The sequence below is a fragment of the Paraliobacillus quinghaiensis genome, assembly GCF_003426025.1.
Classification (GTDB): Bacteria; Bacillota; Bacilli; order Bacillales; family Amphibacillaceae; genus Paraliobacillus_A; species Paraliobacillus_A quinghaiensis.
This window is the reverse complement of the sequence record NZ_QJSH01000022.1, coordinates 1-44,435: the sequence shown is the minus strand read 5'-3', so window position 1 is coordinate 44,435 and position 44,435 is coordinate 1. Positions and strand designations below refer to the sequence as shown.

Here is a 44,435-nt window from a genome sequence, read left to right as displayed (position 1 = left end):
CCGAAGGGGTCATCTTGCTTCCCGCGCTCGACTTGCATGTATTAGGCACGCCGCCAGCGTTCGTCCTGAGCCAAGATCAAACTCTCCATAAAATGCGAGCTTGGTTGCTCATTTAAAATACTAGCTTGTTTCTTACTTAACATACTGGTTGTTTCGTTCAGTTTTCAAAGATCAATTTTTGTTACCGCTCGTTTGCGACAACTTTTATATCATACCATCTATCAAACTATCATGTCAACACTTTTTTTTACTTTTTAGTTTCGTAATGAAATGATGACTTGAATGTGGCTACTATCTCATAACTGAACAAAATTCAATTTGTAAATCAAATATTTTTCAGTATTATTTCGACAGCTAAACAATCATATCATGTTTCACTAAAAAGTCAACAAATAAATCGACATTTTTCGCAAGTTCTTGCGAGTAAGGAGATCATTTGATTACCTTGTTTGATGTGATTACTATTCATTATAACAATTCCTTCATTATATATACAAATTTCCAAAAGGGCATTATTAATTTTCCATTCAAAAAGGAAGACTATGCGAAATAGAGATTGTAGCACAACAATATGTCAACTTCATTTGTGTTTATTAGACATGTATAAGAAAAGCACTAAATTTTGAAATTAAGTGAAATGTTCTATTCATTATCCCCAGATCAAATCATTCTTAAAGAGGGAAATACTTTTCAAGTTTGTCAACAACCCATGACTGAAGTCACGGGCTTGTAAGGTCTTACGACCTTTAGAAATTTACAGCGGACAACAAGACCAGCGTCTAGTCCTTTAAACCACGCTAGAGGTACTGTTTAGGCTCCAAGCAACCCGTTTTTTATCATTTAAGCCACAACTATTTGTGGTAGAATTTCATCTTTCGTATAGTGTTCTCCATATTGTTTAAGGTTGAACGCAGCGTTAATATCTCGATCAAGATGTGCGCCACAAGAAGGGCAATCCCATTCACGAACAGCTACATTGCCTTTTAGTGCCGTATTCTTATGACTGCAAGTGGAACATAATTGTGTAGACGCAAAGTTTTTCGGGACTTTGACGTAGTATTTTCCTTGGTGTTCTAGTTTGTACTTTATATACAAGCGGAAGTTACCAAACCCATTATCTTGCTGATTTTTGGCATAATGCTTGTTTTGTCCAATTGCACGAAGGTTTATGTTTTCTACTACAATCATGTCATAGCGATTCGAAAGAGCATAGGCTTTCTTGTGAAGCCGCCAATCTTTTCGTTGGTTTGCAACTTTGTTCTGTAGTCTTGAAACAATTAATCGCTGTTTTTCCCAACGATTAGAGCCCTTCACTCTTCGTGACAATATGCGTTGTTCTTTGACTAGACGTGCTTTCATTTTTCGATAATAGTGCGGATAATTGGCTTTCTTACCCTCGCTATCTACGAAAAAATGAGATTGCGAATAATCTAGTCCCAAAATGCGATTTGGTATACCAATGCTTGTAATTTGCTTTGGAAATGCAACACAAATAGACACGTCAAATTGTCCTTTCGTGTTCATCGTAACCGTTACATTTTTAATTTTACTACCTTGTGGCAATGGTCTATGTGTATATAGCTTCAACCCAACGACTTTCACAGAAGACTTTTGCGCTGATGGAAGATATAATATGTCATCTTCGATGTAGATATTTCCGTTTTGGTTAAATGTCGTGTAGCTAGCTTTGCTCCCTTTACGAGAATGGAACTTGGGCATTCCTTTTAAATCACGAAATGTCGGTTCTATCCCTAGTGTCTTCTGACGTTTCAAGGCAGCTTTCTTGTATTGTTTTTTAGAGGCAATTTTATTAAAGGCTGTCATTGCTTTGTTGAAGTGTTGTTTTGCTTCGTTAGAAGCAAAGGCATCTACAAGATACAAGTAGGCTATATGATCGTCACTTACGGATTGTTTTTTAAATGCAGAAACAGTCGGCATACCCATCTGCTTTAAAGAAGGTAATTTGTCACCAATTTGATACGGCTTCTTTTCCAAGTAGTCATATAGATAGGCGACGTGAAGGTTATACATCTTTCTATCTGCACCAAAACACTGGCGCAAATACGTTTCTACTTCATCAGAAATAGGGATAGCACGATATACATAGCCGCGGTTTACTAATTCAAGCATGGCTTTCACCTACAATCATTTTTCTTTTTGGTTTTGGATATATCCGCGAACCTGTTCTTCGGTATTTTCGCTAACTGTTGCGATAAAATAGCTAGGATTCCACAAATGACCTCCCCAAAGAAGTTTCTTTATTTCAGAATGGCGTTTAAATAATCGCCTAGCTGAATGTCCCTTTAAGGTTTTCACAACAGTCGGGATATAATGCTGGGGCTTTAGGGAAATCAACAGATGAATATGGTCTTTATCCGTTTCCATTTCTTCAATCGTTATTTCATGGTCTTTGCAAAGTTCACTAAGAATGTCTTTCAACGATTGTTCAATCTCATCGACAAGGACCGTTCTTCTGTACTTTACACACCACACGAGATGGTATTGAAGCGAATAGACATATCCTCTACCGTAAATAACTTTTGACACCGCCATCACCTCATGTTCATTATATCACATGTATATAGAAAAGCGTCGATTTATGAATGGTTATTATTCCTTTTTAAATATCATATGCGCTTTAGCTCCGAAAAAAATGTCGGACAATTGAGTTAGCAGAAGCTAACCCTTGTCCGAAGTCGATTCATCTCATGACTGAAGTCACGAGGGTTCTCGACTATTTTCTAAAACGGATTTGTCGCCCACTGTAATGACTGTTTAATAAATATACGTGGATGAAGCTTAAGCTGTGCTAACATATACTCTGCTATATCCTCTGGTTGCATGAATTTATTCTTATCTTGTTCATCAAGTTTATCTTCAAACGCCAGTTCAGTTGCCACTAAACTAGGATTCAATGTAAAGACACGTATATTATTTCCCCGTACCTCTTGCATAAGAGCTTCTGTCATACCTTGAATAGCAAATTTCGATCCACTATACGCAGTTGATCCAGCAGTACCTTTCAAACCATTACTAGATGAAATATTAATAATATCACCTTGATTCTTTTCAAGCATTTGCGGCAAAACAGCTTTAGTGACATGGTATGTGCCAAATACATTAACTTCAAAGGTGTGTTTCCATTCTTCTGGATCAATTTCTAAAAATGAACCATATATTCCTACACCAGCATTATTAATAAGTATATCTGCTGTTCCTAAATCCCGTTTCAAACTAGCTATTGCTTGTTCAACTTCATCCATGTTTGCAATATCTGCAGTAGCAAATACCGCCTTTACCCCAAACGTTTTTGCTTCCTCTGCTACTTCTAGTAGTTTAGTTTCTGTTCGAGCGATCAGACCAACATGAATTCCTTCTTTGGCAAACATAAGTGCAGTAGCCCTACCAATACCACTACTTGCTCCAGTAATATAAGCTATCTTACCTTTTATTTCTTGTCCCATTTAGTTCACCCTTTCAGAACATACAATACATAAGTTTATGTTACTAGTATATCAACTGAGTTATTTTAATGAAAACAAAAAGAATGGATAACAAATAAGAATCAATTTGCTATCCATTACATTTTTTAATAATCTTTAAATATTTTCAGCGTATCGTTCATCAGGTATTTTATTTAACATTACATATAAACTTACATTCTCTGTTCCACAATTCGAAAAAGCAAGCTCCTCATCACCAGTAACAAATAGTGTGTCATTTTGTTTAATCAAAACTTCTTCTCCATCGATCGCGAACTTACCTTCACCTTCCAAGACTATTAATTGTACGTTTGATCCAGGATGCTTGTGCGCTGGTAGTGATTGTCCAGGTTTAAAATTCAAAATGAACACCGTTGTTTTGTCCTCTTTAAAAATCACACGTTTAGTAAATCTTTCTGAATTAAATTCTATAAAATCAGTTATATTATGTTTTATCATTATTGTATCCCCTTCAAATTATATTCTTAAAGCATCCTTATTGTATATGATAATTATTATCAATGGTGTGATTTAGAACACTTTCTATATTTTTTTAGAGAATTAAAAGCATTTATTAACTAATATTTAATTACTCAAATCATACTAATCTTACAATTTGGATGCGTATGCATTCAGTTGTTTACTCACTTCCTCAATTCCATCAATAAAAAGTAGTCGTGTTTTGTATTAAATTCTAAACTTTCGTATGATAAAATAGAGCCCATGGGAATAACAACAAGGAGGTACTTATGATTCAGATAATCGGCACCACCGAGGTTTATTTCAACAGCGAATATACAATGCTAGAAGACATTAAATATCACTTAATACGTACATTAGAAAACTATGAGATCATTAATCATGACACTACTGCCCAAAAAAATAAAATAAAAATCAAGTTTACATTAAACATGGAAGAAAGATATGAATGCAAATCACTTCTTGATTATAACAGTTATGCTTTAAAAGAATTTAAAAAAAGGCTTCCTTCTACTGTTGATACTTCATATATTCAAACAATAGACATTAGAACTGCACCCGGTAAAGTAAAAAATAGGTTTAGTTGAATTTAAATTTAGAATAGTCTTTTAAAACCACATTAAAAATATATAGGAGCAGAAAATTAAATTCTCTGCTCCTGCCCTATCATTTTTTCATTCACTTATTTACTTATTTCTACAACATTAAATTCCTTTAACATATTGTAGAACCTTGCTCCATGACCTTCTTCAGCCTCAAGGAAATATTTTTCACTAATAACAAAGCTACCTTTCTTTTGATTTGAAATGATATACGTTTTATTAACCGGACTATCCCAGTCATCTCCATCAAGAGCAGAAACGACAATTGCTTCGAAAGGTTGATCCACTGTGGTAACGGACTGTACATTTTCATAAGAATCATTTAATTGTTTGTGAATCTCTTTTGCTAACTGTTCTGGCTCTATATCTTCAACTTGTGAAATTGTCATTGAAACTTCAGGGTATTGATCCCCTAATGGTTCTTTAGGAACAATTTTATCCACACCATTTTCTTCAATGAGAATATACCTTTCTTCATCAATATAAATGTTATATCCAGCTTTACTTTCTTGTAGTGTTACTTCCTTCTCTTCAGATATTCCTTCTACCTCATCTATAACTTTTTTCTCAGGCGCAAAATATTCGGTAATGTTAGTTACAACAGCCTGACCTGTGTCAGTGTTTATTAAAAACACCCCAAAGAGTATGGTTGCTGCAAGAATCCCCATTACCCACTGTTTTGATTTCCCAGTATTCTTTTGTCTACGTCTGCGTGACACATCTTTCTTACCCGGTTTTTCCCCCACCTCATTACGCGCTTTTTCCGTGATATTCATTCTTGCCTCAATATTGTTCCAAATTTGTTCCTTTTTATTAGATACCTTATTTGTATTGGCTATTAAACTTTTTCTAATATCTTTTTCTATTTTTTTATCGTCCATTTAATTTACCTCCTTTTCAGCTTCTAAATACTTTCTTAATTTTTGCCTTCCTTTATACAATCTGGATTTTATTGTATTTACGTTTTCATCTAAAATTTCTGCTATTTCTTGTTCTTTAAACCCATTCAAATATTTCAGCACAATTGGAATTTGATTGTGCAGTTCAAGTTTTTGAATAGCAAGATATAACACTTCATACTCAAGAAGATGATGAAGGTATGTTTCTTCTGTTTGATCGTGTTCATGTCTTACCTCTTCCACACTAACCACCTTTGAGTTCCTTTTTAAAATTCTGTTACATTCATTTAACAAAATCTTATAAAACCAAGGCTTAAAAGGTCTATCCGAATGATAAAGGTGAATATTTTGATATACTTTAATAAAAGTTTCTTGAACAGCATCTTCTGCATAAGAGTTATTATGGTTCATAACAATCGTTGCCGTTCGGATCGCATAATCAAAATATACATCATACAGATCTCGAAGAGCTTGTTGGTCACGGCTTTTTAAACGTTCAATGATTTCAGATTCTAACAAGTGTTTCACTCCCTTTATGAATCTTTTTTGTTCTTTCACTTTATATACCTCACTAAAGCAAAAAAAGTTTTCACATTCATAATTTATGTACATTTAATTAATGAATTGTTGATATGAAAAAGAGTATCCCTAAAAATTATGCTTTTGGGATACTCCTGATTCTTTCGTTGTTTTTTATTGTGTGAATTGTCGAATCAAGCCATTTAGTTCTTCTACTAATTTTGAAACGAATTTGACATTTGTTCAACTCCCGCGACACACTCTTCAGCAACAGTTGCAATTCCTTGTACCGAGGCATTCATTTTTGATTAATTAGGAACATAATCGATATTCCTTCAGTTATTGTGTTGATGTTTAAAAAAGCACACGCTGCTAATGCAGTTTCGTGTGCTTTTAAAACCTTAGTATGCTCTTATGCTTCTTCTTCAAAAAATTCCTGATACAATGATCTTACCGCTCGTTCTACTCCTTCTTCTTTTATACCAAACATTAGTGATACTTCAGAAGAACCTTGGTTAATCATCTCTAGATTAACATTAGCACGCGAAAAAGCTTCTGTTGCTTTTGCAGCTATTCCGACTGTACTATTCATATCTTCCCCAACAATCATAATTAAGGCCAAATCCCTTTCTGTATAAACAGTGTCTGGATCTAACTCTTCTTTAATACGTTTAATAACTTTTTCTTCCTTCTCTAGTGATAACTCGCTTCCTCGAATAATAACTGACATATCATCAATTCCAGAAGGTGTGTGTTCAAATGAAATACATTCATCTTCTAGAATATTTAATAAACGACGACCAAAACCTAACTCTCTATTCATCAAGTATTTGCTTACATACAAACTAAGGAAACCTGTGTCACTTGCAATTCCCACAACTGGATTACCATTTGGTTCTTTTTTAGAAACAATGATTGTACCTAATCCATCTGGGTTATCAGTATTTTTTATGCAAACCGGAATACTAGCTTTAAAAGCTGGAATAAGTGCTTCATCATGAAATACTGAAAAACCTGCATAGGATAGTTCTCGCATTTCTTTGTAAGTTAATGATGTAATTTCTTTAGGATTATCAACGATTGTAGGATTTACACAATAAACAGAGTCAACATCAGTGAAGTTTTCATACAGATCCGCTTTTACACCAGCTGCTACGATTGAGCCTGTAATATCAGATCCTCCCCGAGAAAATGTAACTAATTTACCTTCTTTCGTGTATCCAAAGAAACCAGGAATAACAACAATTTCTTTTCGTTCATGCAATTTATATAACAACTCAAAACTTTCATCAAGAATCTGTGCACTTCCTGGCTCATCACTTAAAATGATGCCCGCATCTTTTGGATTCAAATAAATTGCATCTAGACCAAGAGATTGCAGATATGCACTAAGTATTTTAGCTAAAGAATCTTCTCCTATAGATTTAATAGCTTCTAATTTCAATTCCTGTTGATAATCACTGGCAAAAACTGTTGCCACGTCATCTTTTATTTCTTCTAAAATACGTTCTGATAATTCTAATTCATCTATGATTGCTCCAAACCTTTCAAGAACTTTTTCTTGTTCACTTTGATAAGGTTTATCAGCTAAGTAGGCCTCACCAAGTTTAATTAGAAGATCTGTTACTTTTTCATCTTGAGAAAATCTTTTGCCTGGTGCAGATACTACTATAGCTTTTCTGTTTTGATCTGCTTGTATAATTTGTGCAACTTTTTTTAATTGCTCCGCACTAGCAACTGAACTTCCTCCAAATTTTGCTACCTTCATTGTTAAAACCTCTCCATTTGTATTTTTATATACCATTAAAAATATTATCATACTTTTAAATAAATTGTTATAATAAAATTCAGATTATTCACTACTATTTACGAGTAAACAGCCTTAGAACCCATTAGCATGTTCTATATGGATTAATTTCTCGTTTAATTCCATCAAATAAGGATAAAATCAATTTTTTTATTAAAAAGAGCCTTGATATGTAATCAAGGCTCTTTTGCATTTACTTTGTTATAAATAACTGAGTCCAATATTTACCATTTTCAACATAACCTACACCTATATGTGTGTAATTCCCAAGAATATTTTTTCGGTGTCCAGAACTATTCATCCACGCTGTTACCACTTCTTGTGGGGTCCGTTGCCCTTTTGCAATATTTTCAGCTGCACTTCGGTATGAAATACCAAAATTTTTCATCATAGTAAATGGAGACCCATAAGTCGGACTTGTATGTGAGAAGTAGTTTTTATTGAGCATATCAGCTGATTTATATCTAGCTACACGAGATAGTTCCCAGTCTGGTCTTAATGCAGGCAAACCATGTTTCGCTCTCTCCTGATTGGTCAGCTGAATAACCAGGTGTTCTGTATGTTTTATTGAATCTATTGTTGGTATAGTAAGTTTCTGTCTTGGGTAAATAAGATCGGGATTATCTATTTGTGGATTTGCTTCAATTATTTCTGTTACACCTATTTGGTATTTTACTGCAATTCTCCACATTGAATCACCTGGTTGTACGATGTAAGTATCATCTGCCGATACAGAAACGGGTACCAAAAAACACAGAATAAATAATGTAAATATAATTTTTTTCAAAGAAAAACCTCCTTTTTGTAATAAGATGCTACAAAAAAGAGGTTTTATACATGATTTCAGATAAATTATGATGCCCGATGTTCAATCCGTAATCGGTCAGCTACCATAGCAATAAATTCAGAATTTGTTGGCTTTGCTTTTGAGACATTTACAGTATAGCCAAATAAGTTCGAAATAGAATCAATATTACCTCTGCTCCAAGCGACTTCTATCGCATGTCTTATCGCTCTTTCCACACGTGAGGCTGTTGTATTATATTTTTTTGCAATGTCTGGGTATAAAACTTTGGTAATTGAACCTAATAATTCAATATCTTTATAAACCATTGTTATCGCTTCTCTTAAGTACATATAACCTTTAATATGAGCAGGAACTCCTATTTCATGAATAATATGCGTAATATTTGCTTCTAAATCAATTTTACGATTCTCTTTTGGTGCTTTTTGTTTAACTGCTCTATTTTCAGATATTGGTGCTCCTTTAACCATCCTTATTTGTTCAGCTAAGCTATCTAGATCAAATGGTTTCAACATAAAGTATGAAGCGCCTAAATCTACAGCTTTTTTAGTTACTTCCTCCTGACCAAACGCTGTTAACATAATAACATTTGGCCGATTTTCCATATTCATTTCTCTCATTTTTGCTAGCACTGCCAATCCATCCATGTGTGGCATAATAATATCAAGAACAACAACATCAGGTTCAACCTCACCTAAAAGCGTTATACATTCTTTACCATTAGCAGCTGTACCAACTACTTCCATATCAGATTGACCTTCAAAGTACTCTTCCATGAGTACGATTAATTCCCGGTTATCATCCACTAAAAACACTTTAATTTTTTCCAACTTTTGTTCCTCCTTCAGAATATCCTGTCACTATCACATAATCAATTTCGACACAAGTATTGAAAATCCTTTTTTTAATGTAAAAAACTTTGTATTTTTTTGATTTACTTTAAAATACTCTATCAATCGCACGTTTTCGATATATTTTGACACGGTTTTGTCGAATAATCTTTATTTAAAGTGTAGCATAAATATCGATTAAATCCATAGGTAAAAAGAAAAAACAGGGAGAACTTAACTCGCCTGTTTTTCTTCTTTTTCCTCATATATATCAATACCCGCTTCATTTAACATCCATTCAATATGAATCCCATACCCTGAGGTTGGATCGTTAACAAAAACATGTGTAACAGCACCGATTAATTTTCCTTCTTGGATTATCGGGCTACCACTCATCCCCTGCACAATACCACCAGTTTTATCAAGTAGTTTATCGTCAATGATTTTTACAATCATCCCTTTTGTTGCTGGGTTTTTCTGTACAACACTGTTAACAATTTCTACATCAAAAGCTTCCACTTTTTGATCTTCCACAACGGTTAAAATTTGAGCCGGTCCTTCTTTTACTTGGCTAGATAAAGCAATAGGCATTGGTTCGTTCCATTTAGTGGACTCCAAATCTTTATCAAGCGACCCAAACACACCGAATGGACTATTTTTGGTTATTGTTCCTAGTGGCACATCATCATTTTCTAATGTTGCCTGTTTTTCACCTGGTGTCCCATTATTTCCTTTTTGTATTGATGTGATATTTGATTTGACAATTGTTCCATCATGAATCTGAATTGGTTTTCTTGTATCCATATCAGAAATAACATGTCCTAGCGCTCCATATTTCTTTGTCTTGGGATCATAAAAAGTCATCGTTCCTATCCCAGCTGCTGAGTCCCGAATATATAAGCCAATTTGATACTTATCCTCTTTTTCATCATGTGTTGGTATTAATTCCTTCTTCAAAGTCTTCTCACCACGTTTTATCGTTACATCTAGAGGCTTATCATTTCTTCCAGCTTCGTTCACTAATTTTGTTATTTGTTCCATTTTTTCTATTTCTTTATTGTTCACGCGCAGGATTATGTCACCTACCTGTATGTCCGCTTCCTCACCTGGTGATTTTTGTCCATCATCAACATTAACTTTATGATGTCCAACCACCAATACGCCTAAAGTTTGTAAATTCACACCGATTGATTGACCTCCTGGAACTACTTTATATTCACTTAAAACATCTACATTTACTTTTTTTATTGGTAATCCTGCTAATTCATACACAATGGAACTTTCCCCACTACTAACTGTTTTAAATTGAGAAAAATTCATTGCTTCTAACACATTATTTTGCTGTGCTAAAGCTGTATCAACATTGTTACCTAATGCAGGAACACTTAATGCTTCGTTTGTATCTTGAAAAAGTGTGATTTGATTTGGTATAGAAAGGTATTGGTGTATTGGTTTGATAAACGGCATGCTCAGGAAAGTAACAAGGAGAAGCATTCCTATTGCTGCACGAATATTATTTATTTTCATCTTTCACGCTCCTCGTTCCTAACCCATTTTATTTTTTTCTGTATTTCTAATGTGACCTTCATTCGACTTTTTTAAACCCTGTAAAGACCAGAAATAGCGGGGATGTTTTCCTATTTTGTATAGTATTATTATTTTTTTGTATACTAAAAAAACCATGTCTCAATAACATGGTTTTTATTCTTTAAATTTATTAGCTAATTCAATTAATTCTCTAGCATGTTCTTTTGATGTTTCTGTAAGTTCTGTACCTGTAATCATTCTGCCGATTTCTGTAACTCTTTCTTCAATTGAAAGTTCTTCTACTGTAGTACTTGTTCGTTCTTCAGAGGTATTTTTTTCAATTAACAAATGGGTATCAGCCATTGAAGCTACTTGTGGTAAATGGGTAATACAAAGCACTTGGGATCCAACTGAAATGCCATAAATCTTCTCAGCAATCGCCTGAGCTACTCTCCCGCTTACTCCAGTGTCTACTTCATCAAAAATAACACTTGTTACACCTTGATGCTTAGCAAAAATCCTCTTTAATGCAAGCATAATACGTGACAATTCTCCACCTGAAGCTATCTTATTTATTTCTTTAAGTGGTTCACCTGGATTTGTTGAGATTAAAAATCGCACTTGATCAAAACCATTTTGTGTTAAGTGAACAGGTACTCCATTTAATTCAAAGTCATTTGGGTTTCCTTTTTTAGTCTCTATCGCTACATCAAATGTAGCCTTTTCTAGATACAAATCCTGTAACTCTCTATGAATTGCTTCTTTTAATTGCTTGGAAGCTTCGATACGAAGATCATGTAAGTGTCTTGCTTCAATTAGTGCGTCCTGTCCAATATCATGTAATTCTTGCTCTATTTTTTTTAATGATGTGTCACGGTCTTGAATTTCATCTATTTCATCTTCGATTTTTGCACTATATTCCAATATTTCATCTACAGATGTACCATATTTCTTCTGTAGTTTGTTAATTTCATGCAAACGACTTTCCAGATAATTAAGACGGTCTGGATCATAAGCTAAAGTATCTAAATAATTGCGTAACTCATAGGATAATTCTTCTATTAAGTAAAAATGATTCGAGAAACTTTCTTTTTTTCCCTCTAAATCCTTCTCAAATTCACCTGCAGTCTCTAAACCAGTAAGTGCTAGTCCTAGCCAGTCTAATCCTCTCTTTTCTCCGCTAAGTGCTTCGTATGCATCACGGATTCCACTGTATATTTTTTCATAGTTCATCAGCTTTTCACGTTCTTCACGCAACGCCTCATCTTCACCAGGACTTAAATCTGCTTGTTGCAATTCATTTAATTGGAATTTTAATAAATCTAAGCGTTGCGCCATTTCTTGTTCGTTATTATTTAACTGTTGGAAGCGCTTTTTAACTGTATGTAACTTATTGTAAAGGCGTTTATAGTCATGTTTAGCATCATTAATTCGTTCTTTTTCATACAAATCTAATAACTCAATATGACGTTCCACATCCATAAGTGACTTTGTTTCATGTTGTGTGTGAATATCAATTAATGTACTGCCAAATTCCCTTAAAATCGCTAACGTAACTAAATTACCATTCACTCTACAAATGCTTTTACCATTTGCACTAATTGTACGATTAAGAACAATCATGCCGTCATCGTCAATTTCAATACCATAGGATTTCCCTACTTTATATATTGGATGTGCAGGGTCACTAATTATAAACAAACCTTCTAAGTTTGCTTTTTTGGCGCCATAGCGAACGAATTCGACAGACCCTCTTCCACCGGATAATAATTCAACTGCATCAATTATAATTGATTTACCAGCACCAGTTTCACCTGTTAGCACAGTTAGACCTTCTTTAAATGTGATCGAAATTTCATCAATAATTGCAAAATCTTTAATGGAAAGTTCGGTTAACATATATAATTCCACCTCACTTTTTTGGTAAAAAAATTATAACATTTCTAGAAAACGTTCTTGTATATCTTTAGTTTGATCTTCTGTTTTACATATAACTAAAATGGTATCATCACCACAAATTGTACCTAATATTTCTGTCCAGTCTAAATTATCAATTAGTGCTCCCAATGCATTTGCATTTCCAGGTAATGTTTTTAAAACTAAGAAATAACCAGCTTGATCAATCCTTATAAACGCATCTTGCATTAAACGTCTAAGCTTTTCTAAAGGATTAAATCTTTGATCAGCCGGTAAGCTATATTTATATCTTCCATCTACCATAGGAACTTTTACTAAATGTAGTTCTTTGATATCTCGCGAAACGGTCGCCTGCGTAACGTTATAACCTAACTCACGTAATGTATCTACTAAATCATCTTGTGTTTCGACATCATTTTCAGTTATTATTTCTCGAATTTTAATATGACGTTGACCTTTAGTCATTTAGGTTCCTCCTTTCTGAAAAAACTCTGAAAAGGACTGAGAATATTCTTAAAAATCATATTTATGATTGTTGAGTAAGTCCTTCATGTGCATCTTTTATAATGTCTGTTACTAACGATTGTATATCGGTATCTGTTTTCAATCCACTATCTTGACTAGGTTTCCATGTCAAATGGGCAAGAAATTCAATGTTACCATCTCCACCAGTGATCGGAGAAAAGGTTAGATTTTTCAACCTATACCCTTCATTTAAAGCAAAATACAAAATGTCTTCTACTACTTGTTGATGTATCCGCTTGTCCCGGACAATCCCCTTTTTACCCACTTGTTCTTTTCCTGCCTCAAATTGTGGCTTGATCAAAGCTACAACTTCCCCACCTGTTTCAAGTATGGTTGCTAAAGTAGGTAAAATCAATTTTAATGAAATAAAGGAAACATCAATTGTGGCAACATGAGGGCTTCCTTTATCAAACATATCAATTGTGGCGTAGCGGAAGTTAGTTCGTTCCATCACAATAACACGCGGATCATTGCGCAGCTTCCAATCTAATTGATTATAACCCACATCAACAGCATAACAAAGACTTGCACCATTTTGTAAAGCGCAATCAGTAAAACCACCTGTTGAAGAACCAATATCTAACATAATTTTATCTTTAACTGAAAAATCAAATGTTTTTAAGGCTTTTTCTAATTTCAAGCCTCCTCTACCAACGTAAGGAAATAACTTGCCTTTTACTGATAAAGGGATGTCACCGTTGACCTTGACTCCAGGTTTATCCATTCTTTGCTGTTCAGAGAAGACTATTCCAGCCATGATAGCCCGCTTTGCCTTTTCTCTTGTCTCCACTAAACCGCGTTCCACTAGTAGTATATCTAATCTTGTTTTTTTACTTGTCATTATTTTTTAGACCCTTTATTGTTTTTTAGTTGGCAATAACTTTTTAATTTCTTTTATTACCGCTTTTTTCGTTAAACCAATTTGTTCTAGCAAAAGTTCTACCTTACCGTGTTCAATAAATACATCAGGGATACCCATTCTTGTCACACTTTTAGTAGAATAGTTATGAATTTCAGCAAATTCTAAAATAGAACTGCCAAATCCACCATTTAAAACAGATTCTTCAACTGTCACTATTGGTAATTTCGCTTTAAATATATTATGAAGCATTTCTTCATCTACTGGTTTAATAAAACGAGCATTTATGACTCGAATTGAAAGTCCTTCTTGTCTCAACACATCACTTGCTTCAAGTGCCATTCCAATTGTTGTTCCAAAAGTTAGGATAACGCCATCCGTACCATCTTTTAATACCTCCCATGTTCCAATTTCAATCTGATGTAAATCATCATCCATTGAAATTCCAAGCACATTTCCTCTTGGATAACGAATCGCTATTGGTCCGTTGTCATATTTAATTGCTGTATACACTAAATGCTGACACTCGTTCTCATCCCTTGGCATCATTATAACGATATTTGGTAACGAACGTAAGAAATTTATATCAAATACACCATGATGTGTATCTCCATCCGCACCAACTAACCCAGAACGATCAATTCCAAATGCTACATTTAGGTTTTGTCGACAAACATCGTGTAGAATCTGATCGTACGCCCTTTGTAAAAATGTTGAATAAATTGTGAGGAAAGGCTTCATACCTTGGGATGCCATTCCAGCTGCTAAAGTAGTAGCATGCTGTTCAGCAATACCAACATCAAATAAACGATCCGGAAACTTTTCTTTAAAATTTTCTAATTTTGAGCCAATTATCATTGCTGGGGTAATTACAGCTAATTTTTTATTTTCTTGGGCAATATATTCTAGCGTTCCACTTACAACAGAACTCCATTCAGGAGGTGTATTTGTAGGTGAGATCTTTTTACCAGATTCAATTTTATATGGACCAACTCCATGCCATTTATCTTTATTATCCGATTCTGCTGGATAATAACCTTTTCCTTTTTTAGTAATTACATGAACAATAACCGGTCCTTCTGTTTTTTTTGCATACTGGATATTCTTCTGTAATGCAGTAAAATCATGACCATCCACTGGACCATAATAGGTGAAGCCGAACTCTTCAAATAACATACCAGGTATCATAGAATATTTCATACTATCTTTAATACGCTCTAGTGCATCAGCTAGTTTTCCACCAACTTTAGGAATTTTTTTTACGATCCATTCTAAATCATCTTTTACTTTATTATATTTACCTGTACTTCGCATTCTTCCTAAAGCATTGTGCAGCGCCCCAACATTATTTGCTATAGACATTTCATTATCATTTAAGATAACAATCATATTTTTTTGTTCATGTCCAATATTGTTTAGTGCTTCAAGAGCCATTCCTCCAGTTAAAGCACCATCTCCTATGAGCGGAACAATATAATTAGCTTCTTTCTTCAAGTCACGTGCTATCGCCATCCCCATTGCAGCTGATAGCGATGTTGAACTATGGCCAGCTTCCCATACATCATGCTTACTTTCATACATTTTTAGGAAACCAGACAATCCTTTATATTGCCTGAGCGTATCAAATTGACCAGCTCTGCCTGTTAAGATTTTATGAATATATGACTGGTGTCCAACATCAAAAATCAACTTATCTTCCGGGCTATTAAAATTTTTGTGCAGAGCTAATGTTAACTCTACAACTCCTAAGTTCGCACCTAGGTGTCCGCCATTAACTGATAATTTTTCAATTAAAAACTCTCGTATTGAATATGCCAGAACTTCCAATTCTTCGTTGTTGAGCTTCTTTAAAAAAGAAGGATCTTTTATTGTTGTAAGATCCATGTTCCGAAGCCTCCCCGTAAAATGATTTTCTGCTTGGTTAATTTTTTGTTAATATTTTTATATTGAATTTATTTTGTATAAAAGCAATCACTTTACCTACAAAAAAAATAATTTTTGTTGAGGAGTGGATTCCATAAAATTTACCTAAGGCTTTCCCGCCAACTGTTAAAGCAGCTACTAAACTTGTCATAACAACAGAAACTGCTATTTGCACAGTAGACCCTTCGCCATGACCAAACCCATTTGCCAATTGCAAAACAACAATCGCAGAAGCAGTTCCACTAATAACCCCAGAAATATCACCAATCACATCATTACAAAAGCTTGCAAAGCGGTCTGCATTTCGAACAATCAATATCGCCTCTTTGGAACCGCTTACCCTTTCTGCTGCCATTGCATGAAAAGGAACTTCATCTGCAGCGGTTGCTGCTACCCCTAACATATCAAAAATAACACCCATTAACACAATAATAAACACAATAAATAAACCAATAACCCACATTACACCACTTAAGATGGAGGAAGAAATAACTGAAAAAATAGCCGCTAACACAAATGTGATAACGGCAATACTTATACTAAATTTTATCGATTTTTTAATTTGTAATTTCGTCATCTATGTATACCTCATTTTTTTGTTAAAACTATGTAAAGGAATGGTCGTTTAAAAGGTAAAAACTACGGCTTAGGTCCAGTAGGTTTTCCCAGATGTGTACCGAATGTTGCCATCCTGGCGGTTCCCCTTTAAACACATCTTAGCGTTGTTTCCAACAGCTAGACTGGATTACCACTTAGTCCGCACTATAATCCCTTTTAAACGTCTTTTGGAACAGTCTAGGAGATTTCCTCAACAGCTCTTAACCGTTTCCTAGCCTCTTTTGCAGTGCTGATTTCATACCGATAAAAATACGCACGTTAGTGGCCATCCAACGATGTATCTACAACAGTAATCCCCTCAGACACCACTCAAGGCAGGCTACGCTACGAACAAAATACCCTTTATCTTATTACGTAGGTTCATACCCCAGTCCATGGTAATGCTTTGGCTAAAGAGTTACCACAGAGATGGGCCTCCGCGGAAGCAGGGTCATCGCCCACATGCCTTTGTGGATCGCCCTGCAACCTTAACTCCCAGCACCGACCCAAGGCTGGGCGCCTCAAGCCGGCACAAGGAACTTCATCGATGTGCCCTTTGGCAGATTTTTAGGCCTGCCTTCAGAAACGGAGAACCGACTAGAATACTGCACCATTCCCAATATACTGTAATAATAACATAATTGTATCGAACACTCAATAATTAATATTTCTTATGCATCACGTAAACTTAAATACTGAACAAAATCTTTTAGAATATTGGTTTTAACATCCGCCTTGATTAAAGCGGCTTCTGCTAAGTCTACATATTCTTCTTTTTTCTTAATTGCACCATCTAGGCCAAGTAGTTTTGGATAAGTACTTTTCATATTAGACTCATCACTACCTATCGGCTTTCCTATTTTTTCAGGGTCACCTGATACATCCAATATATCATCTTGAACTTGAAAGATAAGACCAACATAATAAGCATATTTACGAATCTCAGCAATTTGTTTGATCGAAGCACCACCTATATAAGCCCCAATTTCTAAAGCAAATGTCAGTAATTCCCCTGTCTTTAGATCGTGAATTTCTTCTAATTCAGTTAAAGTAATTTCTCTATTTTCAGCCGCCATATCAAGTGATTGACCTGCAACCATTCCTTTAGGACCACTTGCTTTGGCTAGTCGCTTTATAATATAAACCTTTTGTTCATTTGTTAATTGCGGATCATCAGTAATAGCTTCAAAACTATATGTTAATAATGCATCACCAGCTAAGATAGCAGTAGCTTCATCAAATACACGATGATTTGTTGGTTGTCCACGGCGATAATGATCATCATCCATTGCAGGAAGGTCATCATGAATTAATGAATATGTATGAACCATCTCTAAAGCGAGTGATACTGATAAGACTTGTTGATATGTACCATGAAACGATTCACAACTTGCGATCATTAATAAAGGTCTTAGCCTTTTCCCCCCAGCTTTAATCGAATAAAGCATAGAGTCTTTTAATCGGCTGGGAATAGATAGGCTTTTTACTTTTTGGACTAATTCATCCGAGATAATTTTTTCTTTTTCTGTTAAAAACGCCGAAAGATTCTCCTCCATGCTATTCTTCCTCCTGAACTGAGAACTGCTTATATTCTCCTTGCTCGTTAATGATTTGTGTCATTTGCTTTTCTACATTCGATAATTTATCACTGCAAACTTTAGATAATTGCATACCATCCTGGTAATATTTTATCGCTTTCTCAAGAGGTACTTCACCCTCTTCTAATTTTTCAACGATTGCTTCTAAATTCTCCATTGCTTCTTCAAATGATAATTCCTCAGTTTTCATTTTCAGAATCCTCCTTTATTCCTGTAACCTTACAGTCTAACACACCATCACTCAACTTTACGGAGATCGCGTTATCAACTTGCACTTCATTTGTTGACTGAACTAAAGTACCATCACTACTATAAGCAATTGAATAACCACGTCTCATCGTATGTAACGGACTTAATAATTCCAGCTTTTCTAATTGATTTGTAAATTGGCGCTTTTTCAAAGTCATAATATATTCAACAGCACGGGCTTGCCGCTCCTCTAATTGCTCTAATTGTTTGTTCAAATGTTTTGCCTGTTTAGAAGGATGCTGCTGATTTAGCCGCTTAACTAGTTGATCAAGTTGATTTTCTTTGTTTGCTTTTATTTGGATGGCTTTTTTTGTTAATTGATCAATGATTTTATCTAATTCTTGTTCTTTTTGGGTAATTAACTGTGCTGGATAACGAAATGCATAACTTTTGTTTAAACGTTCTAATTGACTAGAAGACTGGCTAATATAGTGTTGCATTAATTGGGTTAATGCCTGTTTTTTTGCCTGGATACTATTTTTTAACTCATGAACTGATGGAACTGCTAATTCAGCTGCTCCAGTTGGGGTAGCAGCTCGTAAGTCTGCCACAAAATCTGCTATTGTTGTATCTGTTTCATGTCCAACTGCTGATATAACTGGTAATGAAGACAAGGAAATAGCACGTGCGACAATCTCTTCGTTAAAAGCCCATAACTCTTCTATTGAACCGCCGCCACGACCTACAATTAGCAAATCAAGAGTAGGTATATTATTTGCTTGATTGATTGCATTTGCGATAGATGTGGGCGCTTGATCACCTTGAACAAGCACAGGGAAGACGGTTATGTCAGCAATTGGATACCTCCTCTTTAAGGTAATTAAAATATCACGAATTGCTGCACCTGTTGGCGACGTAATAATACCAATATGTTTTGGATAGGAAGGAAGTTTCTGTTTTCGCTCAAAAGAAAAAAGGCCTTCTTTGGTTAATTTGTCCTTTAATTGTTCAAATGCAACAAATAACGCGCCTAATCCATCTGGTTCCATTTGATGAATATATAATTGATACTGCCCTTGTGGTTCGTAGACATTAATCTCGCCTTTAATTAGGACATTCATTCCGTTTTCTGGTTCAAATTTAAGTGAGCGATTATATCCAGCAAACATCACAGCTTGTATTCTTGAATTGTCATCTTTAATTGTTAAATACATGTGTCCACGACTATGATGTTTGTAGTTTGATATTTCACCCTTGAGCCAAACAGTATTTAAGTGCTTGTCCAATTCAAATTTCCGTTTAATATAACGTGTTAAAGCCGTAACCGTTAAATAATTTTCATTCACTTTATAACACCTTCAATTTTTATACTTGATGGAATCTTTTTGCTGATTTTATTGTATTATGTAGTAACATTGTAATTGTCATTGGACCAACACCTTTAGGGACTGGTGTTATATAAGAAGCTGTTTCCTTTGCTGATTCGAAATCAACATCACCAGTCAAGGAACCGTCTTCTATTCTATTGATCCCAACATCAATTACCACTGCACCTGGCTTAATGTCTTCGCCTTTTAGAAAATGAGCTTTTCCGATAGCAACAATTAAAATATCCGCTGCCTTAATATGCTCTTCCATGTTTTTCGTTTTTGAGTGACAATAGGTTACTGTTGCATTTTCATTAAGTAATAACTGACCAACTGGCTTACCAACAATATTACTTCTACCTATTACAACAGCATTTTTCCCTGCGATTTCTATATTTTTTGATTTAAGCATTGTAATAATACCAAAAGGTGTGCAAGGTAAAAAGGTATCTTTACCTGTTAGCATCCTTCCGATATTAACTGGGTGAAAACCATCAACATCTTTATCAGGATGGATTGCTTCGATAATTACTTGTTCTTGTATTTGGGCAGGTAAGGGCAATTGTACTAATATCCCATGAACTTGACTGTCCTTGTTTAAAGTGTCAATTAATTCTAATAAATATTTCTCTGTTGCATCAGAAGGTAGTTCAATCAGATTTGACTCAACTCCAACGAATGAAGACGCTTTTTGTTTTCCTCTTACATAAGATTTAGAAGCTGGATTATCACCAATTAAGATAACTGTTAATTTAGGAATAATACCTTGTTCTTTTAATGCATCAACTTCTTCTCTCATTTCTAACCGCAGGTTCTCTGCTAAGACATTCCCATAAATTACTTCTGCAGTCATCTCTATACCTCCTAATGAGTCATTTTAGATAATACACCATTTATAAACTTGCCTGACTTATCATCACCATATAAATGTGCTAATTCAACCGCTTCGTTTATTGCTACACCTATAGGAGTATCTACTTCATAAAACATTTCATATGTTGCAATTCGTAATAAAGTTTTTTCAACTGTTGGAAGGCGTTCAATCGACCATTTCTCTAGATTCTCTGTAATCTTTTGATCAATTTCCTTGTGATTATCATATACTCCTTGAACAAGTACAGATAAAAAAGGTGAAGCTTCTTCATCTTCCAATACCTGAGTTAGTGCATCTTGGGGATTAAAACCTTGACTATCAATTGAAAAAAGGGTTTGGAATGCCTTTTCTCTAGCATCTCTTCGCTTCATTTTCATTCTCCTTGTATATACCTAATGACTAAAGCCCATTAAGCTTTCTATCCTATCTTTTCATAACCATCATATCGAATACTGCATTAAAAAGCTATGCTCCAGTAAATGATTTTACAATAATCGAAAAGACCCTACAAGAGACCAAGATCTCTTAGGGTCTTTTCAACTCTTACTCTTGTACTTCCTCTGTTTCTTCTGCCGCCTCCATTTGAACGCCAACTACATGTACATTTATCTCATCAATTTCTAATGCCGTCATGTTTATTAATGCTTGCCTTATGTTTTCCTGAATCTTTTGAGCAACTACTGGAATCGTCACCCCATAATCTAACACAACAAAAACATCAATCATAACACCAGATTCTGTTAATTCAACTTTAATTCCTTTGCCATGAGCTTTCTTTCCAAATCGTTCAACGACTCCACTTGCAAAATTGCCACGTGTAGAAGAGACACCACCAACTTCAGTGGTCGCAATTCCAGCAATGACTTCGATCACTACAGGAGCTACTTCCACCTTTCCAAGACTTGAATCTTCACTTACATTTAACATTGTGTTCTCACTCATTAAGATCCACTCCTTTTAGAGTTAATCAAACTTCGAAAAGAAAAATTAAAATCATTTATTTCTTTTCTTCATTTTCTATTATAGTATATTTCTCAAGAAATTTCGTGTTGAAATCTCCTTCAATAAATACGGGGTGTTCCATCATTTTATAATGAAACGGTATAGTAGTTGAAATACCTTCAATAATAAATTCACTTAATGCACGTTTCATACGGTCAATAGCCTCTTGCCTGGTTGCACCATATGTAATTAATTTAGCAATCATTGAATCATAATATGGAGAAATTGTGTAGCCAGGATAAGCTGCTGAATCTACACGGACCCCTAATCCACCTGGAGGTAAATAATTCTCTATTTTTCCTGGGGATGGCATGAATTTTTTCCATGGATCCTCAGCATTAATTCGACACTCCATTGCCCATCCATGAAAAGTTACATCTTCCTGTTTCAAGCTTAGGATCTCATTATTTGCTACCTTTATTTGTTCTTTAATTAAATCAACACCAGTAACCATTTCAGTAACAGGATGTTCTACTTGAATCCGCGTATTCATTTCCATGAAATAAAACGCCTGTGCTTTTTTATCAAAAATAAATTCAACTGTTCCAGCACCTGAATAATCAACAGCACGAGCAGCTTTGACTGAAGCTTCACCCATTTGTTGACGTATGTCCTCTGTAATGGCAGGTGAAGGAGTCTCCTCAATTAATTTTTGCAAGCGACGTTGAACAGAACAATCTCTCTCCCCTAAGTGTATCACATTTCCAAAGTTATCTGCTAAAATTTGAATCTCGACATGAGAAAAATCTTCGATAAATTTCTCTAAATACACTCCAGGGTTCCCGAAAGCTTTCTCCGCCTCTTGCTGTGTCATCTGAATACCATTTACCAATTCATTTTCATTATAAGCAACCCGTATTCCTTTACCGCCTCCACCAGCAGTAGCTTTAATAATAACAGGATAGCCGATTTCATTTGCTAATTCAATCGCCTGTTCTTCACTTTCAATGATACCCTTAGAACCTGGAACAATTGGCACTCCTGCTTGTTCCATTGTATCTCTTGCTACATCTTTTGTTCCCATTTTTTGTATTGCGTAAACACTTGGTCCTACAAATGTTATATTACACTTCTCACATATCTCTGCAAAATCAGCATTTTCTGATAAGAAGCCATAACCAGGGTGAATTGCATCAACCTCAGTTAACGTAGCAACACTCATAATATTAGTGAAATTTAGATAACTATCTTTGCTCAAAAACGGTCCAATACAGTATGCCTCATCTGCAAATTGCACATGCAAAGCATCTCGATCAGCTTCAGAATAAACCGCAACTGTTTCAATACCAAGTTCTTTACAAGCCCGAATAATTCGAACAGCAATCTCACCACGATTAGCAATCAAAAGTTTTTTTATCATGCCTACACCTCCTTACTTCGTCTTAACTCGGAATAAAGGCTGCCCATATTCAACCAACTCACCATTATTAACAAGAATTTCCACAATCTCACCTTCTGCGTCAGCCTCAATTTCATTGAATAATTTCATTGCCTCTACAATACATACTACAGTATCAGCATTAACCTTATCTCCTACCGAAACATAGGCATCCTTATCTGGGGATGAGGAATTATAAAAAGTACCTACCATTGGAGATTTGATTTCGTAATCACCTATAACTTTTGTATCAACAGCAGTTGGTTGCGCTACATCCTCAACCAAAGTCTCTGCTTTTTTTGTAGCAACAGTAGGTTCTGGTTGTTTCACTGAAGTCACTTCTTCACTGATTACATTCTTGTTCATTTGTTTCTTTAATTTAAGTTTTGAACCATCTGTTTCATAAGTGAATTCATCAATAGACGAGTTGTCAATTTCTTTTATTAACGTTTGGATATCTTCTATTTTTAACATTCCATACACCTCTTTTTATAAGTATAATTCACATTTCTTACTTAGAATTATTAACAGGTACTAATAACTCCTCTTAACATTTTACGAAAAGACCGACAAAACTGCAACTATTCATTTTAAATAAAGCCGTTTTCTAAAAAAGAATTATTGTTTATGACTAATTTTAAATAGAATCCGTCATAAGTAAAATCTGTATTTCCTAATCTCGTTCCGGTAGAACACTGCGCTTTCAGCAGGCTCGGCCGAAGCTAACTTGGTAAAGAAGAACACTTTACCAAGTGGATCTTCGGACACGTGGGATTGCGATTACTCGCCCATCGAAAAGCTTTGCTGTTACCACATTATTTTCCATCTATCTCCATATCTGGTGTAGTGGATTATTATTAAACTTTATTAAATCATACAAACACAAGTAATTTTCAGATATTGATTGGAGCGTAGGTTCAGTCGACTCCAGCGGGAAAAGTAACATCTGAAGATCCACTCGGAAGTGTTCTTTACTTCCGAGTTAGCTGAAGAGTTACCCGCGGAAAGCGACTGACCCTACGCGTAAATCAAAGTTAATGTTACGACGGAGTTTATATCAAGTCCGAAAATATGTACATCCTTCCTTTTATTACTATAACATATCTAAATAAGCTGACCTAAAATAGGTCAGCTTATTCTGTGATATACCTTAATATTTTCTAATTATTTGGTTGAAATTTCACTTCGACTTCTTTTGTACCAAATTCATCATATACCATTTGCATAATTTCGTTAGCTTCAGTCTTTGATAACTCGTCAGCTTTTACTGTAACAATTATGTTATCATCTTTTGTTCTTACAAGTACATCTGTATACTCATTTTCTGACTTTAATGTTTCTTCTACAATTAACTCTTTTGATGAAATGTTATCAATTTGTTGCATTTCATCATAAGCCTGATACTTTTCATCAGTAGATGCTTCACTTGATGCAAAAATATCTTCTAACTGTTCTCTTCTAAGGCTTCTTGTTTCTTCTAACTGCATTCTAATCATTGTGAACAAATCATCTTCAGTTGAAGAATATTCACCTACATCATCGGACGGGTTATCTACCTCGTCCACATCCCCACTTGTTTCATCTGGTATACTTCCAGTCGTTTCCTCATTTTGATTATTTTCACCTAGAAATGCTAATTCACCATCTGATGGCGAATTCATATAATACACACTTAACACAATCATCAAACTTAACATTGTCAATAACCATACCGTTTGTTTTTTTAACATTATTTATTCCTCCCCATTATTCCTTGGCATAATTGATATTCGATGAGCCGGTACATCTAGCACACGTGAGACAGCTTCTGACACCCATTGTTTCAACTCCATATGCTCTACACCTTTTGCAACAACTAGTACACCCCTTACCTCTGGTTTTTTTGTTTGAATTAGTAAAGGCACTTCTTTCTCGCCTTGCCTAACAATAACTACTTGTTGTTCTTCCGTTGCATCCTCAATATTTCGTTCTCCACCATTTTGGTCTATCTCTTCTGTTGTCTGATGACCAACAATCAAGTTCTTTTCGTAAATCTTTTTATTTGTTGCATCTAAGTTAACCATCACTTCGACCGCAGATACCCCAGATATTTCCTCTAATAACAGCTCTAAATCTTCCTCGTACTGTGTTTCGATTTCTTCTAGATCTGAACTTTTACTATCTTTTTGTAAAAATGTTTCTTCTTCTGTTTCAACTGATTCTTCTTTATCAGGTAACGTACTAGGTGGTTCCATGTAACTTGTCTCCTCTTGAAACAGCGTACTAATTAATAATAAGAGCAATCCTAGTAACCCAAGGATAAGCACATAACCAATTTTTGTTGGCTTTTTCCCATCAGCTGTTTTAAGGTTGAAACGTGAAAATAAGTTGTTGAAAGGATTTTTCACTACGTCACTCCCTCCCAAACTACAGATAATAGATCTTCTTCCAGTTCCCACATTTGATTCAAATAGGTGGTAACCCGTTTTAGTTCAGCATTAGAAAATTCACTTGACTCTTCTACTTTTTGTTTCGTTCCAATCACAACATCTTTGATTTCCCCTTGACGATAATCAGACGATTTTGATAAATAGACATTTACTTTAAGCAAGTTTTCCATATTAGGGTTACGATCTTCTTTAAATTTAAATTTTATGTCTGTTATCTCTACACCATATCTTTGATTCAGCTCCTCTTTCACTTGATTTTTCATTTGGACAACTAACTCTTCTACAACATATGCATCTTGTGAGGCTTGTATTTCTTTTTTCTTTAATTCAATTTGATTTTCTAATTGGTTTCCATTTTCTACGGCATCAAATTGTGCAAATGCTTCTTGAATCTCTTTTTCTATATCTAATTGAAAAAGTTGAAATAAAGGCTGTAAAAACAACAGTAGAAATAGCATAGATAATACAACATGAACATATTTCTTCATTGTGGTTTGTGGAAGAAGCATTTCAACAATCATGATAATTAACAAAAAAATTATGATTTGCGTAATCCAATTAATTAGAATAGACACACACAAACACACCCTTTCTGTTAACGAAGCATCAGTGTAATATTGCTAGCTACTACTAGCAAAACAATGGTTAAAAAGAACATCAGAGATACACTCAAGAGTGCAGCAAATAAGTATAAAATATGTTTACTCATAATATCCAAGCATTTTAAGATCGGCCCATCTCCAAGTGGTTGTAAGACAGCTGAAGTAACTTTATAAATTAATGAAATAACCATTATTTTAATAGCTGGAAATAAAACGATTGCTAATAGAATGATAACTCCTACAATACCTACAGCATTTCTCAATAATAAAGATGCACTCAAAATAGTATCAGCAGCATCAGTAAAAAGCTTTCCAACAACAGGAATAAAATTACCAGTAACAAATTTTGTTGTCTTCATAGCAACACCGTCTTGTATAGCCGAAGTTGCGCCTTGAACAGAGATAACACTTAAAAACACTGTAAGACTAATACCTAATAAGGCAAGTCCAGTATTCTTCATTAATTCTGCTAATTTTGTTACTTGAAAAGATTCATTTAAAGTACTAACCATTTGTAGTAAGGCAGATAAAAAAAACAATGGTATTATAATTTTAGAAATAAGTAAGACGCTTAGATGCATACAAGTTACGATAATTGGATGAAATATTGTAATAGCAGTAATACTACCAAACGAGGCCATCAAACCTAGCATTAATGGTAGAATTGCCAGCATGAAATCACGCATCTGTAGTATTGTCTCATTAACATAAGTAGCAGCTAGTTGAAAGCTGTGTAATGCTAACATTAACAAAACTAGCATTATAACAATATCTGCAACTTTACTAATTGTTTTGGATTCAAACGCTGTCTGTATCCCCTGCAAAATAGTTGAGCATAGCGTTAGTATGATCAAAGTACCTAGTAGTTTTCCGTTTAATATAACCTCATATCCAAAATAGGTAATAACTGCACGGATCCAATCTTTTACAGACAATGCATCTTGATTTTTAATAAATTCTCTAAATGATACATTTTTAATATCTGGTAAATAGCCACCATAGTTACTTCCAAGTTGATCCCAAAATTCACTTGTTTCTTTCATTGATACGTTATCTAACAAAGATAAATTTTCTTGATTTGTAGTTGAGGAATTCATAGATGCATTAACATTCTCAGGCAGTTGAATTGTTATAAATAAAAATATCATGAGTACAACGATTATTTTTGTAGACAGCTTCATGAACTTACCCCATTTTAATTAACATTATTGCGGAAGAAAGTTTAGGATTGTTTCAACAACAGCAGTTAAGATTGGAACAGCAAGAACTATTATAAATATTTTACCTGCTAGTTCGATCTTCGCAGCAACAGAAGCTAGTCCAGCATCCTTTGTCAGTTGTGAACCAAACTCAGCGATATAAGATATTCCAATAATTTGCAAAATTGTCTCAAGATACATTTCATTAATATTTGCCTTTTTACTTAAAGATCGAATTAAATCAATTACTTCAGTAACAGATTCAATAATGAAAAAAAATAGGATGACTCCCGTCAATATAGTAATGACAAACGCAAAAATTGGTTGTTGTTCTTTTACTAATAACACCAATAGACTTGCTACAATAGCAATTGTGACAATTTGAATAATAACCATCTAAGTTACCCCTGGAATAAGAAGACGGACTTAATTTGTTGAAAAAAATCTGAGATACTATTCACTACGAAAATAAGTACAATAATAAAGCCAATAAGACTTGCAAATTGTGCGTATTCTTCTTTCCCCATTTGTTTTAAGATAGTATGTATCATTGCAACAATTATCCCTATCCCGGCAATTTGAAATAAAACAGCAGCCTCTTGATACATATATTATTACTCCTTTCTAAAGCAAGAGTAAGACAATAAATAAGCCAGTTAAAAACCCTAAACTTTTTACCATTCTTCCGTAACGTTGCTGGTTGTCTTGCGCCTCTTCTAAAGCACGATCTAAATGTGTAAATGCAAGTTGAATATGTTTTTTTTGTTGTGTGATATCATGTTGACCTAAAGTTCGACCAAATTGTTGCATGAGCTCTTTTTCATCGTTTCCTAAGGCAAGATTCGGAAAGAAACGAGCAATTTCTTCTTCCCAAATTGTTGGTAAATCAGCTGTTTGTTGCAATAGTTCTTGACTTATCGCTTGAAAAAATGAAGCAATTGGATTCGGAATTTGTTTTGCAACTATTCGGAATGCTTCTTCTAAAGGAGCTTGGCTATACACTATTTCAGCTTCTACTATTTGCAAGGCATTCTTTAATTGTCTAATTTGCTTTGGTCGATTGTTTAATTGATTTGCTAATTCAAATCCGACCCAAGTGGTGGCGATCAAAAGCAGAAGCGCTCCAATCCATTTCATCACTTACACCCCTCGGTTTCCTTACAAGATTTCTACCTTCTGCACTTAGAATATGTTTTACTACCCCTGGTTTGTTCGTTCTTTCTAACGAAATAAAACGTTCAAATACTCGCTCCTGCCATAAAGGTTTAAACGATGAGCGTTTTTGGATGTCTTCCAAAGAATCACCATGTATTGTACAAATTACGCGGACACCTGCATGCATTGCATCTTGCAGAGCTTCAACATCTTGTTTACTTCCTATCTCATCAACAATTAGTACATCAGGAGACATGGAACGGATTAACATCATCATTCCCTCTGCCTTCGGACAAGCATCTAATACATCTGTCCGTTTACCAATATCATGTTGTGGGACCCCTTCTAAACAACCCGCAATCTCAGAGCGCTCATCTACAACCCCTACTTTCATTGAACCTACTCGTCCCCAACCAGAAGAGATTAACCTTGTAATATCGCGTAACAATGTAGTCTTTCCTGTTTGTGGTGGCCCAATTATTAAAGTGTTAAGATATTTTCTTTGAAATAAATAGCCCATATAAGGGTTTGCAATGCCATGTTTTGCTTTAGCAATTCGAATATTGAAGGAAGTTATATCTTTAATTGCTTTTACTGAACCATTGATTGTATTTACCTTACCAGCCAAGCCAACACGATGCCCCCCTTGGATGGTAATGTAGCCTTGCTTTAATTCATCTTCCATTCGATATAAAGAAAACTGACTTAATTGATTTAATAGGCTAAGACTATCACTTTTAGTAGGAATTAAATTATTCAACCATTCTGTGTTTTGATCGAAGACAAGCTCTATTGGACGACCTACCCTCACCCTAATTTCTTGTAAAGACCCCCATCTAACTCCTACTTTATCAAGTATGATTCCCTTGAAATGACCTGGAAATAGTCTAATAATTTCATCTAGCATACACTCACTTCTTTCTCTTTAGCACATTTATCTTTATAGTAAGTCTATGCTTGTCTTTACCTGTTATGACTTTAAGTTGCCGAATTTAAATTAAGAATAAAAAAAGCCTGGCACGCAAATTTGCATACCAGGCTTGCTATTACTATTTTATTCTTTTTATGCACGAGAAACGTATTTACCGTCACTTGTATTAATAACTAACACATCACCTTGATTAATGAAAAATGGTACTTGTACTGTTAAACCTGTTTCTAATGTAGCTGGTTTTGTTCCACCGCTAGCCGTATCACCTTTTATACCGGGCTCTGTTTCTGTTACTTCAAGCTCCACATTGTTTGGCAATTCTACTCCTATTGTTTCGCTTTGGTAAGTCATAATATGAACTTCCATATTTTCCTTTAAAAATTTCAACTGATATTCGATTTGATTTGCAGGTAATTCTGTTTGCTCATAATTATTTGTATCCATGAACGTATGGATATCACCAGAAGCATACAAATACTGCATTTTACGATTCTCAATATGAGCTGGAGCTACTTTTTCACCAGCACGAAATGTTTTTTCTTGAATATTCCCATTACGAAGATTACGTAGTTTAGAACGAACAAAAGCCGCTCCCTTACCTGGCTTTACATGTTGAAAATCTACTACTTGCCAAATACTATTGTCTACTTCAATCGTAAGACCTGTTTTAAAATCATTAACTGAAATCATTACTATATTCCTCCCTAGAATATTACTCTATCTTTTTTAACAAAAATATGAACTGTTATACTAAATATACAACGTCTATAATATAATAAGTTCTTTTGGTGAATGATTCAACCTTTCATTACCATCTTTTGTGATAATGGTATCATCTTCAATCCTACACCCTCCAACATTTGGCACATAAATCCCTGGTTCCACAGTGACTACCATTCCTGGTTCTAACACTTTATCTGATCTAAATGATAACCCTGGTTCCTCATGAACTTCTAATCCTAAACCATGACCAGTAGAATGTCCAAAGTACTCACCATAACCTTTTTCTTTAATATAATCTCTAGTTAAAGCATCTGCTTCTTTTGCTGTTATACCTGCTTTAATTCCTTCCATTCCTTTTAACTGTGCTTGCAGAACGGTATCGTAAATATTTTGTAACTCGTCCGATATTTCACCAACTGCTACTGTTCGAGTAATATCTGAACAATACCCATTATATAACGCACCAAAATCTAAAGTAACAAGCTCACCTTTTTCAATTTTCTTCTCTGATGCTACACCATGTGGCAGTGCAGAACGGTATCCGGATGCAACAATTATATCAAAGCTAGATGATGTTGCTCCTTGTTTACGCATGAAAAATTCTAACTCATTAGAAACTTCGATTTCTGTTATACCTGGTTTGATTACAGTGAGAATATGTTCAAAAGCTGCATCTGCAATTCTTGCTGCTTCTTTCATAACACTTAATTCCTCATCTGTTTTGATTATACGAAGTTTTTCTACCAAACCCTCTGTTGGAATCAACTTTGTTTTAACGGTTTGTTCATATTGTTCATAAATTGCATATGTAAGATCGTTTTTTTCAAAGCCCAAACGCTTGATAGACAAATGCTCTACTTGATTGGCAATCTCTTTTATAGCACCTTCTTTATGTTCGATAATTTCAAACGAAGGTGCCTGATCTTCTGCTTGTTGTGTATAACGAAAATCCGTAATAAATAATGCCTTTGAATTTGTTACAAGTACAACACCTGCAGTGCCAGTAAAACCTGTCATATACCTTCTATTGTATGGACTTGTAATTACTAATCCATCTAGATTATCCTCCAACATTACTTTTCGGAGTTTTTCTATTTTCCCCATTTTATCCTTCCCTTCCGTTAATTAATAGCAAAATTAAATTTGTTTGATTAACGATTTCCTTTTGTTCTCACTTATATTTCTCTTATAAGTTTACCATAAATAAATGCATTTTGTATGGTAATAGCTATCATACATTCTTTTTAGTAACAGAATCAAGGTACTCGTAAGAAATAGAGTAACCAATAAAAATACCATATAATAAGAACAGACAGACTGTCGTTACAATTGTATCACTCGTCAATTCCGTCACCTCAGCAATATTAGGGAACACAGGCAGTAACACATAAAAAACAATCCCCCAAAGCGCTAATCCAAATAAGGCACTTGGCCAAATACCACGCAGTTTTCTTAAAAACAAATAATAGGCTATCGCAACAATTAAAGAAAGAATTCCTATCAAAAATATTGAGATAACTTCAGCTAACCAACCATCAGTCCAACTTTGGTTCAACCAAGAGCGGATTATAAAAGATGCTGGAGATATAGAAGAAAAACTAAAGTATGATGCTCCCCAACCAATAAAACTCCAAAAAACGCCTCCAAAAAAGCCTATAAATAACGCCTTAGAAATAACTGAAGTTGATTGTTCCTGTTTATTTTGTTCCAATTTTTGTTTTGATTCCACGTTAATCACCTCTAGATATAGGATGACCATCCCTTAAGCCAATATGCTTTAAAATTTTATTTTATTTTATTTTTCTCAAAGTGACTGTTAAAATTGATCTAGTGATTTTATTCATATTTTAGTAAAATGTAAGAAACCATAGCATATTATATACTATAAAGGCTACTTTTGATTTTACATAAAAAATATAAGGAGATCTCTGCATATTTTTCATAGATTTTGATCATGCTGTTTAATAGATACACTAAATTCACATAGCACATTTAAATTAATGAAGCCTATAGAAAGGAATGAAGAGAATGTTTCGACATCGAAAGCTTTCTGTTTGGATATATCTAATTATTGGTCTTGCTATCTTTGGATTAGGCTCTCAACTGCTTACAAACACAGCTGCATTCTTAACTAATATGCTCATCATGGTTGGTTTTACTGCAATCATCTTTGGGGCAATCTACTTCTTTTTCTTTAGAAAGCGTACGACAAATGACTTAAAAAAATATCGAAAAGCTGTCAAGCAATCAAAGAAAAAATACAAAAATCAAGCAACCCTAAGCACTTCAAGAATGCAAGTTAACAAAAATAAACCCTTACTAAACAAGAAAAAGCAAACAAATAAAGCAGGTACACCAAATCTACGTGTAATAGACGGAAAAAAAACAAGAAGAAAAGATCGTGCATCCTTTTGATGTACGATCTTTTCTTTTTATATTTTCCTTTTTAATTTGGCCAGTGTGTTAAAAAAGATATCGCTCTTGTCCTTCCAAGTTTAATTAAGTCATCTTTGGCTTCTCTTGATAATTCTAGCTCAGATACATCAACTTCATTAACTGGCAAAAACAATATATCCTCTTTATGTTTTTTGGAAACATATCTTGTGTCATGAGCAATTCGCATTGTGGTTATTAAAGCACGTGATAAATCAAGTGCATTGGATATTGTTTTTTTGGGAATTTGTTCATAAGAAGCACTCAATTTAACACCTAATAACGGCCTTTTTCGTAATGATCGGTCTTTTTCAAACACCCACATAGGTAAATTACTTAAAATTGCTCCATCCACAATAATGCTTTTTCCTGTTGTTTTGCTATATAATTTTTCGGGTCTAAAAAAATAGGGTAAACTAGCACTCATTCGGATTGCTTTAGAAACTAAAAAACTGTCTGGATGTATACCATATAAACGCTCAAGATCATCTGGAATAACAACAATTTTTCCTTCAGATATATCAGCAACAACGACTTTTAAACTGTCCTTTGGAAGATCTCGAAAAGTATAGATGTTTTTTCTAGCTAATGTTTGATATAACCATTCCTCAAAGATTTTACCCTTATACAGCCCCATCGTAAAATAAACTGACAACCACTTCCAAAAAGGTAAATACTTCTCAAGAATAGTACCATCCATAAATTGTGCTAAATCTAATTCAGTAAACATTTTTTTCAATTCTTTACTTGTATAACCCGCAGCTAGTAATCCTGCTACAATTGCACCTGCTGAGGTTCCTGCAACTCGATCGAAAGAAAAATTTCGCTCCTCCAATACTTCTAATACTCCAATAAATGCAAAAGCCTTTACACCACCACCGGAAAATACACCGTCAATTTTCATAATAACCTCCAGCATATGTTTAATTTATATATATATACTGAAACTATATTTTAGAACAAAAGACGCCTTAACAAAAACAAGGCTGTCAATTTGGACAACCTTGCTCATTTAAATTATTCATTTAATCCTTCAATTGCTATTTCTTCTACAATACCCACTTGTTGGTCTCGAATTTTCACTTGCATTGTTACCTGATCTCCTTCTTTTAAAAATAGTGCTAAAGGAGCGTTACTTGCATTAAGTGTGTATATCGTATCATCATCTACTAATAAAAATTGTACCGTACGCGCTGTTTCATTTGTTATAACAATTACACGGTTAACAGTTCCGCTTCTTGTTTCAACTTTCACATCGTCACTTGCTTCTACCTTACTGGGGTCTTGTTGTAGTGCTATACGATACGAATCCAAAGTCCCTCTTGCTGTGTCCCCAAAGACAACAAAATCAGAATCAGATGCATCGATATAAGCATACCGTTTGAAAAGTCCATTGGGATCCAAAACATTCACTACCCAAGTGGGATTACCATCAATATTATAAAGTATTGGCATTGAACCCTTCCAGTTCTTCTCTGGAAACTCTTTGTTTACAATTTGTTTTGCCCCTTCACTATCCATTATCCCGTTATTCATGTCACCATTATAATACGTTAATTTACCTGTTCTTGCGTTTATTAGTGTGTAACCTAGTGCCGAATCAATATTCTCTTTCGGAGAAGTCATATCAGTAAAGTAAGACATTTCACCCGATTCATCAAATATAGGTGTAACACTTTTTTCTGTTCCAGAATCATTTGGAATACGTACATCTTTTTTACCAAACACGCTATTTAACCAACCGTGTACATATTTTCCAAAGTAATTATTTTGTTGTTCTGCTAATTCAGAACTTACTGAACCCTCAATAAATTCTGGTGCTTTATCTGTATCATACAAGCTCAAATCTCCAGTGACAGGGTCAATAACTGCTACCTTTACATTACTTAAATCTGGTTTATTCGTTATCGACATTGGTTGATACAGTGATTGTACATACCAAGGCTTACCATCATCGTCTACTTCAACTTGCGCTTCACCACTTTGTATATAATGTGGGTATTCATTATAAATAACACGTTTAATATTTTTACTGAAATAACTTGAATTCGTATACATCATATTGCTCTCAACATAATCTGGCTGTGCATTGACATTTGTTGCCTCAATAGTAAAATAACCTTCCGTTTCTTTTCCTCTAACATATTTCCAAAAACCAGTGAATTCAAGTGGTGCCACGTAAACAATGTTACCATCAATTTTTTGCACCTGTAGTTTACCTAGGTCATAATATTGAGGGTTTGGTACAACGCTCATAGCCTTCTGCATTTTGTTACGAGCAGATTCTGGGGCGACTGCTATCGGCGTATCATCTTTATTTAGTGGTTCAGCTTGATCTTGAACTTCCTTGTTAATTGATTGATGTGCATCATCTAACACTGTAAATCCTGCAACAAAAACAACAATTAACCCTAATACAGAAACGGCGAAAATACTGCTAATAATCAATGTACCTGATTTTTTACTTTTTTCACCTTTTTCAATCATAAAATATAATGTTGGAGTGAAAATAGCCGCAACTATTACATTTAGTAATAAGATATTTGGAATTGTGATAGCAGGCATAATTAGATAAAGAAGGCCTCCCATTATAATGAAACCAATAACAAATATATAGATACTATTTTTTATAATTGTTTTCTTCTGTTTCTTTTGAATAAATAATACTAGTGCTACTAATACATAAAGCGTAAACGCGAATGTAGTTGTAATGATAACTCCTAACATCGTATTCTCTCCTCTTTTTTTCTTTCTAATTAACATACGTGTATCAAATCAATTACGTTTCAAAAAATTCTAGTTTTCTATAGGGTTATCTCGAAATTCCCTTTTTAGTTTAATTAATATTGATGCTATATTTTTATTTCTAATGAAGCAAGAGCAACCCAAATTTCTGGATTGCTCTTGCTTCATTAAGAATCGTCACTTTCTTTATGTAGATGTTTTAACTCTTCTACTGCACTAGGACTGTTTTCCAGGTATTGTACCAAATCCCCGATTCGGTCAATTGAATTCCAACTAAGGTGATGCTCAATACCCTCTACATCGTGATAGATATTTTCTTTATTAACTCCAATCAGTGTTAAAAATTGTTCTAATAACTCATGTCGATATACGAGACGTTTCCCAATTTTTTTGCCTTGCGGTGTTAGGACTAACCCTCTGTATTTTTCATAATTTAAGTACTCATCTTTATCAAGTTTTTGAACCATTTTAGTAACGGAGGAGGGATGAACTTCTAAAGCTTCTGCTATATCAGATACCCGTGCATATCCTTTTGATTCAATTAACATGTATATCTGTTCAATATAATCTTCCATACTAGGTGTTGGCATAATAATCCTCCAGTTCTTCCATTACCTTTAATATCTTTATTAAAAAGGATACAATAGTTTTTCCTTATAAACAAGCGAATTCATTTTTCATTAAAAAATGAGCTGATAGATAATTCTACCAGCTCATTACTATTTTTAAATTTTAAAGACCACATCGCAATTGAGCGTTACAGTTGGTACATGTATTGCATCCACCAATATCTTCAACAGTGCCCTTTCGACAAACTGGACATGTATCACCAACTTCTGATCCGATCGTTACAGTTGTTTTATCAAGCTCACGAACAGTATTCATTAAAACAACATGTGGTTCATTCTCAGATTCTGTATTCTCTTCCTTCTCACTTGTTTTATCATCATTTTTTAATGTTAAAACTTGTGCATCTCGGCTACCATCCACATATACCGTACCACCTTTAGCACCACCATGGTATAGTCTACGATAAACGTCTTCTACCTGTTCTACTGTATAGCCTTTAGGAGCATTTACAGTTTTAGAAATCGAACTATCCACCCATTTTTGAATGATACATTGCGTATCAGCATGTGCTTCTGGGGATAGATCCATTGCAGCGACAAACCACTCAGGTAAATGATCTCCATCTTGCTCTGGATTTTGTGCCAAATATTCTTCTACTATAGCTGCATCCACTTTAATAAATTTACCTAAACGCCCACTACGATAATACGAGAATGAGAAATATGGTTCTAATCCAGTTGAAACTCCAGCCATTGTGCCTGTGCTTCCAGTAGGAGCAACAGTTAATAGATGAGAATTGCGTATGCCATATTTGATAATATCTTCTCGGATATCTTTTGGCATTTTTCTCATGTAACCTGTGTTAATAAAACTTTCTCTAAGTTCTATTGTTTCAGCTTCCGTTTCCCCTACAAGAAACGGAAAACTACCTTTCTCTTTAGCTAAATCAATCGAAGTTCGATAAGCTGTAGTTGCAATTGTTTCAAAAATCTCATCAACTAGCTTATTCCCTTCTTCAGAACCATATGTCGTTTCACAATAGATCAGAAGATCATGAAGCCCCATAACACCAAGACCCACTCGTCTTTCGCCTAATGCTTGTTTTTTATTTTCTTCTAAGAAGTAAGGTGTTGCATCAATAACATTATCCTGAAGTCGAATACCTACACGTACTGTTTCTTTTAATTTTTCATAGTCAACTTTTTTATTCTCTTTATCAGCAACATTCGCTAAGTTCACTGCTGCTAAATTACAAACTGAATAAGGTGCTAATGGTTGCTCCAATTTGTTATCTCAAAGGCTTTTTATCCTTTGATTCTTACACTTGTTTTTTGTGCAAGTTCAGCATATCTTTTCATTACAAATGTTTGTAATGCTGCGGCCTCGTGGCAGGATTATATCTTTTCACCTGCTATGCGTTGCCCCTGACTAATCTCAGATTAGCCTTCGGTTCGGGTTAGCGTTTCAGCCTCCCCGCTTCATTCCGCAGTTTTTTACATGAGGCAAGTTATTTACCACACGGGTTTGTTGCTACAACCTTTTGTCCATAAGCTTTTGCATTTGTCATATCATTCGCATTATCAATGTAAAAAATTCCAGGTTCAGCAGAATACGTCGCACAGATGCTAATTAAATTCCATAGCTCTTTTGCTTTTATACGACGATAAACTCGTGTAGGATAACCAAGTTTCTCCCATTCACGAACATCCCCATATTCATGCCATGTGTTATTATACGCATCCATTTGTTCTGTATTATAATTTTCAACATCTGGAAAACGAAGTGTATATTCTTCATCTTGCTCAACAGCATCCATAAACTCTTTCGTTAAACAAACAGAAATATTAGCTCCGGTTAGAAATTCAGGGTTGTGGACTTGGTAACTTCCGCCATTTTGTAGTTTATTTTCCGCTTCCTTTATAACATGCTCTGGAAAACCGCCATATCCAGGAAGCATTTTGTAATTTACTATGCCTTGATACATATCACGTTCTGTCGCTGTTAATGGAGAGAATTTTAATTTTTCAGCTGCTAACTGTCTTATTTGCTCATCTTCTGCATTTTCTATTAAATATTGTAAAATAGTTGGATTTTGCATTTTAGAAATAATAAATTCAATAATGTCAGGGTGCCAATCGGAAAGCATAATCATTTGTGCCAAAATGTTACGTTGAATCGTTACTTCAACTCTCTAAGTCACCTTAGAGTTCAGACCATATCTTACATCTTTTCAGACGTCCCCGCGCTTCGGAATCACTTGATTCCTACTCTACTTGCTTCCACCTATTGGTGTGCTTTCGATGGTCGTTGAACCTTCTTCCTTTAAGAAGCTTGGCTGCTGATTGTCTTATTTAACTTACTGTTTTTATGCATTCACGTTTACCGTTTCCAGTTCCGTTGTAGCCAGTAAGTCACAAGTACGATGCAATTATTTGTTTGTCTGCTATGCGATTTTTAATTGTTCTCTAATTCAAATCCATATATTTTGCATTGTACATAAGAGAGTTTCCAGCAATTCACGAGGTTTTTTTATAGACGAGGCACGTTATGCTGCTTTACCACGTCTTGAACCACCTTGCTCAACAAGATGAGTCAGTTTTGCAATATCATCTAGCCAAGATACTGAACCAGATGATTTACCATTAACTCCACGAGCTAATGTATTTCTTGGTCTAAGTGTTGATCCATTTGTACCAACACCACCACCTCGACTCATAATTTCCATTACTTGCTTTCGATGATTTGAGATACCTTCACGTGAGTCTTGAATATATGGCATAACGTAACAATTAAAAAATGTAACTTCTGTATTTGCACCTGCACCATACAACACTCGCCCAGCTGGGATAAAATTCATGTTAGAAAGTTCTTGATAAAAACGCTGTTGCCAAAATTTTTGTGCATTAACATCGTTTTCCACTTTCGCTAACCCAGTTGCATTACGAAGAGCAATCTGTTCGTAATAGATTTCCAGTGGCTTATCAATTACGTCGAGTGAACGAATAATAACCCCGGTTTCCAATTCCTCTTCGTTATCTAGTACAGCTAGATATTCTTTTTCAACATTTACTTCCGCTTCATTCTTATTCCAATCAATTGATTGAATATAACCAACTCCTCGAGCTGGAAATTTAGGATCAGCTTTGATCGTTAAAACGACAAAATCACCTATTTTTAAAGTTTTCTTCTCATTATCTTTAAACGCATATCGATCTAACATAACTAATCGAGATACACCTTTATGTGTGTGCTTCATGTCAGCGGTGATGGGGTGGACATTAGGAAATAACGCAATATCCTTATTTAATTGATCCGCATCAAGCTTTTGCTCATTTTCTACTTCTAATTTCACTCTATCATTCCTCCCTATTGTCACATCAAGAGAACCAAAAGACTATATATTGTATATACAATCCTAAGACAATTCTATATATAGTTGATTTAATTAGTTTTTAGAGATTTTGTCAACTCTTAAATAACAAATATGTTACTACATTTTCTTAGATTATCGACACCTTTCATGCTTTTTTACTTCTTTTCAGGATTTTTAAATACTTCCCAAAAAAATTACTATTTTTGTTCAAAAAATGCTATAATCATTTTATAATAAAGATAGTCTGATAAAAACGGGGGAAGTAATATGGATTGGTATTTTCTAGTCGGAGCTTTGATAGCACTTATTTTATTCAGTGTCTATCGCTATGTAAAACAAAAAAAGGTATTAAAAACACTTACTGAGGATGAGTTTCGTGCAGGTTATCGCAAAGCACAATTGATAGATATAAGAGAACCAAAAGAGTTTGATGGCGGTCACATTCTTGGTGCACGAAATATACCACTAACACAATTTAAACAACGTATGAATGAATTGCGTAAAGATCAAGATATTTATTTATACTGCCAAAACGGTTCACGCACTGGAAGAGCTGCATTAATGCTAGACAAAAAAGGCTACCAGAACATACACGAACTAAAAGGTGGCTTTAAAAAGTGGACTGGTAAAATAAAAAAGTCAAAAAAAGCGAATTATTAATAAGCAAGTACCCCCTTCATTTTGAAGGGGGTACTTTTTATTCATATTTTAATATTGGCTTACGTGCCGCAGTGGTTTCATCCATTCTTTTTACTACAGTAGTATGTGGTGCTTCTTGAACATATTCAGGATCATCTTTCACTTCTTCTGCAATTTGTAACATTGTTTCAATAAAACCATCTAACGTTTCTTTAGCCTCTGTTTCTGTTGGCTCAATCATCATCGCTTCCTCAACATTTAAAGGAAAATAAATGGTTGGTGGATGGTAACCAAAATCTAATAAACGTTTTGCCATATCTAAAGTACGCACACCTAATCTTTTCTGTTTTCTTCCAGATAAAACAAATTCGTGCTTACAATGTTGCTTATAGGGCAATTCAAATACTTCTTGAAGCCTACGCATCATGTAATTTGCATTTAGAACAGCATATTCACTTACCTTTTTCAAACCTTCTGCTCCCATCGTGCGAATATAGGTATAAGCACGCAAGTTTATCCCAAAGTTCCCATAATACGGTTTAACTCTACCAATTGAATCAGGGCGATTATAATCAAATACAAAATTATCAGCTTGTTTTACTAAAACTGGTTTAGGTAGAAAAGAAGTCAGCTCTTCTGAAACTCCTACAGGTCCAGAACCAGGTCCTCCTCCACCATGAGGACCAGTAAAGGTTTTGTGTAGATTAAGATGGACAACATCAAATCCCATATCACCAGGTCTTGTGTACCCCATGATTGCATTTAAATTAGCCCCGTCATAATAGAGACGACCACCAGCTTGATGGACAATTCTAGCCATCTCAATAATCTCTGTTTCGAAAAGTCCCAGCGTATTTGGGTTTGTAAGCATTAGTGCTGCTGTATCACTTCCAACAACACTTTTTAAATTATATAAATCCACTAAACCTTCTTCGTTTGTTTTTACCGTTACGACTTCCAACCCCGCAGCTGTAACAGATGCAGGATTTGTCCCATGAGCAGAATCTGGCACAATTACCTTTGTACGTTGTTTTTCTCCATTTGCTTCATGTAATGCACGAATCATTATTAATCCCGTCCACTCACCTTGGGCTCCAGCAGCTGGCTGCAGTGAAACTGTATGCATACCAGTAATCTCTTGTAAAGAAGTTTGTAAATCATACATCATCTCTAACGCACCTTGTGCGGTCTCTGCTTTTTGATATGGATGAATATGACTAAAACCTTCAAGACGTGCCACATCTTCATTCATTTTCGGATTGTACTTCATCGTACAAGAACCGAGTGGATAAAACCCTGAATCAACACCATAATTACGTCGGGACAAATTAGTATAGTGTCTAATAATATCTAGCTCACTTAACTCAGGTAGTGCGGGAGCTTCCTGACGAATATATAAGGGATCAAGCATCTCATCTAAATCTGTCTCTTCTACATCCATCTCAGGTAGACTATAACTAGTTCGCCCGCTTTTGCTAAGTTCAAAAATTAAAGGGAAATCTTTCTTATGCACTGACATCACCTACTTCCGTTGCGAATGCATCGATTTCTTCTTTTGTCCGCATTTCAGTCACTGCCACTAACATATAGCCGTGATATGTTTCATCAACAAGTCCTAGATCATAACCGCCTAAATAACCTTTTTCCAATAAATATTCATTTACTTCAGAAACAGATTTCTTTACATCAATGACCAATTCATTAAATAAAGGACCATGAAAAACTAACGTAATTCCTAGCTTCTCAAATACTCTTTTGGCATACTGAGCTTTTTGCATATTCATCCAAGCCATCTTCTTAATTCCTCTTTTTCCAAGTGAACTCATCGCAACGGAAGATGCAAGTGCATTCAATGCTTGGTTAGAACAAATATTTGAAGTCGCTTTATTTCTTCTTATATGTTGTTCTCTTGCTTGCAATGTAAGAACAAAGCCTCTTATTCCATCTTGATCCACCGTTTGGCCAACTAACCGGCCTGGTATCTTACGCATTAATTTTTTTGTCGTAGCAAAATACCCACAATGAGGCCCGCCAAATTGTGCTGGGATTCCAAATACCTGTGTATCTCCAACAACAATGTCTGCTCCAAAATTACCAGGTGGTGTTAAGTAACCAAGCGCTAGTGGATTACTTGAGACAAGAAACATTGTTTTCGTATCAGTAATTGCAGCTTCAATTTCAGCTAAAGGTTCAATTTGTCCTAAGAAATTGGGATATTGTACTACAACACTTGCAACTGATTCATCAAGTGCAGCTTTTAATTCTGTCATATCCGTCATACCAGCTTTCTCTGGTATTTCAATAATCTCAATTCCTTGTCCTTTTCCATAAGTTTCAATAATAGCACGTGATTCAGGATGGATTGTTTTAGAAACTAATACTTTCTTTCGCTTCGTTTGAGCTATGCTTAGATTAGTTGCTTCAGCTAATGCAGTTGCACCGTCATACATGGATGAGTTCGCAACATCCATTCCTGTTAATTCAGAAATCATTGTTTGAAATTCAAAAATTGCTTGAAGTTCTCCTTGTGAAATTTCCGGTTGATACGGTGTATAAGCTGTATAAAACTCTGACCTAGAAATAACATGGTCAACAATTGATGGAATATAATGATCATAAACACCAGCCCCTAAAAAAGATGTATGGGTTTTGGTGCTAACATTTTTGCTTGCTAAGAGGGATAACTCTTGCATCAACTGGGCTTCATTTGCTGGCTTTTTTAAATGCAACTCTTTTTTAAAACGAATCTCTTCTGGAATGTCAGCAAATAAATCTTCTGTTGAAGATACCCCTATTGTATCAAGCATTGCTTTTTCATCTTCAGATGTCATCGGTAAATAACGAAACTCCATTCTCCCATCCCCTTTTCAACTAATCTCTTTTATAAAATGGTGTTGAGACAACTTTCGCTTGCAATTGTTTTTTTCTAACCTTAATTGTTACAATCGTTCCTTCTTTGCTGTATTCAGCATCAATTAATACTAAACCAACATTTTTATTTAAAGTCGGCGATTGTGTCCCACTTGTAACAAATCCTACTTGCTCATCCTCAATTAATACAGGATAACCGTGTCGCGGGATTCCTTTTTCAATCATTTCTATCCCTACCAGCTTACGTTTCGGCCCTTCTTTTTTTTGTTTTTCTAAGATATCTTTTCCAATAAAGTCAATTGATTTGTCTGTTCTAACAGCAAACCCCAATCCTGCCTCAATTGGCGTGATCTCATCACTTAATTCTTGTCCATATAATGCTAGATTTGCTTCAAATCGTAAAGTGTCTCGTGCTCCTAATCCAATTGGTTCAATTTTATCCGCTTGCCCAGCAGTTAAAATTGACTGCCAAAATGCCAAACCACTTGTTGCATCAATATAAATTTCAAACCCATCTTCCCCGGTATAACCTGTTCTTGCTACAAGGGCTTTCGCTTTTACACCACTAAAAGAAACCTCTTGCGCAAACCTAAAGAATTTAATAGCATGCAAATTAGTATCAGTTAGCTTTTGTAACACTTTTTCTGCCTTTGGTCCTTGGATTGCTAGTTGGACAAACTTATCTGTTTGGTTTGTTAAAATAACATCATTTGGTTTATGTTCCATTAACCAATTAAAATCTTTATCTGTATTAACTGCATTGACAACAAGTAGATACTTTTCTTCAGCTAATTGATAGATAATTAAATCGTCTACAGTCCCACCATCGGGATAGCACATTATGGTATATTGCGCTTTATTTACTTCAAGCTTATCTAAATCATTCGTTAGTAATTGTTGTAGAAACAACTTACTTGCTTTTCCTTCAACAATAAATTCCCCCATGTGTGAAACATCAAATAACCCTACTGCATTTCTTGTTGCATGATGCTCTTGCTTAATCCCTGTAAATTGAACGGGTAAAGCCCACCCTCCAAAATCTATTACTTTTGCACCCCATTTTTGATACGTTGGGTATAATGGTGTTCTTTTTAATTCTTCCATCCCATAAATCCCCTTTCAATTTCATAATATAAGGTGAAATTTGTAAATTTAAATATTCCTAGTTGAAATTAAATGTGCATTAACAAACTAGTGACGTAAGTTACTAACCCGCTACGTCAACAAATGGATTCCCTTTCCGTGGGCTCAGTCTCAGCTAACTTGGTAAAGAAAATCACTTCACCAAGTGGATCTTCGACTTGAGCTGTTCCCACAGGAGTGTCATCCATTTGCCTCCTGCGCTAGTCAGTATATCTAATCATAATTTGAGATATTAACGCTCAATAGGCTTTTCTACCACTATCTAGCGGATCAAATGAAATTGACGAAACTCCTGCAGGAACAGCGCGAGCTGAAATCGAGTAGGAGGGGCTTCACAGCCCCGACCTCTCACACCACCGTACGTACGGATCCGTATACGGCGGTTCAACCTTTTGAGTATCTTATCTGGTAGAGGATGTTCATATCCTTAAGTCCCCATTTC

43 protein-coding genes, 1 rRNA gene and 3 pseudogenes are annotated in these 44,435 nt (G+C 34.9%); 3 read left to right on the top strand and 44 right to left on the bottom strand.

Annotated features, from left to right (window positions below; genetic code table 11):
* The 5 genes from D2K40_RS12890 to D2K40_RS12870 all read right to left on the bottom strand — a co-directional run.
* A 16S ribosomal RNA gene (locus tag D2K40_RS12890) occupies window positions 1-92 on the bottom strand; the annotation flags it as partial.
* Window positions 93-840: 748 nt separating this feature from the next.
* Window positions 841-2,130, bottom strand: a complete 1,290-nt coding sequence (locus tag D2K40_RS12885; protein ID WP_117156603.1) for an RNA-guided endonuclease InsQ/TnpB family protein — start codon at window positions 2,128-2,130, stop codon at window positions 841-843.
* Between the two features lie 15 nt (window positions 2,131-2,145).
* A complete protein-coding gene (tnpA, locus tag D2K40_RS12880; RefSeq protein ID WP_117156601.1) occupies window positions 2,146-2,547 on the bottom strand; it encodes an IS200/IS605 family transposase in 402 nt (133 codons plus the stop codon).
* A gap of 194 nt (window positions 2,548-2,741) precedes the next feature.
* Window positions 2,742-3,464 carry a 3-ketoacyl-ACP reductase gene (locus tag D2K40_RS12875; protein WP_117156599.1) on the bottom strand — a complete coding sequence of 241 codons (723 nt, stop codon included), beginning with the start codon at window positions 3,462-3,464 and terminating at the stop codon, window positions 2,742-2,744.
* Window positions 3,465-3,599: 135 nt separating this feature from the next.
* Window positions 3,600-3,941, bottom strand: coding sequence for a cupin domain-containing protein (locus D2K40_RS12870; RefSeq protein ID WP_117156597.1), 342 nt, complete (start codon window positions 3,939-3,941; stop codon window positions 3,600-3,602).
* A 290-nt stretch (window positions 3,942-4,231) separates the two neighbouring features.
* Between D2K40_RS12870 and D2K40_RS12865 the strand changes: the two genes are divergently transcribed.
* Complete coding sequence (locus D2K40_RS12865) at window positions 4,232-4,549, top strand: hypothetical protein (protein WP_117156595.1); 318 nt, start codon at window positions 4,232-4,234, stop codon at window positions 4,547-4,549.
* Window positions 4,550-4,644: 95 nt separating this feature from the next.
* Here D2K40_RS12865 and D2K40_RS12860 read toward each other — a convergent pair whose 3' ends face one another.
* The 30 genes from D2K40_RS12860 to D2K40_RS12715 form a co-directional block, all read right to left on the bottom strand.
* The gene (locus tag D2K40_RS12860; RefSeq protein WP_117156593.1) at window positions 4,645-5,445 is read right to left on the bottom strand and encodes a hypothetical protein; all 801 of its coding nucleotides are present in this window, start codon (window positions 5,443-5,445) and stop codon (window positions 4,645-4,647) included.
* Window positions 5,446-6,021 carry an RNA polymerase sigma factor gene (locus tag D2K40_RS12855; RefSeq protein WP_205417571.1) on the bottom strand — a complete coding sequence of 192 codons (576 nt, stop codon included), beginning with the start codon at window positions 6,019-6,021 and terminating at the stop codon, window positions 5,446-5,448.
* A 373-nt stretch (window positions 6,022-6,394) separates the two neighbouring features.
* Entirely contained in the window at window positions 6,395-7,750 is a 1,356-nt protein-coding gene (locus D2K40_RS12850) for an aspartate kinase (RefSeq protein WP_117156589.1), read from the bottom strand.
* Window positions 7,751-7,982: 232 nt separating this feature from the next.
* Window positions 7,983-8,576, bottom strand: a complete 594-nt coding sequence (gene safA, locus D2K40_RS12845) for a SafA/ExsA family spore coat assembly protein (RefSeq protein ID WP_117156587.1) — start codon at window positions 8,574-8,576, stop codon at window positions 7,983-7,985.
* Between the two features lie 65 nt (window positions 8,577-8,641).
* On the bottom strand, window positions 8,642-9,424 hold the full coding sequence (gene spo0A / locus D2K40_RS12840; protein ID WP_117156585.1) for a sporulation transcription factor Spo0A: 783 nt from the start codon (window positions 9,422-9,424) through the stop codon (window positions 8,642-8,644).
* Between the two features lie 234 nt (window positions 9,425-9,658).
* A complete protein-coding gene (gene spoIVB / locus D2K40_RS12835) occupies window positions 9,659-10,951 on the bottom strand; it encodes a SpoIVB peptidase (protein WP_117156583.1) in 1,293 nt (430 codons plus the stop codon).
* A 174-nt stretch (window positions 10,952-11,125) separates the two neighbouring features.
* Window positions 11,126-12,850, bottom strand: coding sequence for a DNA repair protein RecN (gene recN, locus D2K40_RS12830; protein ID WP_117156581.1), 1,725 nt, complete (start codon window positions 12,848-12,850; stop codon window positions 11,126-11,128).
* A gap of 33 nt (window positions 12,851-12,883) precedes the next feature.
* Window positions 12,884-13,333 (bottom strand): transcriptional regulator AhrC/ArgR, encoded by a 450-nt coding sequence (gene ahrC / locus D2K40_RS12825; RefSeq protein WP_117156579.1) that lies wholly within the window; start codon window positions 13,331-13,333, stop codon window positions 12,884-12,886.
* 61 nt (window positions 13,334-13,394) lie between these two features.
* The gene (locus D2K40_RS12820) at window positions 13,395-14,234 is read right to left on the bottom strand and encodes a TlyA family RNA methyltransferase (protein WP_117156577.1); all 840 of its coding nucleotides are present in this window, start codon (window positions 14,232-14,234) and stop codon (window positions 13,395-13,397) included.
* A gap of 15 nt (window positions 14,235-14,249) precedes the next feature.
* Window positions 14,250-16,136, bottom strand: a complete 1,887-nt coding sequence (gene dxs, locus D2K40_RS12815) for a 1-deoxy-D-xylulose-5-phosphate synthase (RefSeq protein WP_117156575.1) — start codon at window positions 16,134-16,136, stop codon at window positions 14,250-14,252.
* Window positions 16,137-16,173: 37 nt separating this feature from the next.
* A complete protein-coding gene (locus tag D2K40_RS12810; RefSeq protein ID WP_117156572.1) occupies window positions 16,174-16,752 on the bottom strand; it encodes a hypothetical protein in 579 nt (192 codons plus the stop codon).
* A gap of 691 nt (window positions 16,753-17,443) precedes the next feature.
* Window positions 17,444-18,328, bottom strand: a complete 885-nt coding sequence (locus D2K40_RS12805) for a polyprenyl synthetase family protein (protein WP_117156570.1) — start codon at window positions 18,326-18,328, stop codon at window positions 17,444-17,446.
* A 1-nt stretch (window position 18,329) separates the two neighbouring features.
* Window positions 18,330-18,560: an exodeoxyribonuclease VII small subunit gene (locus D2K40_RS12800; RefSeq protein ID WP_117156568.1), complete on the bottom strand. Its 231-nt coding sequence runs from the start codon at window positions 18,558-18,560 to the stop codon at window positions 18,330-18,332.
* Window positions 18,550-19,905 (bottom strand): exodeoxyribonuclease VII large subunit, encoded by a 1,356-nt coding sequence (xseA, locus tag D2K40_RS12795; protein ID WP_117156566.1) that lies wholly within the window; start codon window positions 19,903-19,905, stop codon window positions 18,550-18,552. Before xseA ends, D2K40_RS12800 begins: the two co-directional genes overlap by 11 nt.
* A 19-nt stretch (window positions 19,906-19,924) precedes the next feature.
* On the bottom strand, window positions 19,925-20,779 hold the full coding sequence (gene folD / locus D2K40_RS12790; protein WP_117156564.1) for a bifunctional methylenetetrahydrofolate dehydrogenase/methenyltetrahydrofolate cyclohydrolase FolD: 855 nt from the start codon (window positions 20,777-20,779) through the stop codon (window positions 19,925-19,927).
* An 11-nt stretch (window positions 20,780-20,790) separates the two neighbouring features.
* On the bottom strand, window positions 20,791-21,171 hold the full coding sequence (gene nusB, locus D2K40_RS12785) for a transcription antitermination factor NusB (RefSeq protein WP_117156562.1): 381 nt from the start codon (window positions 21,169-21,171) through the stop codon (window positions 20,791-20,793).
* A 172-nt stretch (window positions 21,172-21,343) separates the two neighbouring features.
* The gene (locus tag D2K40_RS12780) at window positions 21,344-21,742 is read right to left on the bottom strand and encodes an Asp23/Gls24 family envelope stress response protein (RefSeq protein WP_117156560.1); all 399 of its coding nucleotides are present in this window, start codon (window positions 21,740-21,742) and stop codon (window positions 21,344-21,346) included.
* A 55-nt stretch (window positions 21,743-21,797) separates the two neighbouring features.
* A complete protein-coding gene (gene accC / locus D2K40_RS12775; protein ID WP_117156558.1) occupies window positions 21,798-23,162 on the bottom strand; it encodes an acetyl-CoA carboxylase biotin carboxylase subunit in 1,365 nt (454 codons plus the stop codon).
* 12 nt (window positions 23,163-23,174) lie between these two features.
* On the bottom strand, window positions 23,175-23,654 hold the full coding sequence (gene accB, locus D2K40_RS12770; RefSeq protein ID WP_117156556.1) for an acetyl-CoA carboxylase biotin carboxyl carrier protein: 480 nt from the start codon (window positions 23,652-23,654) through the stop codon (window positions 23,175-23,177).
* A gap of 686 nt (window positions 23,655-24,340) precedes the next feature.
* Window positions 24,341-24,910, bottom strand: a complete 570-nt coding sequence (locus D2K40_RS12765; protein ID WP_117156554.1) for a SpoIIIAH-like family protein — start codon at window positions 24,908-24,910, stop codon at window positions 24,341-24,343.
* Between the two features lie 3 nt (window positions 24,911-24,913).
* A complete protein-coding gene (gene spoIIIAG, locus D2K40_RS12760) occupies window positions 24,914-25,567 on the bottom strand; it encodes a stage III sporulation protein AG (RefSeq protein ID WP_117156552.1) in 654 nt (217 codons plus the stop codon).
* A complete protein-coding gene (gene spoIIIAF / locus D2K40_RS12755) occupies window positions 25,567-26,184 on the bottom strand; it encodes a stage III sporulation protein AF (protein ID WP_162879219.1) in 618 nt (205 codons plus the stop codon). The genes spoIIIAG and spoIIIAF overlap by 1 nt, the downstream gene beginning before the upstream one ends.
* Before the next feature lie 20 nt (window positions 26,185-26,204).
* Entirely contained in the window at window positions 26,205-27,392 is a 1,188-nt protein-coding gene (gene spoIIIAE / locus D2K40_RS12750) for a stage III sporulation protein AE (protein ID WP_117156548.1), read from the bottom strand.
* 24 nt (window positions 27,393-27,416) lie between these two features.
* Complete coding sequence (gene spoIIIAD, locus D2K40_RS12745; protein WP_117156546.1) at window positions 27,417-27,806, bottom strand: stage III sporulation protein AD; 390 nt, start codon at window positions 27,804-27,806, stop codon at window positions 27,417-27,419.
* Window positions 27,807-27,811: 5 nt separating this feature from the next.
* The gene (gene spoIIIAC / locus D2K40_RS12740; RefSeq protein ID WP_117156544.1) at window positions 27,812-28,018 is read right to left on the bottom strand and encodes a stage III sporulation protein AC; all 207 of its coding nucleotides are present in this window, start codon (window positions 28,016-28,018) and stop codon (window positions 27,812-27,814) included.
* A gap of 16 nt (window positions 28,019-28,034) precedes the next feature.
* The gene (gene spoIIIAB / locus D2K40_RS12735; RefSeq protein WP_117156542.1) at window positions 28,035-28,547 is read right to left on the bottom strand and encodes a stage III sporulation protein SpoIIIAB; all 513 of its coding nucleotides are present in this window, start codon (window positions 28,545-28,547) and stop codon (window positions 28,035-28,037) included.
* Window positions 28,492-29,472 (bottom strand): stage III sporulation protein AA, encoded by a 981-nt coding sequence (gene spoIIIAA, locus D2K40_RS12730; protein ID WP_117156540.1) that lies wholly within the window; start codon window positions 29,470-29,472, stop codon window positions 28,492-28,494. Before spoIIIAA ends, spoIIIAB begins: the two co-directional genes overlap by 56 nt.
* A gap of 156 nt (window positions 29,473-29,628) precedes the next feature.
* Window positions 29,629-30,186 carry an elongation factor P gene (gene efp / locus D2K40_RS12725; protein WP_117156538.1) on the bottom strand — a complete coding sequence of 186 codons (558 nt, stop codon included), beginning with the start codon at window positions 30,184-30,186 and terminating at the stop codon, window positions 29,629-29,631.
* 75 nt (window positions 30,187-30,261) lie between these two features.
* The gene (locus D2K40_RS12720) at window positions 30,262-31,323 is read right to left on the bottom strand and encodes a M24 family metallopeptidase (RefSeq protein WP_117156536.1); all 1,062 of its coding nucleotides are present in this window, start codon (window positions 31,321-31,323) and stop codon (window positions 30,262-30,264) included.
* Window positions 31,324-31,450: 127 nt separating this feature from the next.
* The gene (locus D2K40_RS12715) at window positions 31,451-31,948 is read right to left on the bottom strand and encodes a YqhR family membrane protein (RefSeq protein ID WP_229666777.1); all 498 of its coding nucleotides are present in this window, start codon (window positions 31,946-31,948) and stop codon (window positions 31,451-31,453) included.
* 299 nt (window positions 31,949-32,247) lie between these two features.
* Between D2K40_RS12715 and D2K40_RS12710 the strand changes: the two genes are divergently transcribed.
* On the top strand, window positions 32,248-32,634 hold the full coding sequence (locus tag D2K40_RS12710; RefSeq protein ID WP_117156533.1) for an SA1362 family protein: 387 nt from the start codon (window positions 32,248-32,250) through the stop codon (window positions 32,632-32,634).
* A 31-nt stretch (window positions 32,635-32,665) separates the two neighbouring features.
* Here the strand turns inward: D2K40_RS12710 and D2K40_RS12705 are convergent, their stop codons facing one another.
* The 6 genes and pseudogenes from D2K40_RS12705 to D2K40_RS12680 form a co-directional block, all read right to left on the bottom strand.
* Window positions 32,666-33,556: a patatin-like phospholipase family protein gene (locus D2K40_RS12705; RefSeq protein WP_117156531.1), complete on the bottom strand. Its 891-nt coding sequence runs from the start codon at window positions 33,554-33,556 to the stop codon at window positions 32,666-32,668.
* A gap of 113 nt (window positions 33,557-33,669) precedes the next feature.
* The gene (locus D2K40_RS12700; RefSeq protein ID WP_117156529.1) at window positions 33,670-35,379 is read right to left on the bottom strand and encodes an EI24 domain-containing protein; all 1,710 of its coding nucleotides are present in this window, start codon (window positions 35,377-35,379) and stop codon (window positions 33,670-33,672) included.
* Between the two features lie 185 nt (window positions 35,380-35,564).
* Complete coding sequence (gene mntR / locus D2K40_RS12695) at window positions 35,565-35,987, bottom strand: transcriptional regulator MntR (protein ID WP_117156527.1); 423 nt, start codon at window positions 35,985-35,987, stop codon at window positions 35,565-35,567.
* A 142-nt stretch (window positions 35,988-36,129) separates the two neighbouring features.
* Window positions 36,130-37,248 (bottom strand): annotated as a pseudogene (locus D2K40_RS12690) (vitamin B12-dependent ribonucleotide reductase); the annotation flags it as partial.
* A 232-nt stretch (window positions 37,249-37,480) separates the two neighbouring features.
* Window positions 37,481-38,125, bottom strand: a pseudogene (locus tag D2K40_RS12685) (vitamin B12-dependent ribonucleotide reductase); the annotation flags it as partial.
* Between the two features lie 399 nt (window positions 38,126-38,524).
* Window positions 38,525-39,319: pseudogene (locus tag D2K40_RS12680) on the bottom strand (ribonucleotide reductase N-terminal alpha domain-containing protein); the annotation flags it as partial.
* A 288-nt stretch (window positions 39,320-39,607) separates the two neighbouring features.
* Here D2K40_RS12680 and D2K40_RS12675 point away from each other — a divergent pair.
* A complete protein-coding gene (locus D2K40_RS12675; protein ID WP_117156523.1) occupies window positions 39,608-40,000 on the top strand; it encodes a rhodanese-like domain-containing protein in 393 nt (130 codons plus the stop codon).
* A 37-nt stretch (window positions 40,001-40,037) separates the two neighbouring features.
* Here the strand turns inward: D2K40_RS12675 and gcvPB are convergent, their stop codons facing one another.
* From gcvPB to gcvT, 3 genes are read right to left on the bottom strand one after another with little or no spacing between them, the layout of a single operon-like run.
* Window positions 40,038-41,492, bottom strand: coding sequence for an aminomethyl-transferring glycine dehydrogenase subunit GcvPB (gene gcvPB, locus D2K40_RS12670; protein WP_117156521.1), 1,455 nt, complete (start codon window positions 41,490-41,492; stop codon window positions 40,038-40,040).
* Entirely contained in the window at window positions 41,485-42,831 is a 1,347-nt protein-coding gene (gene gcvPA / locus D2K40_RS12665) for an aminomethyl-transferring glycine dehydrogenase subunit GcvPA (protein WP_117156519.1), read from the bottom strand. Before gcvPA ends, gcvPB begins: the two co-directional genes overlap by 8 nt.
* A gap of 19 nt (window positions 42,832-42,850) precedes the next feature.
* Window positions 42,851-43,954: a glycine cleavage system aminomethyltransferase GcvT gene (gene gcvT, locus D2K40_RS12660; RefSeq protein ID WP_117156517.1), complete on the bottom strand. Its 1,104-nt coding sequence runs from the start codon at window positions 43,952-43,954 to the stop codon at window positions 42,851-42,853.
* Window positions 43,955-44,435: the final 481 nt, after the last annotated feature.

Excerpts from the sequence above, each read along its gene's own strand:
- efp (WP_117156538.1), bottom strand. The coding sequence starts at position 30,186 with ATGATTTCAGTTAATGATTTTAAAACAGGTCTTACGATTGAAGTAGAC.
- D2K40_RS12820 (WP_117156577.1), bottom strand. The coding sequence starts at position 14,234 with ATGACAAGTAAAAAAACAAGATTAGATATACTACTAGTGGAACGCGGT.
- gcvT (WP_117156517.1), bottom strand. The coding sequence starts at position 43,954 with ATGGAAGAATTAAAAAGAACACCATTATACCCAACGTATCAAAAATGG.
- D2K40_RS12810 (WP_117156572.1), bottom strand. The coding sequence starts at position 16,752 with ATGACGAAATTACAAATTAAAAAATCGATAAAATTTAGTATAAGTATT.
- spoIIIAD (WP_117156546.1), bottom strand. The coding sequence starts at position 27,806 with ATGGTTATTATTCAAATTGTCACAATTGCTATTGTAGCAAGTCTATTG.
- D2K40_RS12885 (WP_117156603.1), bottom strand. The coding sequence starts at position 2,130 with ATGCTTGAATTAGTAAACCGCGGCTATGTATATCGTGCTATCCCTATT.
- D2K40_RS12675 (WP_117156523.1), top strand. The coding sequence starts at position 39,608 with ATGGATTGGTATTTTCTAGTCGGAGCTTTGATAGCACTTATTTTATTC.
- ahrC (WP_117156579.1), bottom strand. The coding sequence starts at position 13,333 with ATGACTAAAGGTCAACGTCATATTAAAATTCGAGAAATAATAACTGAA.
- spoIIIAE (WP_117156548.1), bottom strand. The coding sequence starts at position 27,392 with ATGAAGCTGTCTACAAAAATAATCGTTGTACTCATGATATTTTTATTT.
- D2K40_RS12870 (WP_117156597.1), bottom strand. The coding sequence starts at position 3,941 with ATGATAAAACATAATATAACTGATTTTATAGAATTTAATTCAGAAAGA.
- D2K40_RS12780 (WP_117156560.1), bottom strand. The coding sequence starts at position 21,742 with ATGAGTGAGAACACAATGTTAAATGTAAGTGAAGATTCAAGTCTTGGA.
- D2K40_RS12865 (WP_117156595.1), top strand. The coding sequence starts at position 4,232 with ATGATTCAGATAATCGGCACCACCGAGGTTTATTTCAACAGCGAATAT.
- accC (WP_117156558.1), bottom strand. The coding sequence starts at position 23,162 with ATGATAAAAAAACTTTTGATTGCTAATCGTGGTGAGATTGCTGTTCGA.
- nusB (WP_117156562.1), bottom strand. The coding sequence starts at position 21,171 with ATGAAGCGAAGAGATGCTAGAGAAAAGGCATTCCAAACCCTTTTTTCA.
- D2K40_RS12765 (WP_117156554.1), bottom strand. The coding sequence starts at position 24,910 with ATGTTAAAAAAACAAACGGTATGGTTATTGACAATGTTAAGTTTGATG.
- D2K40_RS12805 (WP_117156570.1), bottom strand. The coding sequence starts at position 18,328 with ATGGAGGAGAATCTTTCGGCGTTTTTAACAGAAAAAGAAAAAATTATC.
- D2K40_RS12710 (WP_117156533.1), top strand. The coding sequence starts at position 32,248 with ATGTTTCGACATCGAAAGCTTTCTGTTTGGATATATCTAATTATTGGT.
- D2K40_RS12860 (WP_117156593.1), bottom strand. The coding sequence starts at position 5,445 with ATGGACGATAAAAAAATAGAAAAAGATATTAGAAAAAGTTTAATAGCC.
- spoIIIAB (WP_117156542.1), bottom strand. The coding sequence starts at position 28,547 with ATGAAATGGATTGGAGCGCTTCTGCTTTTGATCGCCACCACTTGGGTC.
- D2K40_RS12705 (WP_117156531.1), bottom strand. The coding sequence starts at position 33,556 with ATGAAAATTGACGGTGTATTTTCCGGTGGTGGTGTAAAGGCTTTTGCA.
- D2K40_RS12850 (WP_117156589.1), bottom strand. The coding sequence starts at position 7,750 with ATGAAGGTAGCAAAATTTGGAGGAAGTTCAGTTGCTAGTGCGGAGCAA.
- spoIVB (WP_117156583.1), bottom strand. The coding sequence starts at position 10,951 with ATGAAAATAAATAATATTCGTGCAGCAATAGGAATGCTTCTCCTTGTT.
- D2K40_RS12700 (WP_117156529.1), bottom strand. The coding sequence starts at position 35,379 with ATGTTAGGAGTTATCATTACAACTACATTCGCGTTTACGCTTTATGTA.
- accB (WP_117156556.1), bottom strand. The coding sequence starts at position 23,654 with ATGTTAAAAATAGAAGATATCCAAACGTTAATAAAAGAAATTGACAAC.
- D2K40_RS12720 (WP_117156536.1), bottom strand. The coding sequence starts at position 31,323 with ATGGGGAAAATAGAAAAACTCCGAAAAGTAATGTTGGAGGATAATCTA.
- spoIIIAC (WP_117156544.1), bottom strand. The coding sequence starts at position 28,018 with ATGTATCAAGAGGCTGCTGTTTTATTTCAAATTGCCGGGATAGGGATA.
- recN (WP_117156581.1), bottom strand. The coding sequence starts at position 12,850 with ATGTTAACCGAACTTTCCATTAAAGATTTTGCAATTATTGATGAAATT.
- gcvPA (WP_117156519.1), bottom strand. The coding sequence starts at position 42,831 with ATGGAGTTTCGTTATTTACCGATGACATCTGAAGATGAAAAAGCAATG.
- spoIIIAA (WP_117156540.1), bottom strand. The coding sequence starts at position 29,472 with ATGCTAGATGAAATTATTAGACTATTTCCAGGTCATTTCAAGGGAATC.
- mntR (WP_117156527.1), bottom strand. The coding sequence starts at position 35,987 with ATGCCAACACCTAGTATGGAAGATTATATTGAACAGATATACATGTTA.
- dxs (WP_117156575.1), bottom strand. The coding sequence starts at position 16,136 with ATGGATCTTACAACAATAAAAGATCCTTCTTTTTTAAAGAAGCTCAAC.
- D2K40_RS12800 (WP_117156568.1), bottom strand. The coding sequence starts at position 18,560 with ATGAAAACTGAGGAATTATCATTTGAAGAAGCAATGGAGAATTTAGAA.
- D2K40_RS12875 (WP_117156599.1), bottom strand. The coding sequence starts at position 3,464 with ATGGGACAAGAAATAAAAGGTAAGATAGCTTATATTACTGGAGCAAGT.
- folD (WP_117156564.1), bottom strand. The coding sequence starts at position 20,779 with ATGACTGCAGAAGTAATTTATGGGAATGTCTTAGCAGAGAACCTGCGG.